The organism is Pseudahrensia aquimaris (genome assembly GCF_042676045.1).
Classification (GTDB): Bacteria; Pseudomonadota; Alphaproteobacteria; order Rhizobiales; family Rhizobiaceae; genus Pseudahrensia; species Pseudahrensia aquimaris.
On sequence record NZ_JBHTJV010000003.1, the window covers coordinates 115,344 to 170,986 of the forward strand.

Annotated in this window: 58 protein-coding genes, 4 tRNA genes and 1 pseudogene (1 of these 63 only partly in view); 19 read left to right on the top strand and 44 right to left on the bottom strand. The window is 55.4% G+C overall.

The genetic code is table 11. The annotated features are described in order from the left end of the window. The first annotated feature begins 105 nt into the window (after positions 1-105). Both ACFQ14_RS04030 and ACFQ14_RS04035 read left to right on the top strand, forming a co-directional pair. Entirely contained in the window at positions 106-624 is a 519-nt protein-coding gene (locus ACFQ14_RS04030; protein WP_377211426.1) for a PilZ domain-containing protein, read from the top strand. Between the two features lie 224 nt (positions 625-848). Next, positions 849-1,451, top strand: coding sequence for a transglutaminase-like cysteine peptidase (locus ACFQ14_RS04035; RefSeq protein WP_377212065.1), 603 nt, complete (start codon positions 849-851; stop codon positions 1,449-1,451). 135 nt (positions 1,452-1,586) lie between these two features. Here the strand turns inward: ACFQ14_RS04035 and ACFQ14_RS04040 are convergent, their stop codons facing one another. Then, entirely contained in the window at positions 1,587-2,129 is a 543-nt protein-coding gene (locus tag ACFQ14_RS04040; protein ID WP_377212066.1) for a gamma carbonic anhydrase family protein, read from the bottom strand. An 83-nt stretch (positions 2,130-2,212) separates the two neighbouring features. Between ACFQ14_RS04040 and ACFQ14_RS04045 the strand changes: the two genes are divergently transcribed. Next, positions 2,213-2,926 carry a hypothetical protein gene (locus ACFQ14_RS04045; protein ID WP_377211427.1) on the top strand — a complete coding sequence of 238 codons (714 nt, stop codon included), beginning with the start codon at positions 2,213-2,215 and terminating at the stop codon, positions 2,924-2,926. Here the strand turns inward: ACFQ14_RS04045 and ACFQ14_RS04050 are convergent. Both ACFQ14_RS04050 and cysE read right to left on the bottom strand, forming a co-directional pair. Next, complete coding sequence (locus ACFQ14_RS04050; RefSeq protein ID WP_377211428.1) at positions 2,923-3,339, bottom strand: DUF3126 family protein; 417 nt, start codon at positions 3,337-3,339, stop codon at positions 2,923-2,925. The genes ACFQ14_RS04045 and ACFQ14_RS04050 overlap by 4 nt on opposite strands. Positions 3,340-3,378: 39 nt before the next feature. Next, a complete protein-coding gene (gene cysE, locus ACFQ14_RS04055; RefSeq protein WP_377211429.1) occupies positions 3,379-4,218 on the bottom strand; it encodes a serine O-acetyltransferase in 840 nt (279 codons plus the stop codon). Positions 4,219-4,343: 125 nt separating this feature from the next. Here cysE and ACFQ14_RS04060 point away from each other — a divergent pair, with 125 nt between their 5' ends. Beyond that, entirely contained in the window at positions 4,344-5,108 is a 765-nt protein-coding gene (locus ACFQ14_RS04060; protein ID WP_377211430.1) for an enoyl-CoA hydratase-related protein, read from the top strand. Here the strand turns inward: ACFQ14_RS04060 and ACFQ14_RS04065 are convergent. Beyond that, positions 5,105-5,986, bottom strand: a complete 882-nt coding sequence (locus ACFQ14_RS04065; protein ID WP_377211431.1) for an alpha/beta fold hydrolase — start codon at positions 5,984-5,986, stop codon at positions 5,105-5,107. The genes ACFQ14_RS04060 and ACFQ14_RS04065 overlap by 4 nt on opposite strands. Beyond that, positions 5,986-6,747: an alpha/beta fold hydrolase gene (locus ACFQ14_RS04070; RefSeq protein ID WP_377211432.1), complete on the bottom strand. Its 762-nt coding sequence runs from the start codon at positions 6,745-6,747 to the stop codon at positions 5,986-5,988. The genes ACFQ14_RS04065 and ACFQ14_RS04070 overlap by 1 nt, the downstream gene beginning before the upstream one ends. A 213-nt stretch (positions 6,748-6,960) precedes the next feature. On the opposite strand from ACFQ14_RS04070, the gene ACFQ14_RS04075 reads away from it, so the two are divergent. Further along, positions 6,961-7,209: a zinc-finger domain-containing protein gene (locus ACFQ14_RS04075; RefSeq protein WP_377211433.1), complete on the top strand. Its 249-nt coding sequence runs from the start codon at positions 6,961-6,963 to the stop codon at positions 7,207-7,209. 6 nt (positions 7,210-7,215) lie between these two features. Further along, positions 7,216-8,430, top strand: a complete 1,215-nt coding sequence (locus ACFQ14_RS04080) for an FAD-dependent monooxygenase (protein ID WP_377211434.1) — start codon at positions 7,216-7,218, stop codon at positions 8,428-8,430. Here the strand turns inward: ACFQ14_RS04080 and ACFQ14_RS04085 are convergent. From ACFQ14_RS04085 to ACFQ14_RS04110, 6 genes are all read right to left on the bottom strand, one after another. Beyond that, positions 8,403-9,089: a TIGR02117 family protein gene (locus tag ACFQ14_RS04085; RefSeq protein ID WP_377211435.1), complete on the bottom strand. Its 687-nt coding sequence runs from the start codon at positions 9,087-9,089 to the stop codon at positions 8,403-8,405. The genes ACFQ14_RS04080 and ACFQ14_RS04085 overlap by 28 nt on opposite strands. A 59-nt stretch (positions 9,090-9,148) precedes the next feature. Further along, positions 9,149-9,898 (bottom strand): amino acid ABC transporter ATP-binding protein, encoded by a 750-nt coding sequence (locus ACFQ14_RS04090; RefSeq protein ID WP_377212067.1) that lies wholly within the window; start codon positions 9,896-9,898, stop codon positions 9,149-9,151. Between the two features lie 963 nt (positions 9,899-10,861). Then, positions 10,862-12,160, bottom strand: coding sequence for an amino acid ABC transporter permease (locus tag ACFQ14_RS04095; protein ID WP_377211436.1), 1,299 nt, complete (start codon positions 12,158-12,160; stop codon positions 10,862-10,864). Positions 12,161-12,164: 4 nt separating this feature from the next. After that, positions 12,165-13,367, bottom strand: a complete 1,203-nt coding sequence (locus tag ACFQ14_RS04100; protein ID WP_377211437.1) for an amino acid ABC transporter permease — start codon at positions 13,365-13,367, stop codon at positions 12,165-12,167. Positions 13,368-13,606: 239 nt separating this feature from the next. Next, complete coding sequence (locus tag ACFQ14_RS04105) at positions 13,607-14,629, bottom strand: amino acid ABC transporter substrate-binding protein (RefSeq protein ID WP_377211438.1); 1,023 nt, start codon at positions 14,627-14,629, stop codon at positions 13,607-13,609. A 341-nt stretch (positions 14,630-14,970) separates the two neighbouring features. Further along, a complete protein-coding gene (locus ACFQ14_RS04110; RefSeq protein WP_377211439.1) occupies positions 14,971-15,621 on the bottom strand; it encodes a phosphatase PAP2 family protein in 651 nt (216 codons plus the stop codon). A 290-nt stretch (positions 15,622-15,911) separates the two neighbouring features. On the opposite strand from ACFQ14_RS04110, the gene ACFQ14_RS04115 reads away from it, so the two are divergent. Further along, positions 15,912-17,135: an FAD-binding domain-containing protein gene (locus ACFQ14_RS04115; RefSeq protein WP_377211440.1), complete on the top strand. Its 1,224-nt coding sequence runs from the start codon at positions 15,912-15,914 to the stop codon at positions 17,133-17,135. A 14-nt stretch (positions 17,136-17,149) separates the two neighbouring features. On the opposite strand, the gene ACFQ14_RS04120 is transcribed toward ACFQ14_RS04115, so the two are convergent. The 5 genes from ACFQ14_RS04120 to ACFQ14_RS04140 form a co-directional block, all read right to left on the bottom strand. Then, positions 17,150-17,226: transfer RNA gene (locus ACFQ14_RS04120), tRNA-Arg, on the bottom strand. Between the two features lie 167 nt (positions 17,227-17,393). Beyond that, the gene (locus ACFQ14_RS04125) at positions 17,394-17,699 is read right to left on the bottom strand and encodes an ETC complex I subunit (RefSeq protein ID WP_377211441.1); all 306 of its coding nucleotides are present in this window, start codon (positions 17,697-17,699) and stop codon (positions 17,394-17,396) included. Positions 17,700-17,763: 64 nt separating this feature from the next. Beyond that, a tRNA-Pro gene (locus tag ACFQ14_RS04130) sits at positions 17,764-17,840 on the bottom strand. A gap of 80 nt (positions 17,841-17,920) precedes the next feature. Continuing rightward, positions 17,921-18,379 carry a DUF192 domain-containing protein gene (locus ACFQ14_RS04135; protein ID WP_377211442.1) on the bottom strand — a complete coding sequence of 153 codons (459 nt, stop codon included), beginning with the start codon at positions 18,377-18,379 and terminating at the stop codon, positions 17,921-17,923. A 96-nt stretch (positions 18,380-18,475) separates the two neighbouring features. Beyond that, positions 18,476-19,039, bottom strand: a complete 564-nt coding sequence (locus ACFQ14_RS04140) for a cold-shock protein (RefSeq protein WP_377212068.1) — start codon at positions 19,037-19,039, stop codon at positions 18,476-18,478. Between the two features lie 580 nt (positions 19,040-19,619). On the opposite strand from ACFQ14_RS04140, the gene ACFQ14_RS04145 reads away from it, so the two are divergent. Further along, positions 19,620-20,492 carry a YcbK family protein gene (locus ACFQ14_RS04145; protein WP_377211443.1) on the top strand — a complete coding sequence of 291 codons (873 nt, stop codon included), beginning with the start codon at positions 19,620-19,622 and terminating at the stop codon, positions 20,490-20,492. Between the two features lie 567 nt (positions 20,493-21,059). On the opposite strand, the gene ACFQ14_RS04150 is transcribed toward ACFQ14_RS04145, so the two are convergent. From ACFQ14_RS04150 to ACFQ14_RS04160, 3 genes are all read right to left on the bottom strand, one after another. Then, a tRNA-Glu gene (locus ACFQ14_RS04150) sits at positions 21,060-21,134 on the bottom strand. Positions 21,135-21,225: 91 nt separating this feature from the next. After that, complete coding sequence (locus tag ACFQ14_RS04155) at positions 21,226-22,149, bottom strand: SMP-30/gluconolactonase/LRE family protein (protein ID WP_377211444.1); 924 nt, start codon at positions 22,147-22,149, stop codon at positions 21,226-21,228. Continuing rightward, a complete protein-coding gene (locus ACFQ14_RS04160; protein WP_377212069.1) occupies positions 22,146-23,354 on the bottom strand; it encodes a urate hydroxylase PuuD in 1,209 nt (402 codons plus the stop codon). The genes ACFQ14_RS04155 and ACFQ14_RS04160 overlap by 4 nt, the downstream gene beginning before the upstream one ends. A gap of 169 nt (positions 23,355-23,523) precedes the next feature. On the opposite strand from ACFQ14_RS04160, the pseudogene uraD reads away from it, so the two are divergent. Beyond that, positions 23,524-24,021 (top strand): annotated as a pseudogene (uraD, locus tag ACFQ14_RS04165) (2-oxo-4-hydroxy-4-carboxy-5-ureidoimidazoline decarboxylase); the annotation flags it as partial. Then, on the top strand, positions 24,018-24,857 hold the full coding sequence (locus ACFQ14_RS04170) for a bifunctional allantoicase/(S)-ureidoglycine aminohydrolase (RefSeq protein ID WP_377211445.1): 840 nt from the start codon (positions 24,018-24,020) through the stop codon (positions 24,855-24,857). The pseudogene uraD and the gene ACFQ14_RS04170, both read left to right, overlap by 4 nt. On the opposite strand, the gene recJ is transcribed toward ACFQ14_RS04170, so the two are convergent. Together recJ and ACFQ14_RS04180 are read right to left on the bottom strand one after the other, a co-directional pair. Next, positions 24,854-26,656, bottom strand: a complete 1,803-nt coding sequence (gene recJ / locus ACFQ14_RS04175) for a single-stranded-DNA-specific exonuclease RecJ (protein WP_377211446.1) — start codon at positions 26,654-26,656, stop codon at positions 24,854-24,856. The two genes, ACFQ14_RS04170 and recJ, sit on opposite strands and share 4 nt — an antisense overlap. A 25-nt stretch (positions 26,657-26,681) precedes the next feature. Further along, a complete protein-coding gene (locus ACFQ14_RS04180) occupies positions 26,682-27,788 on the bottom strand; it encodes a COX15/CtaA family protein (protein ID WP_377211447.1) in 1,107 nt (368 codons plus the stop codon). 142 nt (positions 27,789-27,930) lie between these two features. Between ACFQ14_RS04180 and ACFQ14_RS04185 the strand changes: the two genes are divergently transcribed. Then, on the top strand, positions 27,931-28,143 hold the full coding sequence (locus ACFQ14_RS04185; protein WP_377211448.1) for a DUF2842 domain-containing protein: 213 nt from the start codon (positions 27,931-27,933) through the stop codon (positions 28,141-28,143). A 6-nt stretch (positions 28,144-28,149) separates the two neighbouring features. Here ACFQ14_RS04185 and ACFQ14_RS04190 read toward each other — a convergent pair whose 3' ends face one another. The 8 genes from ACFQ14_RS04190 to ACFQ14_RS04225 form a co-directional block, all read right to left on the bottom strand. Next, entirely contained in the window at positions 28,150-28,851 is a 702-nt protein-coding gene (locus ACFQ14_RS04190; RefSeq protein WP_377211449.1) for a hypothetical protein, read from the bottom strand. 149 nt (positions 28,852-29,000) lie between these two features. Beyond that, positions 29,001-29,077 (bottom strand) — tRNA-Pro (locus ACFQ14_RS04195). 54 nt (positions 29,078-29,131) lie between these two features. Then, the gene (locus ACFQ14_RS04200) at positions 29,132-29,581 is read right to left on the bottom strand and encodes a MerR family transcriptional regulator (protein ID WP_377211450.1); all 450 of its coding nucleotides are present in this window, start codon (positions 29,579-29,581) and stop codon (positions 29,132-29,134) included. A gap of 62 nt (positions 29,582-29,643) precedes the next feature. Further along, on the bottom strand, positions 29,644-30,078 hold the full coding sequence (locus ACFQ14_RS04205) for an integration host factor subunit alpha (RefSeq protein ID WP_377212070.1): 435 nt from the start codon (positions 30,076-30,078) through the stop codon (positions 29,644-29,646). 103 nt (positions 30,079-30,181) lie between these two features. Further along, on the bottom strand, positions 30,182-31,153 hold the full coding sequence (locus tag ACFQ14_RS04210) for a beta-ketoacyl-ACP synthase III (protein ID WP_377211451.1): 972 nt from the start codon (positions 31,151-31,153) through the stop codon (positions 30,182-30,184). Beyond that, positions 31,146-32,249, bottom strand: a complete 1,104-nt coding sequence (gene plsX, locus ACFQ14_RS04215) for a phosphate acyltransferase PlsX (RefSeq protein WP_377211452.1) — start codon at positions 32,247-32,249, stop codon at positions 31,146-31,148. The genes ACFQ14_RS04210 and plsX overlap by 8 nt, the downstream gene beginning before the upstream one ends. Before the next feature lie 162 nt (positions 32,250-32,411). After that, positions 32,412-32,984, bottom strand: a complete 573-nt coding sequence (locus ACFQ14_RS04220) for a YceD family protein (protein ID WP_377211453.1) — start codon at positions 32,982-32,984, stop codon at positions 32,412-32,414. Then, positions 32,985-33,551, bottom strand: a complete 567-nt coding sequence (locus ACFQ14_RS04225; protein WP_377211454.1) for a ubiquinol-cytochrome C chaperone family protein — start codon at positions 33,549-33,551, stop codon at positions 32,985-32,987. Between the two features lie 88 nt (positions 33,552-33,639). Here ACFQ14_RS04225 and ACFQ14_RS04230 point away from each other — a divergent pair, with 88 nt between their 5' ends. Next, entirely contained in the window at positions 33,640-34,149 is a 510-nt protein-coding gene (locus ACFQ14_RS04230; protein WP_377211455.1) for an outer membrane protein assembly factor BamE, read from the top strand. Positions 34,150-34,156: 7 nt separating this feature from the next. Here the strand turns inward: ACFQ14_RS04230 and ACFQ14_RS04235 are convergent, their stop codons facing one another. From ACFQ14_RS04235 to ACFQ14_RS04290, 12 genes are all read right to left on the bottom strand, one after another. Next, entirely contained in the window at positions 34,157-35,383 is a 1,227-nt protein-coding gene (locus tag ACFQ14_RS04235; protein ID WP_377211456.1) for an MFS transporter, read from the bottom strand. 8 nt (positions 35,384-35,391) lie between these two features. After that, the gene (thiL, locus tag ACFQ14_RS04240; RefSeq protein ID WP_377211457.1) at positions 35,392-36,360 is read right to left on the bottom strand and encodes a thiamine-phosphate kinase; all 969 of its coding nucleotides are present in this window, start codon (positions 36,358-36,360) and stop codon (positions 35,392-35,394) included. After that, positions 36,357-36,881, bottom strand: a complete 525-nt coding sequence (nusB, locus tag ACFQ14_RS04245; protein ID WP_377211458.1) for a transcription antitermination factor NusB — start codon at positions 36,879-36,881, stop codon at positions 36,357-36,359. The genes thiL and nusB overlap by 4 nt, the downstream gene beginning before the upstream one ends. Beyond that, positions 36,874-37,365: a 6,7-dimethyl-8-ribityllumazine synthase gene (locus ACFQ14_RS04250; protein WP_377211459.1), complete on the bottom strand. Its 492-nt coding sequence runs from the start codon at positions 37,363-37,365 to the stop codon at positions 36,874-36,876. The genes nusB and ACFQ14_RS04250 overlap by 8 nt, the downstream gene beginning before the upstream one ends. 58 nt (positions 37,366-37,423) lie before the next feature. After that, complete coding sequence (locus tag ACFQ14_RS04255; RefSeq protein WP_377211460.1) at positions 37,424-38,026, bottom strand: riboflavin synthase; 603 nt, start codon at positions 38,024-38,026, stop codon at positions 37,424-37,426. Positions 38,027-38,029: 3 nt separating this feature from the next. Then, on the bottom strand, positions 38,030-39,118 hold the full coding sequence (gene ribD / locus ACFQ14_RS04260) for a bifunctional diaminohydroxyphosphoribosylaminopyrimidine deaminase/5-amino-6-(5-phosphoribosylamino)uracil reductase RibD (RefSeq protein WP_377211461.1): 1,089 nt from the start codon (positions 39,116-39,118) through the stop codon (positions 38,030-38,032). A 37-nt stretch (positions 39,119-39,155) separates the two neighbouring features. Next, entirely contained in the window at positions 39,156-39,623 is a 468-nt protein-coding gene (nrdR, locus tag ACFQ14_RS04265) for a transcriptional regulator NrdR (protein ID WP_377211462.1), read from the bottom strand. Positions 39,624-39,651: 28 nt separating this feature from the next. Further along, positions 39,652-40,959, bottom strand: coding sequence for a serine hydroxymethyltransferase (gene glyA / locus ACFQ14_RS04270; RefSeq protein ID WP_377211463.1), 1,308 nt, complete (start codon positions 40,957-40,959; stop codon positions 39,652-39,654). A gap of 161 nt (positions 40,960-41,120) precedes the next feature. Beyond that, positions 41,121-42,425, bottom strand: a complete 1,305-nt coding sequence (locus ACFQ14_RS04275) for a L,D-transpeptidase family protein (RefSeq protein WP_377211464.1) — start codon at positions 42,423-42,425, stop codon at positions 41,121-41,123. 395 nt (positions 42,426-42,820) lie between these two features. Then, entirely contained in the window at positions 42,821-43,333 is a 513-nt protein-coding gene (ldtR, locus tag ACFQ14_RS04280; protein WP_377211465.1) for a transcriptional regulator LdtR, read from the bottom strand. 167 nt (positions 43,334-43,500) lie between these two features. After that, complete coding sequence (locus ACFQ14_RS04285) at positions 43,501-43,929, bottom strand: DUF6163 family protein (RefSeq protein ID WP_377211466.1); 429 nt, start codon at positions 43,927-43,929, stop codon at positions 43,501-43,503. Then, on the bottom strand, positions 43,926-44,984 hold the full coding sequence (locus tag ACFQ14_RS04290) for an enoyl-CoA hydratase/isomerase family protein (protein ID WP_377211467.1): 1,059 nt from the start codon (positions 44,982-44,984) through the stop codon (positions 43,926-43,928). Before ACFQ14_RS04290 ends, ACFQ14_RS04285 begins: the two co-directional genes overlap by 4 nt. Before the next feature lie 132 nt (positions 44,985-45,116). On the opposite strand from ACFQ14_RS04290, the gene hemB reads away from it, so the two are divergent. The 6 genes from hemB to ACFQ14_RS04320 all read left to right on the top strand — a co-directional run bounded on the left by hemB (position 45,117) and on the right by ACFQ14_RS04320 (position 51,029). Next, positions 45,117-46,133 carry a porphobilinogen synthase gene (gene hemB / locus ACFQ14_RS04295; protein ID WP_377211468.1) on the top strand — a complete coding sequence of 339 codons (1,017 nt, stop codon included), beginning with the start codon at positions 45,117-45,119 and terminating at the stop codon, positions 46,131-46,133. 66 nt (positions 46,134-46,199) lie between these two features. Beyond that, positions 46,200-46,664 carry an RDD family protein gene (locus tag ACFQ14_RS04300; RefSeq protein WP_377211469.1) on the top strand — a complete coding sequence of 155 codons (465 nt, stop codon included), beginning with the start codon at positions 46,200-46,202 and terminating at the stop codon, positions 46,662-46,664. 34 nt (positions 46,665-46,698) lie between these two features. Next, entirely contained in the window at positions 46,699-48,528 is a 1,830-nt protein-coding gene (locus ACFQ14_RS04305) for an SLC13 family permease (protein WP_377211470.1), read from the top strand. Between the two features lie 54 nt (positions 48,529-48,582). Further along, positions 48,583-49,320, top strand: a complete 738-nt coding sequence (locus ACFQ14_RS04310) for an arginyltransferase (RefSeq protein WP_377211471.1) — start codon at positions 48,583-48,585, stop codon at positions 49,318-49,320. After that, complete coding sequence (locus ACFQ14_RS04315; RefSeq protein WP_377211472.1) at positions 49,310-50,245, top strand: DMT family transporter; 936 nt, start codon at positions 49,310-49,312, stop codon at positions 50,243-50,245. The genes ACFQ14_RS04310 and ACFQ14_RS04315 overlap by 11 nt, the downstream gene beginning before the upstream one ends. Then, the gene (locus ACFQ14_RS04320) at positions 50,232-51,029 is read left to right on the top strand and encodes a dimethylarginine dimethylaminohydrolase family protein (RefSeq protein ID WP_377211473.1); all 798 of its coding nucleotides are present in this window, start codon (positions 50,232-50,234) and stop codon (positions 51,027-51,029) included. The genes ACFQ14_RS04315 and ACFQ14_RS04320 overlap by 14 nt, the downstream gene beginning before the upstream one ends. Here the strand turns inward: ACFQ14_RS04320 and parC are convergent. Then, positions 51,026-53,290: a DNA topoisomerase IV subunit A gene (parC, locus tag ACFQ14_RS04325; RefSeq protein WP_377211474.1), complete on the bottom strand. Its 2,265-nt coding sequence runs from the start codon at positions 53,288-53,290 to the stop codon at positions 51,026-51,028. The two genes, ACFQ14_RS04320 and parC, sit on opposite strands and share 4 nt — an antisense overlap. Before the next feature lie 175 nt (positions 53,291-53,465). On the opposite strand from parC, the gene ACFQ14_RS04330 reads away from it, so the two are divergent. Further along, positions 53,466-54,626: a hypothetical protein gene (locus ACFQ14_RS04330; protein WP_377211475.1), complete on the top strand. Its 1,161-nt coding sequence runs from the start codon at positions 53,466-53,468 to the stop codon at positions 54,624-54,626. Positions 54,627-54,693: 67 nt separating this feature from the next. Here the strand turns inward: ACFQ14_RS04330 and ACFQ14_RS04335 are convergent, their stop codons facing one another. Both ACFQ14_RS04335 and ACFQ14_RS04340 read right to left on the bottom strand, forming a co-directional pair. Beyond that, positions 54,694-55,290, bottom strand: a complete 597-nt coding sequence (locus ACFQ14_RS04335; protein ID WP_377211476.1) for a LysE family translocator — start codon at positions 55,288-55,290, stop codon at positions 54,694-54,696. Positions 55,291-55,315: 25 nt separating this feature from the next. Then, positions 55,316-55,643, bottom strand: partial view of an alpha/beta hydrolase family protein gene (locus tag ACFQ14_RS04340; RefSeq protein WP_377211477.1) — the 3' end only. Its footprint extends 998 nt past the window's final position; only the last 328 of its 1,326 coding nucleotides appear in the window; its start codon lies off the right edge, out of view — the gene reads right to left on this strand; the stop codon is at positions 55,316-55,318.

Below are 55,643 nucleotides of genomic sequence, written 5' to 3' on the forward strand. Positions count from 1 at the left end.
GGGGCACAAATGACATTTCAAGGACAGTCAGCGCAGGCAACACCGCTTTCACATCCGGAACGGCGGGCATGGGACCGTATCCCGCTTTCAGTTTTTGGACGTTGTATGTTCCAAAACAAACTGGAGGTGCCCTGCCAGACGATCAATATTTCGCCGGGAGATACGGCAGTGATCGCCTCTCACATGCCGCGCGTTGGCGAAGAGGTGATCATCTATCTTGACAATATTGGCCGTGTGAACGGCCCAGTTGTTCGATTGTTCGAAGGCGGCTTTGCCATGACCTTCGACATGACGATGCGGGCGCGTGAAAAGATGGTTGGTAAAATTGTCTGGTGTCAGGAGAACGCAGAATTCGGAACCGAAAACCAGCGTCGTCATGATCGTGTTGTCCCGAGACAAACGATTTCAGAAATGCGGCTTGATGACGGACGGGCCTATGCCATTGAGATTATCGACATTTCACTTTCCGGTGCTGCCGTACGCAGCGCAGTGCGGCCGGCACTCGGCGCGAAAGTTATGGTTGGTGGCATGCAGGGCAAAGTTGTTCGTCATTTTGATGAAGGCATTGCGATCGAATTCGTCACGCTTCAAGAAAACAATGCGATAGTGAACCGCTTCGTCTAACGCAGACCGCCGAGTTTTACCCAACCAAGCCCGCCCTGCTTTCGCTCGGCGGGCTTTTTTTGCGAACTGCTTTGATGTGTAAACAATGTGTGAATTTGTTCGTGACAATTTAAATCAACATTGTTGAAAAAACACCTAAAAACAATGCGCTAGACTTTCTTTATCCTCAAGGTGAAGCTGTTATAGATATTCCTGTCACGGGGAGAAATGACATGCTGACGACAATTAAAAAAATAGGGGCGGCTTTGATCGTCCTGGCAGCAAGCCAAACTGGGGAATTGAGTTCTAACGAAGCGCACGCTGCAAAGGCTGCGCACATGACGACGGCTGGGCGCAGCCTGCGGCCCATTGGGCACGCGATGTTCTGCCAGCAGTTGCCACGCGAGTGCGAAGTGCGCACTGATGATGATACAGCGCCAACTTTAACCAGAAGCAAGTGGCGGAAAATGGTATTGGTCAACGCACGGGTGAACTCCGCCGTGCAGCCGGTCACCGATCAGGAATACTATGGTGTCGAAGAGCACTGGACCTATCCCGACAAATTCGGTGATTGCGAAGACTACGTGTTGCTAAAGCGCCATATGCTGATGCAGCAGGGTTTTCCCCCATCCAGTTTGCTAATCACAGTGGTGCTGCAACCCAATGGTGACGGCCACGCTGTGCTTACCGTGCGGACGGATCGCGGCGACTACATTCTTGATAATCTCGAAGGCAAAGTGAAAGCCTGGAATGAAACGCCATACAAATATCTGAAGCGTCAATCGACAAAACACTCGGGCAAGTGGATCAATATCCGCGACAATCGCCGGAAGGTAGCTTCAAACTAACATAAGCACCTCACACGAAATCGACGGAACCATCCGACGACGCCATTGATCTGGTCGCGTCTCACTTCCCCGTCCCCAACGAGACCAGATCATTTGGGCCGGTCCTGCTCCCCGCAGGCCGGCCCTTCTTTTGCGCTAATCAATGCGTTTCAAGCCTTTGGAAAAGCGCTTCGCATTAGCAGCATAGTGTGCCGCGCTGGCCGACAGCATATTGCGTGCTGCGTCATCCAGCTCGCGCACCACCTTGCCGGGCCTGCCGATAACCAGCGAATTATCAGGAATTTCCTTGCCCTCCGAGACCAGAGAACCAGCAGCGATGAGGCAATTCTTGCCGATTTTCGCACCGTTCATCACCATTGCCCCCATGCCAACCAGTGAATTGTCGCCAATCATGCAGCCGTGCAGCGTGGCCTGGTGTCCAATCGTACAGTCTTTGCCGACGATCAACGGGAACCCTTCATCCGTGTGACAAACAGCGAGATCCTGCACATTACTGCGCTCACCAATATGAATAAGTTCCGTATCGCCCCGCAAGACCGCGCCAAACCAGACCGACGCGCCTTCATCCATAAGCACTTTGCCGATAATGTTTGCATCTGGCGCAACCCAGCACATTTCGCCCGGTAATTTGGAACCTGCGAATTGAGGGTGATGATTGTCGAGTTGATAGATCGGCATGAGAAACGTCTTTCTTGAAATGTGATCGTCATCGTCGGATTGCGCGTTGACGTTAGGTGGCTGCAATGATTTGAGCTTTTAACATGAAAAAGCCTGTTCAGAACCCACAGCCTCCCATGCCGCGCTGGCTCACGCAAACGCTGGTTGTTGCCAGTTTTGCCGTTTTGACGGGTTTGGGCGCTTGGAGCTTGGTTACTTGGTATCGCTCCAATACCGTGCCTCTGCCTTACACAACCGATACGGCTCTACGGGAGTTTTCTATCGCGGATGAGAGTGTTCGGGTGCCCGCAAACATCGTGCAGTTGAGCAGCGCAAACGTGCGGCAGAACATCGGGCAATTGGACCTGACATTGCTTTGGCCTGGTTTGGTAGGTTTCTCACAGGAAAACCGTGATCTGTTCCTCACCGAAGCCGGCGCACGTTCTTTGATCTTTGCGGCGGTGGAAAAACGCGGCAACCCAGCGGACATGACGAACAGATTAGAGAACGTCTATGTGCCACTTTTTGATGGTACGCCTAGCGATGGGCCGGCAGGACTGACGTTTCAAAAGCTCAAAGCCGGTGTCGGGTATGATGGCGAGCAATTGGCGATCTACGCGGGCGACGATGGAGTATGGGCTGCGCGTTGCCAACTGGAATCCCCAAACGGGCCGCAAGTGACCACATGCCTGCGCGATTTCCATGTCGGGAATAACCTGGTGGTTCGATACCGCTTTGCGACCGAGTTGTTGTCTCAATGGCGTGAAATTGAAACCGCTATGCGCGAAGCGGCACTTAAATGGGTAGCCCAGCCCTAGGCGCTAGCCGTATCGTCCATATCAAGATCGATATCGAGGATTGCCATGTTGAAAACCTGCATCCCGTCTTGACTGCCCTCGTCGTCGTAAAGAACGCCGAGAAATTCATCGCCTTTGTAGATTTCAGCCGAGTCCTGCTTATTGGATCGGGCGCGAACTTCCACATCTTGAGCGTTGAATATCTCTTTGAAATAAGCGTTCAACTCGTCGCTAGGTTGATCGGGAATATCCTTTGAAAACGAATAGCTGGTTTCGCCCTCGTCAACGTCCTTGTCGATCCGCGCAAAGAAGCTCTGGCCAATGGCGACAAGCGCCTGCTCGTCGTCTTCAGGATGCAACAGCACCATCAATTCCCGCTCGTTGAAAAGTTTAGCGAGATAGGCCGTTAGGCTGTCGATTTCCGATTGCTCCACGGGGCAGTTCCTTGATGGTTTTGTACGTGCGGCAGCCTCTTACGCGCTGTCTTTGTCTTCGGCAAGGATTTGGTTCATCGAACGGGATGGGGAAGCGCAACCAGCCACGCCGACAACCCGAGCCGGAACACCCGCGACTGTGGTCTTGGGGGGAACAGGTTTGAGAACAAGTGACCCCGCAGCAACACGCGAACAATTGCCGATGTTTATGTTGCCCAGAATTTTCGCGCCCGCACCAAGAAGCACACCATCTCCCACTTTCGGATGACGGTCACCATCTTCCTTGCCGGTGCCACCTAATGTTACGCTGTGCAGGATGGAAACATCGTTGCCCACACGTGCTGTTGCACCCACCACAAGCCCAGTGGCGTGATCGACAAATATCCCCCGGCCAAACTCGGCTTGCGGATTGATATCACACTGGAATGTCTCGCTCATGCGACTTTGCAGATAGAGCGCAAAGTCGCGACGGCCCTGTTTCCAAAGCCAGTTGGCAAGACGATGGGTTTGGATCGCCTGAAAGCCTTTGAAATACAGGATCGGTTCGATAAATCGCGTGCAAGCAGGATCGCGCTCGTAGAAGGCGGCGATGTCGGTGCGTAACACTTCAGCCCATTCCGGCCAATCCGCCGCCATTGCATTGAAGGCTGCGCGTATCGTGTTGCCCGAAAAATCGCTCTGGTGCAGCCGTTCGCAAATGCGGTGAATGACCACCTCCTCTAACGTCGATTTGTTGAGCACGTTGGCATGAATGAAGCTCGTCATCGTTGCGTCGTTTGCAACAATTTCTTTCGCTTCATCGCGCAATGCCTGCCAAAGCGGGTTCAGATAGACCACTTCGTTGTGCTGATTGCTGCCCAGTTCTTCGGGGTTTGCCATAGTGTCATCCTCCAGCGACGTTTAGCGCGGTTCGATTAACATAGGTCATGGCTTGCCGCAGTTAAACCTCTGGTGCAAACAAATCAGCGTGGGTAAGGGACGCAGGCAAAACGGTAGTTTCAGCGATGGCGGAAATCAAAAAACGCACAAAAAACAACGTCGGGTGGTTGATTTTGGCCAATCCGGCACGCCACAACGCGCTGACGCAACATGCGTGGGAAGCCATACCGCCTGCACTTGCAGAGATGGTGGACGAAGGCACGAGAGCCATCATCATCATGGGCGAGGGCGCAAGTTTCTGTGCGGGTGCCGATATTTCCGAGTTTGACACCGTGCGCAAGGATGCGGCCAGCGCAGCGGTTTATGAAAAAGCCAATGCCGATGCGTTTGCCGCTATCGGCAAGGTTTCGGTTCCGACCATCGCGGCCATAGACGGCTATTGCCTCGGCGGCGGGTTCGGCATCGCCTGCGCTTGCGATCTGCGGTTGGCAACAAGCGAGGCAACTTTTGGCGTGCCTGCCGCGCGATTGGGGCTGGCTTATCCAGTCGAAGCAATGGCCGATATCGTGGCCGCTGTTGGCACACAAAACGCAAAGCACCTGCTGTTCACAGCTCGTCGTTATGACGCAGCACACATGAAGGCAATCGGTTTTCTCCTGAACATCGTTGCCCAGGAAAACCTGGCAAAAGAAGCAGAAGCGATGGCGGTAGAAATTGCAGCTCTCGCGCCGCTCACACATGCTGCTACGAAAGCAGCAATCGACGCTGCCCAATCGCTCAATTCCAGCGCCGCTGACGCATTGGGCAACGTGACCTTTTCGAGCCAGGACTACGCCGAGGGTCGTGCCGCGTTTCGCGAAAAGCGCCCTGCCCGATTTACAGGACGCTAGATTACTTCGCGCTTTAGAAAGTCAATGACCGCGTTGGCAAACACATCGTTGCGGTCTCCAGCAACCATATGGCCTGCATCCGTGACGTCCACAAAGCGTGCGTGAGGCACCAATTCCTGAAATTCCTTGGCCGCAGCCTCTGTCACCAGTTCTGAGCGGCTGCCACGGATGAGCAGCGTCGGCGCCGTGATCTGACGACAGGCTTCCTGCAATACAGCGCCGCGCGTTTCACGGCCCTTATTTATGGGATGCGGGCCATCGATAAAAGCAGGATCCCAGTGCCAGTAAAAACGACCGTCTTCACGTTGGCGCAGGTTTTTACGCAGGCCATCAAGAGACTTTGGACGCGGACGGTCTGGTAGATAGATCGCGATAGCATCTGCAGCTTCTTCGACCGAATTAAACCCTTCATGCATTTTTTCGGCCATAAAGCCCTGAATTCTATCAACGCCCGATGGCAACATGGTCGGTGTGATGTCGACGAAAATTTGTGCCGAAAATACGCTTGGTCCCGCCGCCTTCACCGCCATCATGCCGGATAGGCCACCCAGTGATGCGCCTATCAAGATGGGGCGTGTACCAAAGCGTTGTGCCAGATGGTCGGATAGCGCGACCGTATCGGCCTGATAGCCTTCGATTGAATAGTCTTTGCTTTGCACCCAATCACTATCGCCATGGCCGCGTGCGTCCATAGTGATGGAGGCAATACCCAAGTGTGCAAGCTGCTTTGCCGCGCCGCGCCATGAATGGCGGGTTTGACCGCCGCCGTGCAGAAACAATGCAGGCGGAGCGCTGTTGTCTTGTTGAGGCGGCTCATAGAGATCACCGATCAGATTGTTGCCCTCTGCCCCCGTGAATTTGATCTTTTGCCGTTCCATCAGCCCGCACCTTTGAGAAAATCGAGCGCTGCATCTTTGAAAGGCTGCGCACCGGTCGCCTTCATATGATCCAATCCCGGTAAAGACACAGCCTTAGCTCCGGGAATGAGGTCGGCCAACACCTGCGGTGACCCACCAACATCATCATCTTCCCCGACGGCCACCAGAACTGGTGTCTCAATTTTTGCCACATCGCCCTCGGTTATCCGCTGGCGCGAGGGGCGAATGCAGGCGGCGAGTGCCATGCGGTCGCTGCCAGTTGCATCCGCAAATTTACGGAACATTTTCCCACCAGGGTCGGCGATTGTGTCCGGTTCATCGGTCTCCAGCGCGGCTGCGATATTTTCGTAATTGCCAGGAGGCGCCACAAGCCGTGCGCCCATGCCGCCAAAAATGGCCTTCGTGACCCGCTCCCCGTGGTGCATACAAAGCCAAGCGGTGATGCGAGCGCCCATAGAATAACCCATGACCGCGCAACGTTGGATGCCAAGATGATCCAGCAAATCGGCCGCGTCACGGGCAAAAATATCGGGACCGTATTGATGCGGCTCGTAGAACTTCTCGCTTTCACCGTGCCCGCGATTGTCCAGAGCTATGCAGCGATAGCCTGCTTCGTTGAGAACTTTGACCCAGTTTGTGCCGATCCAATTGACCCGCGCGTTTGAAGCGAAACCGTGGATCAACACAATGGGCTTGCCCTCACCAATATCGTAATAGGCGATGCGGGCGTGTGGCAGCTTAGCGATGTTAGGTTGGTTCACTCTCGTCCCCTGCCCGTCAACATTTCCCGACAGACCTATGTGAATTCGTACTCCTTTTTGCGAGATTGTGCGGCTTGCGGCAAGGCACGATATTTTGTCGCTCGGTTTGACGGCCAAAAGTGCACTGATGCTTTGCAAAGCGTTAGCAAAACGCTAATCCATAGGCACAGAATTGGTGCGCGCTCGGCGGGCAATAGGCGAAAGACAGACCAGATGGCAAAAGCGATTATTCCCCATTTTCACAACGATGCCGGTGTTCCAAAAATTTCGGTCGGCGTTAGGGAATTCATGTGCGTTGGCGCGACGCAGCCCTACGATCATCCCCACGTTTATCTTGATATGGGCGACGAGGGCGAAAAGGTCTGCCCTTACTGTTCAACGCTGTACGTGTTTGACAAAGCACTCGGTGCAAGTGAGAGCGTTCCAGAAAATTGTCTCTTGGTAACTGAGGAAGACGCCTAGCGGCTTATGGCTCTTCACGGAACGCAACGGCGCACAATCGCTATCTCCGGCGGTGGCATTGCAGGGCTAACGGCAGCGCTGGCTCTTCAAGCCAAGGGATTTCGCGCTATCGTTTTGGAGCGGCATGAGGAGATGCCCCATCAGGGTGCTGGCATTCAGATTTCGCCCAACGCACTTCATATCCTCGACCGACTTGGCGTGGGTCGCCGCGTGCGCGAGGCGGCGACAGCGCCAGAAGCCATTATTATACGCGATGCATATTCAGGCGATGAGTTGACGCGATTCGTTCTTGGTGAACGCTTCACCAAGCGCCACGGCCTGCCCTATCTCGTGATACATCGCGCTGATTTGCTTCAAGCTCTTTTGGTTGAATGCAAGAACGGTAGCGATATCGACATCCGCATGGGCTCGCAGGTGCGTGATTGCGCCCCCCATAGCAACGGCGTCACGCTGCTGGCAGAGCGCGCTGGCGAAATGCAGGAACTGCCTGCCGCGGCACTGGTAGGTGCCGATGGAGCGTGGTCAACTACCCGCTCGTTCGTTGAAAGCGCGCGCGCCCCCAAAGCCACAGGCTATGTGGCCTGGCGAGCACTGATTCCTATGGATCGGGTTCCGGCAGGTGTGGATCGGTCGAATACCGGCCTTTGGCTTAGCCCGAAGGCCCATTTGGTTCACTATCCAATTCGCCAAGGTCAGTTTCTAAACATCATATGCGTACTGCGCCAAAAGCCGGTTGGACAGCCCAACCGAGGCTGGATGAAAGGGCAGACAGACACTCCACCCCTTGATGTGCCGAAAGGCTGGAATGACGACCTTCAAAACTTGCTATCACAGACCATGATGTGGGGAGGCTGGCCGCTTAATGCCGCGCAGCGCGTGACCAGCATGGGCCAAGGACCGATTGCTCTGATGGGAGACGCTGCGCACGCTATGGTGCCGTTTGCAGCGCAAGGTGGTGCTTGTGCCATTGAAGATGCAGCGGTTCTGGCTCAGTGTTTTGCACAATCGGCGGACGATCTGCCACGTGGAGTGGCAGCTTACTCAACCGCTCGCGTAAAACGGGCCAATAAGGTATGCGATCTTGCCCGCAAGAATGGACGCATCTACCACCTGCAAGGGTCGTTAGCCCAAGCGCGAAATTTCGTGATGGGACGCATGAGCCAAGAAAGGCTGCAAAAACGCATGGATTGGCTCTATGGTTGGCGGGAGAGTAATTCCTGATTGTGGGCTTTGATCGACGTGATCAGTGAATGGGTGGTCGGTGTCCAACGACCAAGAATGAAGCCAGTTTCGACAAGGACATCGCGGACCCACTGGTTGCACGGGTAGAAAATGTTGAAATGCCCTGCCCCTTCGAAAAAGGCATCGTTTGGGCCGATGGTTGCGCCTGGAAGCAAACGCGGCTTGCCTACAGTGCCATTTGAAAATCCTCGCTCAATGGCCAACAGAAGCCTTTCCATCGCGGCAGTGCTCAAATTAATCGACACAACCGTTTCATCGCTTTTGATCTGACCATAACCCACAACGCGCATCACGGAATTGTCGCCTGTCACTGCGGTGAAAACCGCGGCCGGTTCAATATCGGCGTAAGTGCCCGCGGTCGTGTAGAAAGCCTGTGAACCCCAGCCAAAAACAAGATTTCGGAGATTGGGATTTTCCAACGGAACAGGCGTTTCGCGCAAGAATGCAAACCGCTCCAACACTTCCGGCGTCGCTTCAACAGCGATGTCTGTGTGAAGCAGGCCCGTGAGCAAATGTATGCGGTGCGTTTTCGCCCCAATGTCCGCGTGCGGCGTTGTGGGCCAAACAGCATAGGCACCGATCCATGCAGCAAAAAGATAGACAGCTGGAACGGCGATGATGCCTGCGCACAACTTCACAAATGGCTTCAAGATGCGCATGAGTTTGCGATGCCGCTCTTTTCCGATTGCCTTGTCGTCTAGTGCAGGATCTGGCTCAAGAATTCTTTGGTGCGCTCATGCTTCGGGTTGTCGAAGAACTCAGCTGGCTCGTTCTGCTCAACGATCTGGCCCGCATCCATGAAAATGACGCGGTTGGCAACTTCGCGAGCAAAACCCATTTCATGGGTCACGCAGATCATGGTCATGCCCTCTTCAGCAAGGCCCACCATCGTATCCAGAACTTCCTTGATCATTTCCGGATCGAGCGCCGACGTTGGCTCATCAAACAGCATGATACGCGGATTCATGCAAAGCGAACGGGCAATCGCAACACGCTGCTGCTGTCCGCCGGACAATTGACCGGGATATTTAAGCGCCTGCTCAGGAATTTTCACGCGCTCAAGATAGTGCATCGCGACCTCTTCCGCTTCTTTTCGCGGCATTTTGCGAACCCAAATTGGGGCCAGCGTGCAGTTCTCAAGGATGGTGAGATGCGGAAAGAGATTGAAGTGCTGGAACACCATGCCAACCTCACGGCGCACTTCGTCAATCTTTTTCAGATCGGACGTAAGCTCTATGCCATCGACTACAATCTGACCACGCTGGTGCTCTTCCAGACGGTTGATGCAGCGGATCATCGTGGATTTGCCAGAGCCTGAAGGCCCGGCGACCACGATGCGCTCACCGCGCATGACTTTAAGGTTGATATCGCGAAGCACGTGGAAATCGCCGTACCACTTATTCATCCGGTTGATGTCGATCGCCACGTCCGTGGTGGATATCTGCATTTTCGCTGCTGCCGAAGCTGAGGCCGGTTGAGCCGCCAACTTTGCCGATGCCATGACTGGCTCGCGTTTTGCGTCCGATGCACCGCCAGCGACTACAGCAGCACCTGTCAGCGCCGCTACGCCAGCGGTTGCGGCAGTCTTTTTAGTAGAACGGCTTGCTGATGGCACAGACCGGCGCGTGTCTGAACTGGCAGGCTTCGCCGTTGTTTTCTTCTGGGGAGCCTTTTTCAGTTTGGTTGGCTCAGATTTTGATTTGGCCGAGGCGGTTTTGGCTTTTGCTGGAGTAGCCTTCGCTTTGGCAGTTTCCGTCTTGGCGGACGCGCTCTTGGCTCTGGATGGTTTTTTCGCAGATGACGTCTTTGTCTTTGCCTTGGCAGTAGATGCCTTGCTCGCTGTCGATTTGCTCGCTGCTGGCTTTGTTGCAGATGCCTTTGTAACGGTTTTCTTCGCAGCAGTCGCTTTCGGAGACGCTTTGCTGGCCGCAGGTTTAGCAGCGGCGGTCTTCGCCGGAGCTTTCTTAGCAACAGCTTTTTTCGCACCGCTCGCCTTAGAGGCTGCAGCTTTGGCGGCTGCTTTCTCGCTTGCTTTTTTGGCTGCGGCTTCGGCTTTTTGTTGATCGCGCATCAATTGCTTGGCTTGGCGCACCCATTGGTCACGCTCAATTCGGCCAGAAAAATTGAGATGGCCGTTCACATATGCAATTTCCTGTCCACGCCATTCGGCCACTTGGCGGTATGTCCACACGCCCATTCCGTTGAGCTTCTTTGCCAATTGCGGACCGATGCCAGAAATCTTTGTCAGATCATCCAGTTTACTGGGTTTTGCTATCCGCTTGGGTGCCTGGCCTGCGATCTTGCGCACTTCGGCAACAGCGCGCTTTTGCGCGGTTGCTCGACGGGCAGCCGCCAGTTTTGAAATCGCAGCACGGTTTTTTGAATTGGGAGGAGTTGCCATTGGAGACCCTTAATTACGGTGGCCAGTGTCGAGCTTGCGCTCGAAATACATGGAATAACGCGACATCATGAAACAGAAAACGAAGAACACGAGCCCGATGAAGAGCGGCAGTTCCCAGATAATTCCGTTCCAGTCGGAAGACGAACGAATGGGCTGCATGATGCCGATCGGGTCCAGCAGACCGATGATCGACACCAGCGTTGTGTCCTTGAACAAACCGATGAACGTGTTGACGATGCCCGGAATGGAAATCTTCAACGCCTGCGGCAGCACGATCAGCTGTGTAGCCTGCGAGTAGTTCAAGCCCAATGCGTCTGCAGCTTCGTATTGACCGCGGGGGAGCGCCGCCAGACCGCCACGGATCACTTCCGCCATATAGGCAGAGGCAAACAGCGTCACCATAATGATGACCCGAAGCATGAGGTCGAAATTCGTGCCGGGCGGCAGGAAGTAATTAAGCAGCGTCGACGCAACGAAAAGCAACGTGATCAGCGGCACACCGCGAATAAATTCGATGAAGCCAACACACAGCATCTTCACCACCGGCATATCCGACTTGCGGCCAAGCGCGAGAAGAATGCCAATGGGCAACGACATGGCGATGCCGGTAACACCAATTATGAAAGTCAGCATAAAGCCGCCGAATTTCGACGTCTCGACCGGTTCAAGGCTGATAAGCGGAATGTTGCCTGCAAGCGCGCCCATCAGCGGGCCATGAGCCGCGTAAAAATAGATCAGCAGCGTAAGGAACGCCACGAGCATCGCCAACGGGTTGCTCATGAATTTCGACAAGGCATTGAACATCAACGCGCAGCCTATCACGGCCAGCATGACCAAGATTACTGTCCAGACTGAGCCACCCCAGAGCAGCCAGAACGCAAGCAACGGGAACAACATGGAGAAATACAGCATCTTGCGCGGGAGATTGTCGTGCAGGACTGGCGCTATAGCGACAAACATTAGGAAAAACGTCAAGATCGGTCGCCAATAAAGCTCGCCGGGATAGAAGCCGAAGAGCAATTGGTTGAACCGTTCGGTAATGACCGCGAAACAAGCGCCGCTATCTATTTCACGGCACTGGCGGATGCTGTCAGCAATCCAAACTGAATCAAAGACCAGCCACGGCAGTATTTTCATAAGGCCGTATACGATCAAGAACCCACAAATGATTGTCAGAATACTATCTCGCGGCGTGGCAAAAAGATTTTCCCTCACCCAAGCCTGCCAGCCCAACGCTTCTGACGGCGGTGGCGAGGGCGGAATATCCTTGGTCGCGACAAAGGCGATTTCGTTGCGGGTGTCGGTCATGGTCTCAACGCTCCTTCAGGGCGACGGCGTTGTTGTAGACGTTCATCGCGCCGGATATCAGCAACGAGACGACAAGATAGAAGCCCATAAGCAAAAGCAGACATTCCATCTCCTTACCCGTTTGGTTGAGCGTGATACCGCCCAGAGTCCCGGTCACATCCATGTAACCCACCGCGATGGCAAGCGACGAGTTCTTCGTCAAATTGAGATATTGCGAAATGAGCGGCGGGATAATGATGCGCAGCGCTTGAGGCAGAATGACGAGGTTCATTGTACGCTTGGGTGGAAGGCCGAGAGAATAAGCCGCCTCCGTCTGCCCATTTGAAATGGCCTGAATGCCAGCGCGGACGTTTTCCGCAATGAACGCGGCAGTGTAAAGCGACAGGCCCAGCCAAAGCGCCATGAACGAGTTGCGAATGAACAGTCCGCCTTGGAAGTTAAAACCCTGCAGCGTTGGGTATTCCACACCGATTGGACGCCCCAGAATGAAGAACATCAAGATGGTGGGAATGAAGAAAATGCCCAGAGAGATCGGTAGGATGGGCACGATTTCGCCTGTTGCCGCCTGCCGCGCATACGCCCAGCGACGGAAGACGAACATGCCGACGATGCTTGCGATCAGCACCAACCCCAAAATCCAAGCGGTATCCCCCCAAACGGGCGAAGGAATATAGAATCCCCGGTTCGTGGGAACCAAGCCGCCGCCAAGCAATGTTGGTGCTTGGCGTGGCGAAGGCAAAGCTGCGGAAAAGGCTGTGCTGAACACAAGGATCCACAGCAGCACCGGCACGTTCCGGAAACCTTCAATATAGATGAGCATCAGCCGGGCAACGAGCCAGTTTTTCGAAAGCCGTGCAACGCCGATCAAAACGCCGAGGAACGTTGCCAGAAGGCAGCCCAAAAAGGCGATGACCAACGTGTTGAGAATGCCGACAACCGCTGCTTTCCAGTGTGGAGAGCGTGATGTGTATTCTATCAAACGCTGGTTGATGTCGTAAGAGGCCGGATCCCACAGGAAGCTGAAGGAGAACTCTTTACCCTGAGTAGCGAAATTGCTGACCACATTGTCGACAAGCCACGCGATTGCGAGAAACAACAAGATGAACGTGATCGCTTGCAGTGTATAGGCGCGGTAGCGCTTGTCGTAGATAAGCTGCGAGAGGCGGAATGGCTCGTGCGGTTCTGCGTCGAAATCGGCAGCTGTCATCGAGTTTATCCCCTTTGGACAGGCGCACAGGAAAACCTCGGCGCCGAAACTGTAACTTGTCGAGGGAGGCTTCGGCTTGGCGGTGCGTGCGGGATCGCCGCTCGTCTTTGCCCTGCTCCGTCAATTCCCTGAATTTTATACCATGTCGGAGCGCGTTAGGCTCCCAAGGCCCCATACAAAATTGGCCCCATGCAAAATCGGCGCCGGGGATGACCGGCGCCGATGAAGCAGTTTGTCGATTAACGCAGTGGTGGCGCGTACATCAAGCCACCGTTAGTGTAGAGAGCGTTCAAGCCGCGCTCCAGACCAACTGGTGTGTCTTTGCCGATGAAACGCTCAAAGATTTCACCGTAGTTGCCGCCGGCTTTGATGGCGTTCAACGCCCAATCTTTGCCGAGGCCGAGCATTGCGCCGTATTCACCTTCGGTGCCGAGCATGCGCGCTACTTCTGGGTCTTTCGTGGACGTCATCATCTCGTCAACGTTAGCCTGCGTTACGCCTTTCTCTTCAGCGATAAGCAGAACGTGGCGCACCCATTTGGCAATGTCTGCCCACTGGTCGTCACCGTGACGTACGAGTGGTGCGAGCGGCTCTTTGGAGATAATTTCTGGCAGGATGATATGCTCAGAAGCATCAGCGAAAGCAGCGCGTGTAGCGGCAAGACCGGAAGCGTCTGTCGTGTAGACGTCGCAAGCGTTGGCGAGGTATTTTTCCTGCGCTTCAGCATTGGTTTCGATTGGCACTGGCTCGTAGTTCATGTTGTTGGCGCGGAAGTAGTCGGCCAGGTTGAGCTCAGTCGTTGTACCGGTTTGAATGCAGATCGTTGCGCCGGATAGGCTAAGGGCGGAATTCACACCAAGCGACTTGCGGACCATAAAGCCCTGACCGTCGTAGTAGTTTGGCTCAGCGAACGTGAACTTGAGGTCCACATCGCGAGAGAAAGTGTTGGTCGTGTTACGAGCCAGCACGTCAACTTCGCCGGAAGCCAGCGCGGTGAAACGTGTTTTACCGGTGGTTGGCGTAAATTTGACAGCGTTTGCGTCTCCGAAGATTGCAGCAGCCATGGCGCGGCAGAAAGCTGGGTCGAAACCTTGCCAGTCGCCATTCTCGTCGGTGAATGCGAAACCTGGAACGCCGGTGGAGACACCGCATTGCAGGAAGCCTTTTGCTTTAACATCATCGAGAGTTGCAGCGGAAGCAGCGGTGGATACCGTTGCCAATGCTGCGGCGCCGAGCGCGATAGATACGATTTTGGTTTTCATTGGGAAGCAGCCTTTTCTGTTGCCCTAATCACTTGAACTTCTCGTTGAAGAACAGTGCTGCCAGCCCCAAAAGACATTTCGCCAAGCGAAGACACATATGCCCCTTCACTTGCCGTCCTCCCAGACTGCCAAAACGCGCTCGATTGCTCCTCATAGTGGAAGCGTGATCTTTACGACCTGTTTGCGCGCCAAGGAGCGCACCGCTCTTCGACGTGCCGAATACATGATATTCTTACGTTCAGGTCAAGGGTTAGCCGAAGAGTGAGCCGTTTTAGAGCAACTTGATGAGTTGAAAAATTTGTCGCATTCGCCCACTGCATCACCGGCCGACTGCAAAAGCATCACCGATGACGCTGCGGCCAGAAAGTCTGGCCAGCGGCAAACAACAGGCCGCGGCGCTTCAAATAATGAGCAATCAACAAGGTCACAACAGCGCCCCAAGCAAGCCCTCCAATAACATCCGAGGGATAGTGCGCGCCCAGCACAACACGGCTGACGCCCCCTAGCGCACCAATTGCAAGAAACACCCATTTATATTTGGGCATGACCAAAGCGAGCGCGACCATCATCGCGCCGAAAACCGCTGAATGACCTGAAGGAAAGCTGGCAAATCCGGAGTCAAAACGTGCAAAATCAAAGTGCAGCGGTCCCAATGCGTCCATGTGACGGGGCCGCGCTCGACCAATGAGGTTTTTGATCAAACTGGCACCGCCACCCGCAAAACCGACGCTAAACAGAACAAAATTCGCGTCTGCATAGAGGCCAAACCGCTCTCTAATAGTCGAAAAGCCTCGAACCGGCCAATAATTGCAGGCCAAGTAAACGGCTAACGGCACACCGATCAGCATCACCCAAAGCAATTTGCCGACGTTTGTGAAGTACCAAAACGTGATCGCGAACGTGGGGAAATCTTCCCTGAACTGTCTTGCTGCCTCCACTGCAGCCACATCGAAAAATAAAACGCACATCGCGACCATCGCGAGGACGATCATCGAAAATCCTGTCAATTTTGGTGCCAAGTGTGCATCGCCCCGATCCAATCTGGCAGGCCTAGACAAAGTGGCGACCAGGCGCTTTACCGTGGGCCAGAGGCGTGCAAGCGAAAATGATGGGGAATGCCGCAAGTCTTTCCCCCTTGGCTGGCTCAACCGCATTTCGGCCTCTTGCCTAAAGTGTGTCAGTGATTGGCGCAAACGTGTTTCGCAATTCCGGTATTTTGTCACATTTTTGTTATCGCCGAAGCGTTCTAACAGCGCTGACGACGCAAGCAATTGGAATATTCATGTCTGACCAGTCATCCCCAGCCATCCGATTCTCATCCGCCACCCGCGAAGAAGCCCTGGGTCGCGTGGATGGGTTTGCCCATTCCATGGGCAGTGTTTACGCCCGCAGCCGCAACGACGATCTTGGACCTGAAGACCGACACAACGTCTCTTGTCTGTCGCCTTATGTGCGGCATCGACTGGTGCTGGAGGAGGAATTGGTGGCTCGAGCGCTTGCCGACCACGGCCCGCAAAGGGCCGAGAAATTCATCCAGGAAGTCGTTTGGCGCACTTATTGGAAGGGCTGGCTAGAACAACGGCCAAGCGTTTGGGCCGACTATACAGTCAGCCGTAGTGCGGTGTGGGATAATGTAATTCAAAACAAGCCTTTGCTGGCTCATTATGACAAAGCGATTCAAGGAGGCACCGGCATCGCGTGTTTCGATTTCTGGGCCAACGAACTGGTTGCAACCAATTATCTACACAATCACGCGCGTATGTGGTTCGCTTCCATTTGGATTTTCACGCTGAAACTGCCGTGGGAATTAGGAGCGGACTTTTTCCTGCGCCATTTGATTGACGGAGATGCAGCGTCCAACACGCTGTCGTGGCGGTGGGTTGGCGGACTGCACACGGCGGGCAAAACCTATCTGGCGCGGGCCGACAACATTGAGCAGTGCACAGGTGGGCGCTTTTCGCCAAAACCCGGCGATCTCGCCGATGTGGCCCTTCCTTTAGGAGAGGTGGACCACCCTGCCCGCACTCCGATCCCGCATCTGTTGCCTGTGGAAAAAGGCCTAAAGACAGGTTTGCTGATCACCGCAGATGATTGCACGCCCGAAAATATCTTGGACGGCTTGGATGTTGCCAGTGTGGCTGCTTTGCCATTGGCTGATACACGAAGCGAGTTGGATACGGCACGGGCGGTAACGGAATTTGAGCATGCCGCTTTAACAGATGCACTCTCGCGCAACCGCGGCGAAATGCTGAAACAGCCTGCGGATGTTCTCGATTGGGCCAAGCGCAATGGTTTGCAACAGATTGTATCCCCCGCAATCCCAGTCGGCTGGAGCCGCGATGCGATGGCTTCTGTGATCGCGGAACTGAACGATGAGGGCATCGTCTGGCGCGAAATTCGCCGCTCTTGGGACGACGCCATATGGCCTCACGCCACTGCGGGGTTCTTCAAAGTGAAAAAACAGATCCCGCGTGTGCTTGAAGACTTTTTCGACGTGAAAAGCTAAGCGGAAGGGCTGGATGGCGAACCCGGCAGGATTCGAACCTGCGACCGTCGGCTTAGAAGGCCGGTGCTCTATCCAGCTGAGCTACGGGTCCGTTTGTCTTGTCGTGCCGTTAGTGGAAACAAGTAGCTGAATTTCAGCTTCCTGTTCTCCGTTGTAAACAGCTTGGCCGAATTAAACGCAGAACATCAAGACGTGAGCCGATAGACACCAAAGATCCTGAAAATTCAAGAATGAAATCCGCCCGAACCGCTAACGGGTTCAGTGTGTCCACGGCACCTTGCGGTCATGGCGGAAGTTGTCCGAATAGGAAACGGCGCGACGGCGAGGCTCTTTCGGTTCACGCACGGTGTATTCAATGTTGTTGCGCTCCGCGTACGCAATCGCGTCTTCTTTGGTATCGAATTTCATGCGAACCTGTGCCAGCGGGTCGGAAGACGAAGTGTATCCCATCAGCGGCTCAATGGTTTTGCGCGATTGTGGTTCATATTCCAAAACCCAATAGTGCGTTTTTCCCTTGCCGGACTGCATGGCTGTTTTGGCTGGGCGAAAAATGCGTGCGCGCATGGGTGGTCTTGAAGCTCCACAGTGATGCGATGAGATAACCGCACCAAATAGTCTATCGCTGCGATGGTCGGGGCGGCAAGATTCGAACTTGCGACCCCCTGGTCCCAAACCAGGTGCGCTACCAGACTGCGCCACGCCCCGAACTTTCGCTCAGCGATGGGCATCGTTTAGACAAATGCGCAAACGACCGCAAGCGCGAAATCGCCCTAAGATGCACTCGATTAGTTGGAAGTGACAAACCACGGGTGACGGAACAACATTCCAGGCTTCAATCCTTTTTCCTCTGCCTGCCCTGCGTTGATTTCCAACACATAGCGAACTGGCTCGCCGGAACCGACTATTTCTTCCGATTCAGGTGTTGTATTGCTCTCGATGCGGGCAATGGTGCCATCTTCCCGGATGAAAATCATGTCGAGCGAGATGAAGGTGTTCTTCATCCACATCGCTATAGGACGCGTCTGTTCAAAGCGGAACAGCATGCCTTTATCGGCGTCCATCTGTTTGCGGAACATGAGGCCTTTAGCGCGGCTTTCTGCGTCCGAGGCAAGTTCGATCTGCCATGTCTGGCTGCCCTTTGCCGTTTGCACACTGATTGTGTGCATTGGCGAGCCACTTTTGGCTCCCGCAGGTTGTGCTGCAATGGTGAAAAGAGCGAAAAAGCATAGGAATACGAAACGCATCAGTTTGCCCCATATTGGAATCCAAACGGTAATAGCAAACCGCCATGACACAACGATGGCAGAAAATGCATTTCCAAAAACACACGTATAATCAGCCTAGTGGCTGTTAGGCGTTCCCGTTGCCCGGTCTGGCAGGATTTCTGCGGCCATCAGACCTTTATCGCCGTTGCCGAAGCGAACCATCACGTATTGGCCAGGACGCAGTTCGGTAAGTCCGTAGCGGCGTAAAGTTTCCATATGCACGAAAATGTCTTCCGTTCCCTCGCCACGGCTTAAAAAGCCAAAACCCTTGGTGCGGTTGAACCACTTCACCTCGGCGCGGACTAAATCGCTTGTGGGCTGAACTTCAACATGGGTGCGGGCTGGTGGCATCTGCGATGGGTGAATGGCGGTGGAATTGTCCATCGAAAGAACCCGGAACGCTTGCAAACCACGCGACTTACGAACGACTTCGCAAACGATGCGCGCGCCTTCAAGCGCTGTTTGATACCCATCATCACGCAGGCACGATACATGCAGCAGAACATCCGGCAAATCTTCGTCCGGCACCACAAAGCCGAAGCCTTTTGATACGTCAAACCATTTAATTGCGCCTGCTACCTCAAAGACTTCTGCATTGAGTCCATCTTCAGCGCCCGTAGCTACACCGGTGGTGCGCATGTCGTCGTGCGCCGCTTCTTTGCCAGTGGTAAATTGATCGTCCCGGTTGGAATCGCCAGCCATCTTAATTCCCAAACTCCTCGCCTCCCCCTCAAAAAGCCGTCGCCTCGGCATAGGGATGGTACTGCGGCCTCTCACAAGGCCAAGAATTGGCCTTTCGGCCCATAGGTGGAGCCGTCAAACGAAACGCCTCCTCACCGCAGACAATAAATGAGCGCTCCCCCAAGCGAAGCGTTGCCGTGCGTTGATTCGTTCGAAATATACCACTTATGGCCGCAAGCACTGCAAGGCACTCAGGGCAGATTTCCTTGAACAACTTGGAATGTTGGAAAGTGCGCCATATTCGCACCATTTTTCCAATTCAAACGCCAAAAGTCGGGACTGGACAAAGCGCGGCGGGTTTTGCAAAAGACAACCGCGCGTCGACCCTTCAGTGATTTATGCACGCGCTAAATGGTAGGCTGGACCCAAAAGCATGGTTCGGTTTCTCCGGGGAGCCTCAATGACGTCCGCCGCCAGGTCTCTATTCAAAGTGAACAGACAAACGTCGCGGGCTCGATCCTTAACGAGACTTGCGCCTTTGGCTCTTGCCTTGGTGTTGGGCGGTTGCGTGGCAGCGCAAAATGGGGATGGTGCCGACATTACGGCGGGGCTCGCTCCAGACACCAACTCAAACGTTACCGAGACATCAAATGAGGCCGCCACGCCAAAGGCCGATGTTCCCAACCCCGACGATGCAGCAACCACTGCTCTCGCCCCATCCAGCAAAGCCAAACCTGCCGCCGCCGCAACCGAAGCAGCGGCGACAAGCAATGCATCCAGCGAGGATGAGCCACCAAAGTCTCTGTTTGCTGCACTTTCTCAAGCCAATGGTGCAAAGCCCGCAACGAAGACGAGTACTCGCCGCCCAAAAGCCCCTATCAGCCAAAATTCGAGCCGAAAGCGCGTTATCGTGCGCCGCAAGGGGGAGCCGAACGGCCTGCCAGGTGTTCGCAAGAAAACAACAATTTTCGGAATTGTCACCGACGAAACCGGTAACGAAGATCTCGATGAGCCGGTTGAAGTCGCCAGCCTACCCAGCCAGACACGGCGCGGTAACTTTGGTTTAAAGCTACAAACCGCGAGTGTTCGCGTCCACTGCTTCCCCCGCGAACTGGTGCGCATTCTCAAGCGCGTGGAGCGCAAATTTGGCCGCACGCCCGTTGTGACATCAGGCTACCGCAGCCCCGCCAAAAACCGCCGTGTACGCGGCGCGCGAAATTCCGTCCATCTAACGTGCAAAGCAGCAGATATTCAGGTGCCGGGCGTCAGCAAATGGACGCTCGCACGGTATTTGCGCAGAGTTCCCGGCCGCGGCGGCGTGGGCACATATTGCCACACAAATTCCGTGCATATTGATGTAGGCAAAAAGCGAGACTGGAACTGGCGCTGCCGCAGAAAGCGGCGGAGTTAAAGTTGGATGGAAGGCTTGTCTTTAAGCCATTTTCCACCGCCAAATTTCACCGATTGCGCGCACAGTATTCTCCGTAAAACACATTACCGCTTCTTCCGGTTGCGCCTTTGTAAATGGCAGACTTTTGTCTTTGATCCATCGGCATTTTTGCGCCAGCGACACCCCGGATTTTTGGGGCGACCATTATGGATGATGTAACGGCCACGTTTCTTTCGGTTGAACGTTTGGTTGGAGACATTGTTGCCGCCAATGAACACGTTCTTCCCAAACCGCACTTCAGCATCAGCGGAATTCGTTGAGGTAACATGCCCCGTGAGGGCGAGAGCGAATACGACAGCGAAGCGCATCATAGGGGCATCCGACAGAGATTTCTTTTGTTGAACGCTAGCACCGAAGGGTTAAGGCGTTAAGTGCCTGCGACTTTAGCTGCCCATTAAGTGAAAACCAAAAAGCTCTCAGGTGGCTGTCGCGCACGATAAATCATTATCGCAGGGCCGACGAATTTAACGCTATCAGTCTAGTGGAATTGTCTCTGTGCCGATCGGTATCGGACACCATCTAAACGGCTGGCAGTCCCTAGGGGAATCGAACCCCTCTTTCCAGGTTGAAAACCTGGCGTCCTAACCGATAGACGAAGGGACCGCAGCGGCACCGATATAGGCAACCCACAAATATTGCGCAAGCGTGAAATGCGCCTTTTTTGCCGCAGCGCCCGTTAAAGTGTCGAACGGGCTTAAAGTGCGGTTGTTTGTGTCTTGATCCGGTAGAGCCGTGTAGAGGCCGTGATCAGCAAATCTTCCAGCTTTGGTCCGGCAAAACAGAAGTTTGTGCTTTTTTCGGGCAGGTAGATCACGCCTAGACACGTTGCGTCTTCGCTGAAGATATGAACGCCGCCGGGGCCGTTGCAGAAGATACGGTTGTGCGTATCGATCTTCATGCCATCAGGCACCCATTTTCCGCTGCCTTCAACGAAAGAACCCTGCCCCGTAACGTCAGCCCAAACTTCACCGCCGACGAGCGATCCGTCTCGCGTTACGTCAAAAATACGAATCGCAGGAGCGGCAGAATCGTTGATGAACAATTGCCGCTCATCGTTCGACAAGCACAAGCCGTTGGGCTGTCTGAAATCATCCGCCACCATATGCAACGAACCATCCGGATCCAGCCTATAGACGCCTTGGTGTGGCAATTCTTGGTCACGCAGGATTCCTAGGTCTTCGCGGATTCTGCCGAAGGATGGATCGGTGAACCACAAACGGCTTTGAGAATCGCAGACGATATCGTTGGGGCTGTTGAGTTCCTTGCCCTCAAAATGACTGGCCAACACGCGCACAAGTTTGCCGTCATGGTCAATTCGTGTGACTTGCGATGAAGCGTGTTCACAGCTGACGATCCGTCCCTCACGGTCAAAGCAATTGCCGTTGGCTTGATTGCTGGGCGTTCTGAACAAGCTCAGCCCCTCCGCCTCGCTCCAACGGTATTGGCGGCTGGTAGCAATATCGGAGAATACGCACCATTGCTCTTCACGGTGCCAAATTGGGCCTTCTGTGAAAGTGAACCCGCCAGCCAGCACCTCAAGCCTTGCCTCGGGAGCAATCACATCATGAAAGCGAGGGTCACGGATTTCAAAACCGGGCTGTTCAGCTGAAATCGTCATCGGATCGCCGCCTCGTACCAGCGCACGATCTGCGCGCGTTCTTCAGCCGTTATGTTGGTGAGGTTGCCCGGCGGCATGGCGTGGCTGCGGCCCGATTGCAGATAAACTTCACGGGCTTGAGCGGCGATTTGGGCTTCGGTTTCAAGCATCACGCCTTTCGGTGGCACAATCATGCCTTCCCAAACAGGCTCCGCCGCATGACACATGGAACAACGCCCCTGCACCGTTGCAGCCGCCTGCTCAAAGCCTTCCGCCGCCATGAACGCTTCTTGGCGCGCGCTCACAGGCGCAGCATCTGCATCCATGCCAGGAACTTTTGGCACCGTAGACAGCCACACGATCAATACGAAAAGAATCGCGGTGGCGAGCCATGTCCAAGTCGGGTTTCCTGCTCGGGCATGACGGGTATTAAAATAGTGACGGATGGTAACACCCATCAGAAACACCAATGCTGCGATGATCCAATTGTACTCGGTGGCAAAAGCCAGCGGGTAATGGTTGGAGATCATGAAAAACAGAACAGGCAGCGTCAGGTAATTGTTGTGCGTCGAGCGCTGCTTGGCGATCTTGCCGTATTTTGCGTCGGGTTTGCGGCCCGCTTGAAGGTCGGCGACCACGATGCGCTGATTGGGCATGATGATGAAAAACACGTTGGCCGACATGATCGTGGCCGTAAACGCGCCCAAATGCAGAAACGCAGCGCGGCCCGAGAACACCTGCGTGTAGCCCCATGCCATCAGCACTAGCAAAAAGAACAGAAACACCATCAAGCGGTTGTTGTCGTCACCGAATTTCGATTTGCAGAGCTGGTCGTAGATAACCCAGCCGCCCGCCAGCGAAACAAGTGATATGGCGATGGCTTGTGTCGTAGAGAGATCCGCCACTGTACGGTCGATGAGGAACAGATCGGCGCCTGCATAGTAGACAATCACCAACATGGCGAAGCCCGAAAGCCATGTGACGTAGCTTTCCCATTTGAACCACGTCAGATGATCGGGCATTGCTTCCGGCGCGACGAGGTATTTGCGGATGTGGTAAAAGCCACCGCCGTGCACCTGCCACTCCTCGCCCTGTGCGCCAACGGGCAGGTCATCAGCTTTGCGCAGACCCAGATCGAGAGCGATGAAATAGAAGGACGAACCAATCCAGGCTATCCCGGTGATGACGTGAAGCCAGCGCACCGCGAAGGATAGCCAGTCCCACATTACCGGAAAATCATCATACATCAGCGCGTCCGAACCGTTCATTTTGTCTTGCGCGCACCGTCTGCAATCGGCGAAATGAAATCAAGGGTTCCCAAGGCGTCAAATTTGCGTTCAATGGAGCAGACCACAGGCAATTCACCGAAGGGCGAAGATCTCGATGCAGACAAAGCCATCCAGCATGGATCGTGCGGACTTCGTTGCGCGCTTTGGAGGCGTGTTCGAACACTCGCCGTGGATTGCGGAAAGAGCCTTTGATGCTGGACTTGGCGCTGGGTGCGACGACGCTGATGCCGTTCATGTATCGTTGGTAGCGCAGTTTCGAATTGCTAGTGAAGACGAACGCTTGGGCGTGTTGCGGGCTCATCCGGACCTGGCAGGCAAGCTCGCCGCCGCGAAGCGATTAACGGCTGAATCGACCGCCGAGCAGGCATCGGCAGGGTTGGACGCTTTGACGGACGATGAACGCGAAACATTCACCGCTCTTAACGGCGAGTACACGGACAAGTTCGGCTTTCCCTTCATCATCGCGGTGAAAGGGCTTAACAAGGCACAAATCCTCTCTGCCTTCAAAACGCGCATCAACAATGACCGCGCCGCCGAATTCTCCACTGCCTGCGCACAAGTTGAAAAGATCGCTGCATTGCGGCTGAAGGATATGCTGCCATGAGCGACTATCGTTATCACGTCCCCCAAGGCGGCTTGCCAGCACAGAGCACGCCCTTAGACAGCCGCGCGGTTTTCACCGAAGCGTATGCGTTTTTGCCCGCAGTCACGATGTCCGACATCACGACAAGCCTTTTGCCTCATTGGGAAGCGACGCGGCTTTGGGTAATCGCACGTCCGCTTTCGGGCTTTGCAGAGACGTTTTCCCACTACTTGATGGACATTGCTCCCGGCGGAGGCAGCGAAACGCCAGAGCCAGACCAGGCGGCGCAGGGCGTGTTGTTCGTGGTATCCGGTCACGCAGACCTGACCATAGGCCGCGACACCCATGCGCTAGAGGCTGGCAGCTATGTTTATTTGCCAGCCGGATGCAGATGGACGTTGCTCAATAGCGCGGAAGACCAAAACTGCCGTTTCCACTGGGTGCGCAAGGCTTACGATGCTGTGGATGGGGTCGATAAACCGGATCCTTTTGTGACCCATGACCGCGATGTCGAGCCCATTGCCATGCCGGATACGGAAGGGCGCTGGGCAACCTCGCGTTTCGTTGACCCGACCGATCTGCGCCATGACATGCATCTCAACATCGTTACCTTCCAGCCCGGCGGCTTGATCCCTTTTCCGGAAACACACGTTATGGAACACGGGATATTCGTCATTGAAGGCAAGGCAGACTACCTGCTGAACAAGGACTGGATCGCGGTTGAAGAAGGTGACTTCATGTGGCTTCGCGCTTTTTGCCCACAGGCATGCCATGTGGCAGAAGACGGCGGACGGTTTCGGTATCTTCTCTACAAGGACGTGAACCGCCACGCGAAGCTGGGTTCGCTTTTCGGCTAGATGCGGGCGGCTGGTTTGGCGGCATCAATGAGACGCAACTGCACCCGTTTCGTGCCACGATAGAAATCTGTGTTCAGAGTTCCCACGAAATGAAAGACCTGCCCCCGCCCGTTGAGCAGCGCCTGTCCCAGCTCATCGTCAGCGCGGCGGAACGCGATGCCTTTGAGTTCTGCACCATCGGGAGAACCGAGCGAAAACCGCACATGCCCTGCCCCCACAACATCAGCAAAGCGGATCACGTGGTTGGGGAAAGCCAGAACGGGCTGGGAATGGCCCGCGCCGAAGGGACCTGCTTTTTCCATGCGTTCCATGAATTCCACAGAAGCACCCCGTGCGCTCAACGCGCCATCGATGCGCAGATCGGTGAGTTCGCGTTGGGTTGAAACCACCTTCGCCAGACGCTCTTCCATGAAAGAGCGGAAATCTGCCAGTTTTTCGCGTTTGATCGTCACGCCAGCCGCCATTACGTGGCCGCCGCCCTTTTCCAGAATGCCCTCGTCGACTGCCGCCCTCACAGCAGAACCGAGGTCAACACCTGCGATGGAACGGCCAGAGCCGGCGCCTTGCCCGCGCCCGTCAAAGGCAATCGCAAAGGCCGGGCGGCGGAACCGATCTTTCAAACGTGAAGCCAAAAGACCGACAACGCCGGGATGCCAAGTCTCGCTTTCGGTGATTAAAATTGCCGGTCCGTCACCCGTCCCAATTTCCGCATCAGCCTCGTTGATCGCCTGTTCCAGCATTTCTTTTTCAATGCGCTGCCGTTCGCCGTTGAGCGCATCAAGCTGTTGTGCAATTTCTTTCGCCTCTGCCGGATCGTCACTTGTTAAAAGCCGTGCGCCGAGCGCTGCATCGCCGATGCGACCGCCAGCGTTTATGCGTGGACCAAGCAGAAAGCCCAGGTGCCAAGGCGCGGCAGGGCCATCTTGGCGTGCGGCGCGGGCCAGCGCTACGAGACCCGGGTTGCGCTGTTGGTGCATCACATCGAGGCCGCGCATCACGAAAGCGCGGTTGAGGCCCTTGAGTGGAACCACATCACAAACCGTGCCAAGCGCCACCAAATCCAGCCACCCCATCAAATCGGGGGACACGATGCTGGAGGAATAATGACCACGATTTTTCAATTCGCGATTAAGGGCAACGAGGGCAAGAAACACAACGCCTGCTGCACACAAATGCCCCTGCCCTGATAGGTCGTCCTGCCGATTTGGATTAACCAGAGCCAGAGCCTGTGGCAGCGTTTCGCCCACTTGGTGATGATCCAGAATGATCGTGTCCATACCAAGCTCTGCCGCCTTCGCCAGCGCCTCATGGCTGGTCGAGCCGCAGTCGACGGTAACCAGCAGGGTTGCGCCTTTCTCGTGCAGTTCTTCGATTGCCGGTCCATTGGGGCCGTAGCCTTCAAAGATCCGATCAGGGATGTAAATCTCATACGGCACACTGAAGTGCTTCAGGAACAGAGCCATGAGCGCCGATGATGTGGCCCCATCAACATCGTAATCTCCGAAGATCGCAACCCGCTCGCGCTTCTCTACAGCATCTGCCAAACGCCCGGCGGCGGCGTCCATCGCGGTGAGCGTCGCAGGATCAGGCATCAGACTGCGCAAAGTGGGGTTAAGGAAATCGGTTACGTCTTCCAACTCGACGCCTCGCCCCGCCAGAACACGGGCGACTAAACTGTCGATTTCAAAACGCTCCGCCATCGCCTCGGCGCGGTTGCGCTCGGCAGGCGTCAAGCGTTCCATCCAGCGTTGGCCGGTGATAGATTTGTCGACTTCCAGAAAGGGACGTTTTTCGCTCATGCCCGTAGATAGGCAAGGTCGCCGCTCATGGCAAAGCCGGAATTTCTCCCGCCGCAACGCGCGGTTTCAAGGCATGCCAATGGGCGACTGCAACAGCCAAGATCACCACCGCGCCAAACTGATGTGCCAGAGCCCAGTTCATCGGCACCTGCATCAGCAAGGTCGCGATACCAAGCGCCGCTTGCAGCGTAACCAGACCGACGAGCAACATAGCGCGTCGCGCATGGGGTGAACTCGGTTCGCGGCGCATCATAACCACCGCGTGGGCGATTACGGCGGCAAGCAGAAGATAGGCTGTTATGCGGTGCATGAACTGCACCATCATCGCATTATCCGTGAAATTCAGCCACCAAGGTGTCATGGCGAACAGCCCGTCGGGAACCATTGCACCGTTCATATCCGGCCACGTGTTGTAGGCCATACCGGCGTCCAGACCAGCGACAAGGCCACCCATGAACACCTGAACAAGCAAAAGGATGACCAAGGCACCACCCTGCCAAGCGGACGCGAACAACCGACCGCTGGAATGGGCCACAAGCGAGCGGGCAAGCCAAATTGTATAAGCGAAGATAATGCAAGCCATCGTCAAATGCACGGCCAGTCTGATCTGGCTAACGTCCACACGATTTACCAGACCCGACTTGACCATCCACCAGCCAATAAAACCCTGAAGACCACCCATCGCGACCAACAACAGCAGCCGCGGCTTGCTCCACGAGGGCAAACGGTTTCGCATCCAAAAATAGACCAGCGGAATAACAGCGACGAGGCCGACCAGACGACCGAGGAAGCGGTGCCCCCATTCCCACCAGTATATGACCTTGAACTCGGCCATAGGCATTCCCTTGTTCTGGGTCTGGTATTCGGTAGTGGTGCGGTACTTATCCTTTTCCACCGCCCAATCTTCAGCTGAAAGTGGCGGGATAACACCCGTTACCGGCTTCCATTCGGTGATCGAAAGCCCAGAATCAGTCAGACGCGTAGCGCCACCCACAAGCACCATTACCGCGACAATGGCAGCCACAGCGTAGAGCCAATACCGCACAGATCTGTGTGGATCAGTTCCAGCATAACGCGCTGTCTCGTTTCGGTTGGTGGCACTTGGCAGGCCGGTGGCGGCAATATCTGTCATGATTGTTTCGTCGGGCTCCAGTCCACCGTGTTTTGCGCCCAACAGCCAGCAAGTTCAAGCGACACGGGGTCGCAATATTCGCTCTGGTCACATGAAGGGCGCGTGTCTACATGGAGCGTACACCAAATCGTCAGGATACCTCATGGCTGCCCGTCTCCCCATTCGCGTTCGAAAATTCATGGGTGTTTTTTTCATAGTCATCTTGGTGATTCTATACGCCCTGATGGCAGTCGGTGTGGCAACGGCTGCTCTGCCCAATGCACCTTGGTATGCACATATGCTGTACTTTATGTTTTCCGGCTTTTTGTGGGTGTTGCCCGCAATGGGCATAATCTCTTGGATGTCGCGTGAATAATCAGCACTAAAGCTGAATCATTTCGACGATTACTGGCTCATCATACCCTGCGCGTCGAAGACCGAGCACGCGGTCGTCGATCTCTGCGCTGGCTGACAAACCAGTGACCAGAACAACGCCCAGATGATCGTCGGCAATCCTTGCAAGAGAGCGTTCGTCGGCACCACCTGCATCAATGATGACGAATTGATAGCCACTTTCCAGCGCATCAATCACCACTGGTAACAATTGAACGCTATGCGGGTTCAATTCTTGCTGAGTGAGCCCGCTTGGCATGATGTGGGCTGCGGAACGTGTGTCGCGGAAAATGCATTCGGAGACCTTCTTCTCGCCCGTAAGCACGTCCTTCAAGCCGGGATGGTCCATACAGTCCAACATATCCCGGGTGGATCGAGCGTCAGCCGCCATGTCTACAACTACGGTTGAAAACTGAACCGACAAAGCCCGAGCAAGAGCGACTGCACCGCCAAGATTGCTTTCGTCATCTGGCGTCACAATGGCCAACCGAGCACTTTCTAAGGTCGATAGCGAGGCAATGGCCGTTGCAAGGTCGCAACGGATAGCGTCGGCCACACGTGCAGAACGAGTAGACGCCCTGATTTCCTCCGCATCCACAATGGGAATATCACCCAACATATCAGGCTCAGCGTTAGGGCCGGATGATTTTCCGGTTAGATCCGGTTCCATAGGCTGATCGCTGTCGTTCATGGGGCTTTTGCAATTGCGTTCGTTTCAGTAGGAAAAGGATGTGCAGGCGCGGCAACGGCACGCATAGCGCAAGTTTGCGCCCATTATGGTTTACAGCCTGTTAACGAACAGCGCATTGGAGCCAAATGGCGCCATCAATGCTGGATAAATGGTCGGAGTAGCAGGATTCGAACCTACGACCCCACGCCCCCCAGGCGTGTGCGCTACCGGACTGCGCCATACTCCGACTGACGCTGGTTTAGTCACCAAATTGCGAAAAAACAAGATGGATTTATGGTCGCTAACGGGCTTGGTCCAACAAACGCTTGCATTCCAGCAGTTCAGACAGCGCAGCTTGTAATTCGGCCTCAGAGCCACTTTCGTTCGTGGCCCTAGCGCCGCTCCGGTTGGCAACGATATCGCTTACAGGCACTGCCTTCTTGGCTGGTTCCGCTTGCGCCTCCAACTCCAGCGAAATATTGCCCTCGGAAGCCGCCGCTACAAAGCGGTTGCCGTGTTCTTTCAGGATGCGCTGGACGCCTTTGATCGTGTAGCCTTCCGAATAAAGCAAATGGCGAATGCCTTTAAGCAGTTCTACATCGTCGGGGCGGTAATACCGCCGACCACCGCCACGTTTCATGGGCTTGATCTGGTTAAACCGGGTCTCCCAAAACCGCAGAACATGCTGCGGCAGGTCAAGCTCATCGGCCACTTCGGAAATGGTGCGGAAAGCGTCAGGGCTTTTGTCCATGTCACATCCAGTCAGCTTGATTAGCGTCAATGATCAAAGACTGTCGCAAAGCGACTGATTCGTCACGCCTTTTTTTTCGCGCCGCCGTTTCCTTCCAACACTTTCTCTTTCAAAATGTTGGATGGGCGAAACACCATGACGCGGCGTGGTGTGATTGGAACTTCCTGCCCGGTCTTGGGATTACGCCCCACGCGTTCGTTTTTGGAACGTATGGAAAATGTTCCGAAAGATGACAGCTTGATCGTCTCGCCGGCGACGGCTGCATTGCAAATCTCTTCAATTACCGATTCCACCAATTGCGCGGATTCAGTGCGAGAAAGGCCGACCTTGCGGTACACGGCTTCATAGAGGTCAGCTCGGGTAAGTGTCTTTGTCATTTGGTTAAATCGCGCCCGTCTTAAATCTTGTGAACTTTCAAAGCGCTTTGGCTCCCTACAAACACGTCTGCTAGCGTGCCCAATCCCGCTCGCAAAGCTGAGGGAGTGTAAGAAGGCTATTTTGTTGGGTCAACGTGTGCAGAGCACATTTATTGCGGTCAAAAGAGCACAAGGAAAGACAGGCATCTAAAAGCGGTAAAACAGTCGAACCCGCTTGCGATACCTACCAGCGAACAAGTACCGAGCCCCATGTAAATCCGCCACCCATCGCTTCCAGCAAGACGAGATCGCCTTTCTTCAGCCGGCCATCCATACGGGCCTGATTGATCGCCAGCGGAATAGACGCAGCTGACGTGTTCCCATGCTGATTGACTGTGATGACCACTTTGTCAGCCGAAATGTTCAATTTCTTGGCTGAAGCGTCGATGATGCGTTTGTTGGCTTGGTGCGGGATGAACCAGTCAATATCGTCCGCGCTCAGACCCGTCGCCTCGAATGCGTCTTCGATAACATCAGTTATCATGGCAACGGCATGCTTGAACACTTCTTTGCCCTGCATCCGCAGATGCCCAACTGTTTGCGTGGTTGAGGGACCGCCATCGACATAGAGCTTTTCCATGTGCGAACCATTTGAACGCAGGTGGCTTGTGAGAATACCGCGATCGTTGGACATGCCGACCCCTTCTTGGGCTTCCAACACCACAGCGCCCGCGCCATCACCGAATAGCACGCAGGTCGTGCGGTCTTCCCAATCCAGTATGCGGGAGAACGTTTCCGATCCGATGACTAATATCCGCTTTGCCTGCCCTGCCTTGATAAAGGTATCGGCAGTCGTCATGGCAAACACGAAACCAGAGCATACAGCTTGCAGGTCAAACGCAGCGCCGTGGCGCATGCCCAAGCGTTCCTGGATGTTCACCGCCGTGGCAGGAAACGTGTTGTTGGGTGTCGATGTTGCCAAGATGATCATATCAAGGTCATCTGACGTGATGCCAGCGTCAGACATTGCAGCACGGGCGGCGGCTTCGCCAAGGCTTGCCGTGGTCTCGTCTTCTTCCGCGATATAGCGCTGCTCGATGCCGGTGCGCTGTATGATCCACTCACTTGTCGTGTCTACGCGACTTTCCAACTCTTCGTTGGTTACCGCATGGCGGGGCGTGACAGCACCCGAGCCGATGACCACGGATCTAATCATTTGAAGTTTCCCGTTGAACGTTTTGTTCCGTTTGGGAAGATTCTACCGCCGAATCGTTAGCATCTTCTTCAACCCAGGGCCGGATTCGGGCCAAATCAGCCGAAATTTTCTCCTGAAGACGGTTGCGCACCGTATTGTGGCCTACGTCAATGGCGGCGGCGAAACCCTCGCCATCGGTTGAGCCGTGACTTTTGATCACAACGCCGTTGAGGCCAAGAAACACCGCGCCATTGACCTTTCGCGGGTCCATTTTCTCACGAATGTAGGAAAAAGCCTTGCTGGCAAAAAGATAACCGATACGCGCCATCAGCGTGCGAGACATGGCGTCTTTCAGATAAGTGCTGATCTGACGGGCGGTGCCTTCGGCGGTCTTCAGTGCGATGTTGCCGGAGAATCCTTCGGTAACAATCACATCAACGTTGCCACGGCCAATATCATCACCCTCCACGAAACCCGCATATTCCAGACCGGGAAGATCAATTTCTTTCAGTTGAGTTCCGGCGAGGCGCACCTCTTCCAGTCCCTTCACTTCCTCTACACCGACATTCAGCAGTCCGACCTTAGGGCGATCAAGATCGTAAAGAGCGCGGGCCATGCACGAACCCATAAGAGCGAAGTCCACCAGTTGCTCGGCGTCCGCGCCTATGGTTGCGCCAACATCAAGCACAATGCTTTCGCCGCGAACATTGGGCCAAACAGCCGCCAGCGCAGGGCGTTCAATGCCGGGCATCATGCGCAGGCAGAACCGGGCCATCGCCATCAATGCGCCCGTATTGCCGGCAGAAACCATCACATCGGCTTCACCGTTTTTCACCGATTCGATGGCTTTCCACATGCCAGAAACGCGCCTTCCGCGCCGCAAGGCTTGGCTTGGTTTTTCCTCCATGGAGATGGAGACATCGCAGGGGTGAAACACCGACTGCTCTTTCAAGGTCGGATATTTTTCCAACTCAGGCAGCACAGCATCCGCCTCGCCATGAAGAATGTAACGGATTTCGGGATAGCGGCGGCGCGAAAGTTCGGCGCCCGCCAGCACGACGGAGGGCCCGGCATCTCCGCCCATCGCATCCAAGGCTATGGTGATTGTTTTGCTCATGGATTTCTACAAGCGCTGCTCACTGAACAACAGTCGACCGCTTCTCATTCCTTGCCACATTGGAGGGCCCACCGGGAGCTTTGCCACACGGCGGGTGAATACACGCTGAAAACGACCATGGCGAGGGTTTCCATCGCCGTGACCGCGCTTTGTGCAGGGGTTTTAATGCTTTTTCAACGCCGCAAGAGCTGCAAACGGCGAGTTTTCAGCAGCTTCCTCTTCATCGGCTTCGGGGTTAGGCACCACTTCGGAAGGCAACTGCGCGCCTTCGATAGCCGCAAACGGGTCTATTCCCAGCGCGAAGAACTCAAGCCAGATGTCAGCCAGTTCCAAAGTGTCACCGGAAAACAGTTCAGGTGGATCATCGCCCTCTGCGTCCACGATGATTTCCCCCTCCCCGTTGACGCGCGGTTTGGCGAGCTTGGAACCCTCGGGAACAAAAGTCGCATTAAACGGCTCCTCCAACGTTTGATCCATCGGCTCGGCGGTGATGGCGCAGGGCTGCGTAAATTTCACAGTGATGTTTCCCTCTACCTGCACACCACCCTTACGCCATGGCACGGCATGAGCGGTCGCAACAAAGCTCTCTATCGAAACAAGATCATAACGCGCTGCGATTTCGGCACGCTGAACTTCGTTGGCCTCAAAAGTGTGATGCTCACCCTTTTTCGACAGTTTGCGAACGTTAACGGTGAGCGAAAACGGAGCGGGCTCAAGAGCGGGAACAGCAGACATTTAAGCGGCCTTATCCAGAGTTGCGGGCGGAAAAACATCAACCCCCTTCTTCACCGTCGCCAAATGGAGCGAATTGAGCAAATCATAGGCGCGAACCATGTAGTCGCTCAAAAGAACCAGATCGGGCGAGGCATCGGAGTCGGGATACAGATTGCGCTGCAACATGGGCAGCAGCAATTCAGCTTTTTGTGCAACCGAGAGGCTGTCATTTTCCAAATCCACCTCCTCCCAGACTTTCGCTTGGCCGTAGAAGATGCGTGACATTTTCTTGATGCGCTTGGGCACCGTTGTATCACCGACGCCGGCTTCGCGCAGACCGGCCTCCATATCGTCGATGAAAATGTCGAAGAAGTCCTGATTGAACTGGGCATTGTCGACACCCTCACGCTTCATACGGCGCAGTGCGAGATAGACGTGAATGCACATCATTTCGAAACGGCCGTTCATGGTGTCGGGGACGCCCATATGTTCAAAAAACACGGTTTGGCGCGATTGCGCCACAACCGCGCCATAAAGAGCGTGTGGAGACTGATTGCCTTGGAAGGCCTTAAACAGGGCTTTGAACATCGCGCCGGAACCGCTATTGAACGTTCCACGTCATATAAGGCGCGTGTCGGCAAAATAAAGACGGCAAAGTGCGCAGTGGAGAGAATGCATGAAGATCGGCTCGAACAGAACCGTGCGGAGCGCAGCTATCGTTGCAGCAAGCCTGGCGGCACCCTTGCTTTTAACCGCCTGCAACACAGGCGCAGTGCTCGGTGAGCGCGAGTTTGTCCACGGACATCAGATCAATGATGAGACGCTAACGCTTGTTCCTGTCGGTTCATCGCGCGAACAGGCTGTGCTGGCTCTGGGAACGCCGTCCACCACGCTTACGCAGGTCGATGGAACCGAGACGCTTTACTACATCAGTCAGCGTAAGAAGCGCGCGGCAGCGTTCTTGCAGCCGCGCGTGGTCGATCAGCGTATTCTGGCCGTTTATCTGGCCGATGACGGCACGGTCAGCCGGATCGGTAATTTCGGATTGAAAGACGGCAAAGTGTTCGATTTCGTTCGCCGTGTGACGCCAACCGGCGGCCGCGAATTGACCTTCCTCAGCCAGCTTCTTGGCGCAGCAGGTGCCATCGCCAACCCACTTGGCGGCGCAAGACGCCCAGGCAGCTAAACCTTATCTAAGCAGAGCGTGGTGTCCGAAGGTGAAGCCACAGCAGGCTGAGCAGACACAGTGTCACAACTGGAAAAACGATCCAGTTGATCGCTTCCCATCCGTACGCATTCAGTGTTTTTCCTGACATGAGCGAAGCGAACGCGACTGTGGAAAAGAGGATGAAATCGTTAGCGCCCTGCGCTTTGGCTTTTTCCTCTGGTCGATAAGTGTCGGTCAGCATCGCGGTTGCGCCGATGAAGCCAAAATTCCAGCCCAACCCAAGCAAAACGAGCGCGATCCAAAAATTTGCCAACGTTATGCCCATCAATGCCACAACCGCGCAGACAGCGAGAATTGCCATGCCGATGGCAACAATGCGCTCTTTGCCATAGCGAGCGATGAGATTTCCGGTAAAGAAGCTTGGACCGAACATAGCGATAACGTGCAGCATGATCCCGTTGGTTGCCGTATCTGCAGAAAATCCACAAGCCACCATCGCCAGCGGTGCGCCGGTCATAACGAAAGACATGAGGGCATAGGCACCGACAGCACATATGACAGCTACGATAAACCGGGGTTGAGCCATGATTTCAGACAACGGCCTGCCTGAATCTGCTGCCTTGCGTTCGGCACGGGACAGCGGCTTGTCGAACCGCAATTGGCTCAGAATGATGATGGCGATGAACAACAGGAACGCAGCAGCAAAATAAGCGCCTGCAAATTCCACAGGCGCGAAGAATTCCCTAAAGTAAATGGCGGTCTGTGGGCCTATGACGGCAGCAAAGACGCCACCTGCCAGAACCCACGAAATCGCTTTGGGCTTAAATTCGGCTGTTCCTTGATCGGCGGCAGCAAAACGGAATTGTTGCGTGAACGCGCCGCCGCAGCCCATCAGCGCAAGGCTGAAGCAAAAAAGCCAGAAATTACCCTGAAGGATGGACCAAGACGCCAGCAACGTGCCGATCATGCCAACGCCCATACCGGCGATGAAACCTTTACGCCGTCCGATTCCCGCCATCAACATGGCCGCGGGCAAGGCGCTGAGCGCGACCCCAATATTGTAGCCCGTTACGGGCGCAGTCGCCAAGGATTTGTCTTCGCCCAGCAGATAGATTCCTGCCAATCCACCAAAGGCGATGGCGATCGGCGCGGCCGAGCCGCCGAAGGCTTGTGCGGCGGCAAGCAGCAACGCATTGCGCTTCGCGCTGGCATTGGGATCGGCTCCCGGTTGCGAAATCGCATCTGCGGTCATGGACGGGCCTAGAAATGGCTGAAGGACTCTCTCTCACCCGACACTGGCACACCATCCATAGTGAGTGAAACCGATTGGGAAGACTTTTCGGTGATTTGCCCAATCTCAGCGAAAGAAACATCGATCTTTGCCGCGATTGACCGCGCCTGCGCCAGCTTTTGCGGCGCCAGGGCGAAGAGGCATTGATAATCGTCGCCACCGCTGAGCACCGTTTCCCAGTGGTTTGCATCCATTTCGACCAACAACGTCGTCTGCGGCGATAGCGGGATTGCCGCGCGGTCAATATCTATTGCAATATCGGACGCTACCGCCAGCTTGCGTGCATCGCCCAACAATCCGTCCGATATGTCCATAGAAGCCGAGGCGAGCGCAGTCACTTGCTCAAAACCCTTCGGTGGAAGCGGGACTTGGTAGGCCTGCAAAAAGTGGCCGTCGTGTTTGGTTTTGATTTCGCCGAGCGCGACTTTCAGGCCGATAGCGGCATCTCCTATAGTGCCAGACACACACAAAATGTCGCCTGAATTTGCGCCGAGCCGCGAAACATAGGGTGTGCCGTCCGTTAGTAGTCCAAGCATCGTCACAGAAACGTTGAGGCGGTCGGGCGAGCGGTAGGTGTCTCCACCTGTTAATTTAAGCCCAAACTCCTGCTGTTCTTGCTGCAATCCCTTGGCAAAGGCTGCCATGTCGGAATCCTGCCAGTGGTCGGGCATCCCCAACGCCAAAGAGTAGGCATAGGGGGTCGCACCCTTGGCTATGCAATCTGAAATGTTCACCAGCAACGCCTTGCGCGCTACGGTCTCCGACGGGTCGCTTCGCAGAAAGTGCACGCCTTCCAGAATCGCATCTTGGGTGATGCAAAGGCGTGCTCCTGCTGGAACAGCGAGCAGTGCGGCATCGTCCTTCAAGCCGAAACTATCTTCGCTGGCGAGGGGGGCGAGGTGGCGGGAAATCCAATCGAATTCGCCGCTGCGCGTCATGGCTGTGGATCGTCGGATGCTGGCGCATCGCCCTCTTCAACCGGTTCAATGGCAGTAGTCTTTGCGTCCAACTCGCCTTCACGAAATTGCCGGGCAATTTTATCGAGAACACCGTTGACCATTTTGGGTTCATCGCCATCAAAAAAGGCCTTAGCGACCTCAACGTATTCCGAAACGATCACCCGAGCGCCAACATCCGCTCTATTTTTCAACTCGAAAACAGCGGCTCGAAGCACGGCGCGCAGGGTGGAATCGATGCGCGATAGAGGCCAGTCGTCTGTCAGTGCCTGATGGATAATCGGGTCGATTTCGCGCTGCTGCTTGTAAACCCCGCCAACAATTCCACGAAACCAGCTGGCATCGGCATCAAGATAAGTTTCGCCGTCGATCTCGTGGCCCAGCCGGAAGTTCTCGTATTCAGCAACGACTTCCGTGACGCCGGAACCGCCAACGTCCATTTGATAAAGCGCTTGAACGGCGCTCAGGCGGGCTGCGCCACGTTTGTTGGCCGGTTTAGACACTGAGCTTGTCTCGCAGCGCGATCATATCGAGCGCCGCTTGCGCTGCATGGCCGCCTTTATCGAGTTGTGCGGGGTCTGCGCGGGCAAGCGCCTGTGCTTCGTTTTCCGTTGTCTGAATGCCATTGCCGAGCGCCAAAGCGTATTCGGTTGTCAGATCCATGATGGCGCGAGCGGATTCAAAGGCGACAATATCGAAATGAGCCGTCTCGCCACGAATAACGCAGCCCAACAAAACGAAGCCATCGTAAGCGCCGCCTGTAAAGCCCGGAGGCATGCCCGATTCCTCCATTTCCATTGCCATCATTTCCTGCGCCACCTGGGCCGACAGAACCATCGAAAGCGCGGCTGGAATTTCCAGCACGCCGGGAACAGCCTGATATTCCCACGTCGCCTTGTTTGCTTTCAACACAGCCTCTGCGCCAGCACGCAAACCTTTTGAAATATGCTCGTAATATGGGGCGTCGATGATGAGTAGATGAGGCATTTGTGTCTTTCTGTTCGGTTCTGCCGCCATGAAACATGGCGAAGCGAGACGTGCAAGCCTATTTGGAAGACGAGGGAAATTCAGCCAGACGCGCTGCGTATCGTGCCATCGTATCCACCTCGATGTTGAGCGCGTCGCCCACCTTCGCCTGCCCCCAAGTGGTCACCTCTTGGCTGTGGCGGATCAGAAGCACGTCGAAACGGGTGCCACCCACGTTGTTGACCGTGAGAGACGTCCCGTTAAGCGCGATCGAGCCTTTCGGCGCGATGAAACGGGCGAGGTCTTCCGGCGCGTCGATTGTATAGCGCGTCGCGTCGCCTTCGGTTTCCATCTCAACAATATGCGCCATGCCATCCACATGGCCGGAGACAATATGCCCGCCCAGTTCATCGCCAATGCGCAGGGCGCGTTCTAGATTCAGCTTCGACCCTTCTGCCCAGTTCGCGGCGGTGGTGAGGCGCAGCGCCTCTTCCCATGCTTCTACGCTGTAGGTTTCAGCGGTTTTCTCCACCACAGTCAGGCAAACGCCATCATGAGCGATGGAAGCGCCCATATCGATGGTCGATGTGTCGTATTCGCTGGCGATGCGGTAGCGCTTGCCTTGGGACAATTCTTCAACGTGTTCAATCGTGCCGATGGCAGTGATGATGCCGGTAAACATGGGTCAGGACGCCTGTGAATAGAGTTCAAGCGTGTCGTCGCCCAGTTGCAGTGTGCGCGCAAGGGCGAAAGTGTCGGGCACAGAGTCGCTGGTGATCGGCGAAGCGATGCCGCCCTGCCCAATTTCGACCGGTGCTCGGAAAAGTGCGATTTCGTCGACCAAATTTGCTTCCAGAAAGGAGCATGCGACCTGCGCACCGCCTTCCACCAACAGACTGGAAAGGCCTGATGCGGCCATGTCTTCCAGTATTTCTGGCAAGGCGAGAGTGCCGTCGTGAGCTTCCGCAATGAAATGGCGAACGCCTACGCTTGCAAGGCTCGACGGCAATGCCGATTTTGTTGTGATAAGCGATACCGGCACTCTAAGTGCAGAATTCACCAATCGGCTCTCCGTTGAAAGTGTCGCGTTCGTGTCCAAAATGAAACGGTGCGGCGAGCGCTGTTCCAGCCCGGAAAGACGGCATGTCAGATCAGGATCATCGGCCTGCACTGTGCCGCGTCCAACCAAAATGCCATCGACTTCAGCCCGCATTCGGTGGCCGTAGGCGCGTGCGAGTGGACCGGTGATGGACACTTCTTCGCCTTGCCTTCCGATCATCCCATCGCGGGAAACAGCAAGTTTTAGAATCACTTGTGGCCGATTTTTGGTTTTTCGATTCAAGTAACCTCGCAAGTCTCGCGCCGCCATTTGGGCCAGCAAGCCGGTTTCGACCTTGATGCCTGCCTCGATCAGCATTGCATGCCCTTGCCCGTCAACCCGCGCATCTGGGTCGATCCAGGCGGTAATGACACGCGAAACACCAGCGTCGATTAATGCCTGGGCGCAAGGAGGCGTGACGCCGTGGTGCGCGCAGGGCTCAAGCGAGACATAGGCGGTTGCGCCCCGTGCTGCTTCGCCTGCCTGCCGCAAAGCTAATGTCTCTGCGTGGGGGCGTCCGCCTTGGGCTGTGATGCCACGACCAACCACCCTGCCCTCACGCACGATCAATGTGCCAACTGATGGGTTCGTGCCGGTTAATCCCCGATTGCGCCGCGCATGGCGCAGGCATGCGGCCATAAAGCGATGATCTTCGTGTGAGAATTTCTCGTTCATGGCGCGTTATCTGCCAGATCAAGGGCCTAGCGTCACCCTATTCCTCTGCGCTGCCAGCATCGCTGAGTTCGGTCAGCACGTCCTGGAAATCGCTCGCCTCGGTGAAATCGCGGTAGACGCTGGCAAACCGCACATAAGCGACGGCATCCAGCCCTTTCAACGCTTCCATAACCAAATGGCCGATCTGGTCACTGTCGATTTGCGGTTCGCCAGAGGATTCAAGCTGGCGCACAATGCCGGACACCAGCCGCTCGATGCGTTCCATGTCCACATCACGCTTACGCAGCGCTACATTGACGGAATTGGCGAGTTTGTCTCGGTCGAACGGCACCAGACGGCCAGACTTCTTCTGGACCATCAATTCGCGCAATTGAACGCGCTCGAATGTGGTAAAGCGACCGCCGCAATCGGGGCAGATGCGGCGGCGGCGGATCGACGTGTTGTCTTCGGTCGGGCGCGAGTCCTTCACCTGCGTTGCCGATGATGTGCAAAACGGGCAACGCATGGGGTTGAGCCTCTTGTAGAGTGGATTGTTAGATTAGCGGATAGATCGGGAAACGATCCGTCAATGCGATGATCTTTTTGGCTACTGCCTGTTCAACTTCCGCATTGCCCTCTTCGCCGTTGGCAGCGAGGCCATCCAAGACTTCGAGGATGCATTCGCCGACCATCTGGAACTCCGCAACGCCGAAACCACGTGTGGTGGCAGCAGGAGTGCCAAGGCGCACACCGGACGTTACCATCGGCTTTTCAGGGTCAAATGGAACACCGTTCTTGTTGCATGTCATATTGGCGCGGCCCATGGCAGCTTCCGCAGCCTTGCCGGTCACACCTTTGGGGCGCAAATCGACCAACAGAACGTGCGTGTCCGTGCCGCCCGAGACGAGATCAAGGCCACCGGCCTTGAGCGTTTCTCCCAGCGCTTTGGCGTTTTCCACGACGGAGGCGACATATGAACCGTATTCCGGTGTCAGCGCTTCGCCGAAAGCAACGGCCTTAGCGGCGATGACGTGCATCAGCGGCCCGCCCTGAATGCCGGGGAAGATGGCGGAGTTGAATTTCTTTGCCAACGCTTCGTCGTTGGTGAGGATCAAGCCGCCGCGTGGACCGCGAAGCGTCTTGTGCGTCGTGGATGTTGCGACGTGAGCATGCGGGAACGGGCTTGGGTGCGCGCCACCTGCGACGAGGCCGGAGAAGTGGGCCATGTCGACGTGCAGATACGCGCCGACCATATCTGCGATCTCACGGAAACGAGCGAAATCGATTTGACGCGGATAGGCGGAACCACCTGCAATGATGAGCTTCGGTTGGTGCTCTTTTGCCAGGGCTTCAACCTGATCGTAGTCGATCAGGTCATCTTCTTTTCGCACACCGTATTGAACAGCGTTAAACCATTTGCCCGATTGGTTTGGCGCAGCACCGTGCGTGAGGTGCCCGCCTGCGTCGAGGCTCATGCCAAGGATAGTATCACCCGGTTTGATGAGCGCCTGAAACACCGCTTGGTTGGCTTGAGAGCCGGAATTTGGTTGCACATTGGCAAAGCCGCAATCGAACAGTTTGGTGATGCGCTCAATGGCGAGATCTTCTGCAATGTCGACAAATTCGCAGCCGCCATAGTAACGGCGGCCCGAATAGCCCTCGGCGTACTTGTTGGTCATCACCGAGCCTTGCGCTTCCAAGACGGCGCGGGAGACGATGTTTTCCGAGGCGATCAGTTCGACCTCATGGCGCTGGCGGCCTAGTTCACCCTTGATTGCTGCAAACACCGCAGCATCGGTGTCTTCAAGCGAACGGGTGAAAAAAGTGTTGGCTTTTTGGGGAGCTTTTTCGACAGCGGCCATGTTGAATTCCTCTTAGGCGAGTGTTGGGCGAGTGCTCAGTGGCAGTTTTAGGCGTGCAACAGCGCTATAGCGCGTCAATTTTGCACACACTATAGGCAAAACGCCACAGAACGACGCTAATAAGCTGCGAATTGTTGCTCGCGGCGCGCCTTCCAACAAAACTATTGGGTGATTGCGAGCTCTTTCACGCCGTCACGCTCGTAAATGTCGTCACGGAATTGAACAATTCCGTCTTGAGTGGACCAAGCCGAAATGTAGGTGAAATAAACGGGCACCGGTTTATTCAAGCGCACATCGATGCGGTCGCCGTTGTCAATGGTACGCTCAATGGCTCGGCGGTCCCATTCTGGCGTGTCTTTGGCCAGCCAAACCAGCAGATCGCGAACGTTTTTCACGCGCACACAGCCGGATGAATCAAAACGGAGCAGCTTGTTAAACAGACTTTGCTGCGGGGTATCGTGCATGTAAACGGCGTGCGGGTTGGGGAAGTTAATCTTCACGGAACCCATAGCGTTGATACGGCCGGGATCTTGGCGGAAGTGATAGTTGACCGCCTCCTCCGAGTTCCAGTTGATTGTCTGGGGATCAATTTCGCTCTTGTTGCGGTCGAAAATTCTAATCTTGTTGTCGGTGAGATAGTTCGGGTTCTTCTGCATCAGCGGAATGATGTCTTTTTTGACGATCGATACCGGCGCGTTCCAATATGGGTTCAGATTGAACTCGTGAATCTTGGAATTGAGGATAGGCGTCTGGCGGCTGATGCGCCCGACGATTGCCGTATGACGTTGCGCAACACGGCCATTCTCTACCGCTTCAATCTGCGCAGCCGGAATGTTCACCATCACATAGCGATCACCAAGATAACCCGACATCGCCCGCAGGCGCACGATATTGGTCTCCAATTGGCCCAAACGCACATCGGCTGACACATTCATCGCTGCGAAAGAATAGCGACCCAAAACACCATCGGCAGGAAGGCCGTGGCGAAGCTGAAAGCGTTTTACGGCGGCATCGACATAGGTGTCGAATTGATCCGACAGGCCAGCGCGGGTTGAAAGATCGCCGGAAATCATCAAACGGCGGCGTAAAATACGAACGCTCGGTGAGCTATCGCCCAACCGCAAAGACTTGTCAGCAGGAACACGCGGCCAACCGCCAGCATTGACGATTTCGCGATAACGATTCATGGCTTCTTCAATGTATTGAACCGTTTGCGGCGCAAAAATCGGGATTGTAGAAGCCACTGCATCGCTGGAAGAGCGACGGGCATCGAAGCTATTTTGCCAGCGATCACGGCGGTTTGAATTCAAGATAACATCAATGACGCTTTCGCCACGCTGTTGAGCAAGCGCGTCGCGCGACCACAGACCAGCGGCAACGGCTGATGCCGCACCTGCCAAAATATTGCGGCGTGTTAGTTTGCCGTCCTTGTCTTGATCGAGAAGCTCGTTTTTCTTGCCGAACATCTTAATTCTCTGCCCTTCAGGCACTCCATTGCTCGAAACATGAGCATCGGACCGCATCTATCCAGTGTTTCATTTCCCTCAGACGGGGAAGCCGCCTTGCGATCTCGAAACTCCTCACGGATTGCGAGTTGCTCGAATCGCATGACATCCATGCCCTCACCTCGCGTTCAAAATGGGGCGAATGGCTTCATATAACAAGGTGTCGCAGTATTGGATAAGGCGATTGTGATCGTCTGTCGCAGATATGCGCCGATGAAGGATCTTTTCGTGCGCATCGACGGCGATACGCACCACAAATGGCAATGCTCTGGCCCGACCTCAGATGAGATCGAGCCAGACGCAACAGGCCAAGCGTTAGTGTTGTCCGGCGGCGTGAGTGCTGCCGACGCGTTTGTTTACAGACGATACAGAATTTGGTCAGTCCAGAAACGCTCCAGACGGTGCAGCGAGCGGTTAAGCTGTGCAAAGCCTTCCACGTCGATTTCGCCAATCTGTTCCAGCGACTGCGTGTGGCGTTCGTAAAGTGCGTCCACGATAGCGGCCGTCTCTTTGCCTTTATCAGTCAGGCTCACGCGAACCGAACGACGATCCGTCCGCGAGCGCTGGTGGTGAATGTAGCCCATATCGACCAGTTTCTTCAGGTTGTAAGAAACATTGGAGCCGAGATAGTAGCCACGGGTGCGCAGTTCGCCTGCCGTCAGTTCCGCATCGCCCAGATTGTAGAGCAACAGCGCCTGAACAGCGTTGATGTCGTTACGGCCTTTGCGCTCAAATTCGTCCTTCACGACGTCAAGAAGACGGCGGTGCAGACGCTCAACGAGCGTTAGAGCTTCAAGGTAAGCCGGTTTGATTTCCGGATTTGGTGTGGTCATTGCTGGCGCATCGCCAGCCATGTTCATTGCGTTCATTGTGTGCCTCATTCCTGTTGCGGGCATGCTTATGGTTGCTTGCCTCGCCACAGAATTTAGCTGTTACGAATAAAGTTTGAGTCAAAGCACAGACTTAACGTGTCGTTACCGTCAATCTTAGAACTTATTGTTTTTATTGATTTTAATTTTACAGAAAGGATGCTGATTCAGTCTTCGTTGGTCACAAGTCGAAGCCCGAGTTCAAGTGCAAGGTAAACTGCGACGCTGATTGCGTGGAAATTCAGGAAGATTTCCGGCACCCCGATTTCGCGCCTAAACAACGCAAATGCGCCCACTTGGACGAGAATGGCCAAAATCCAGACCACGCGCCCCCAGGCAAGCGTTGTCCACAGCCCAACGGCAACCACCGGGAACATGACACATAGCATCGCATGATAAACACGCGACGGCACATTCATCGAGTCAAAGCGCACATCGCCGCCTGGCCAATAGCCGATCGTTTGCGCCCACATCCAAAGAGCTAGTGCGAGATAGGCTAGCGCAAGAAGGCGCAGCAATATAATGAGCGCAAGTGAGATGCGACGCTGGCCCTTTGCGTCGCTTGCGGCTCGAATTTGAAATTCCGAACGGATCACAGCGGCAATTCCTCATCACCTAGAGGCGCAAAGTACTGATCAATGGTTTTCGCATCAACCGCGTCGAGCGTTGGCGGCGTCCAGGTAGGGTTCGCATCCTTATCGATGATGGCGGCGCGGATGCCTTCATAGAAATCCTTCCCCGGCAGGATCCGCTTCAGGATACGGTATTCCATCTTCATACATTCGGTCATTGAGAGGTCTTTACCGGCTTTGATCTGACGAAAGGCGATCTCAAGACTGGTGGGGGATTTCTCAAGCAAGGTCTCCAGCGTCTTTTCCGCCCAGCGCCCGTGGCTTGATTCGTCATGCTGCATACTTTCCAGCCGCAGCAGTATTTCTTCGACCGAACCAGCGGAAAACGTGATGTCGATGAGCGAGCCCTTCCCCAACACGTCCAGCGGGATACTGGGATTGCCCAGCGCGCCAAGAACTTCATCGAGATCAGCCTGCTCGCAAAGGTCGGTTTCCAACTGATCGAGCATTGTTGTTCCACAGGCATGTGTGGCAAGGCCGGTGGCGACACAATCGCCCTGTTTTATGCGCTGGCCCGTCAGGCCAAGATACAGTCCCATATGACCGGGCAAGCGCGATAGCAGATATGAACCACCGACATCAGGGAAGAAACCGATACCCACTTCCGGCATAGCGAAAGAGATGCGGTCTCCTGCAATCACGTGGGAGCCATGGAACGACACACCAACGCCCCCACCCATCGCAATGCCGTTGATAAGCGCGATGTAGGGTTTGGGATAGGCCGCTATTCGTGCATTCAACACGTATTCACGGGCAAAGAAATCGAAATCATAGTCACCTGCCATGCCGCGGTCGTAGAGATGGCGGATATCGCCACCTGCAGAGAAAGCCTTGCCCGCAACTGCCTTGATGATGACGCGCTCGACCCCTTCGTCGTTCTCCCAGGCGGTCAGATGATCGTCGATACCGCGCAGCATCTGGTCGGTCACCGCATTGAGTGCGCCTTGGCGGTCCAATGTTATGACACCAGCGCGGCCGCGTTTCTCGAAATGAATGTCGCTCGGTGCGTCTGACGGCATGGGGGTTTGATACGGGGTTGGCTGGACGGGCGCACGCTATTGCCCTGCTCGCTTTCGGGCAAGCGGATACTTGTCCACCTAGCCTTACACATGCCATGACATTTGCGACAAGACACGCTGACAGTTGCCAATATGACCTTTTCTACAACCGACATGATCAACAACATCACCGGCAGCCGCCGTTTGCGCCGCAATCGTATGACGCCTTGGGCGCGCGCTATGGTCAGGGAAAACACTGTAACGCCGGATGACCTCATTCTGCCTCTCTTCATAATTGATGGCAAAAGCGAGGAAGAGGCCATTGAGGCCATGCCCGGCGTTTCGCGGCGCTCGGTCGATAAAGCGGTCGAGCTAACACGCCATGCAGCAAGTCTGGGCATTCCGGCAGTGGCCCCCTTCCCCAATGTAGATCTGGCGAAACGCGACCAGGCCGGCAGCGCGATCCTCGATCCAGACAATCTGATTTGTCGTTATGTAAAGGCTGTTAAAGACGCCGGCATTGATATCGGCATCATTACCGATTCCGCACTCGACCCCTTTACCGACCACGGCCATGACGGCGTTTTGCGTGATGGGGTGATTGTGAACGACGAGAGCGTCGAGCAGATCGTGAAAGCCTCCATCCTGCAGGCACAAGCGGGCGCGGACATCATCGCGCCTTCCGATATGATGGACGGGCGCATCGGTGCCATCCGTCAGGCGCTGGATGCAGAAGGTTTCTCCGACACCGCGATCATGTCTTACACCGCCAAATACGCGTCAGGTTTCTACGGACCTTACCGCGAGGCCATTGGCACCGACCAGACGCTGAAAGGCGACAAGGCCACATATTACATCGACCCAGCCAACTCAGAAGACGCCATGCGCGAGGCGGAAATGGACATTGCCGAAGGCGCAGATTCGCTGATGGTCAAACCGGGAATGCCCTATCTCGATATCATCTGGCGGATGAAGTCGACCTTCGGAATGCCCGTCTTTGCCTATCAGGTCTCCGGCGAGTATTCGATGATCGAAGCTGCTGCCGCGAACGGTTGGCTTGATGGCGAACGGGCGATGATGGAAAGCATCGTGGCCTTCAAACGCGCTGGCGCAGACGGTATTTTGAGCTACTTCGCCATACGGGTGGCGGAGAAGCTTCACTCTTCTTAACAAGCGTCATCGTTGAAATTCGCCGCCTGCGCTCCATATGGAGGTCAAGATCAGGAGGGCTGTTTCATGGCTAATGACACCATTATCGACAACGACACGGGCCAACGGGCCATTGATCCGGCCGCGCTGGACGGGGTGCGCACGGCTCGCGTTCTAGGCTTTTTCCTCGACTATCTCATTGTTGGCCTGCTGAGCATTCCGCCCGCTTTGATCCTCGCCGTTTTCAGCATCATCACCTTTGGCTTGGCGGTGCCGCTGTTTGCCTTTCTCTTACCCACTGTGGCACTGATCTACCTCGCGCTCACGCTGGGCGGCCCACAGCAATCGACCATCGGCATGCGCATGATGGGTGTAAAGCTTGTGCGCCTTGATGGCCGAAAGGTGGACCCTCTGCTGGCCTGTCTGCACGGTATTCTGTTCTGGGCGATTGGCACTGTGGCCTTCTTCCTGCCCCTGCTCATCACTTTCTTCTCGTCCAAGAAGCGCCTGCTGCATGACATTCTGCTTGGCACCTACGTTGCTCGCATCTAACGTAACGGCGGACCTTTCCGCCTAGAGCACGTTGATGGACAATCTGCATATGTGGCTGACCTTTGTGGTCATTGCCTGCACGATTATTGCGTTTGCCAGCGAGCGCTGGTCCATCGAAGGCATTTCGCTGGCCACGATTGCCGTATTGCTGGCCATCTTCACGCTCATTCCGCAGCCGACAGACCGCGAAACGATATCCGCACCGGAATTACTAATCGGTTTCGCCAATCCTGCACTCATTACAGTGTTGGCGCTTTTGGTAATTGGCCAAGCGTTGTTCAACACGGACGCGCTGGAGCGACCGGCGCAAATGCTGTCTCAGCTAGGCGGTAGTTCGGCAAAGCGCACTATCTTCGTGCTTCTCGTTTCTGCAGGCATCACCAGCGCGTTTTTGAACAACACGCCCGTGGTTGTGATGTTTATTCCCATCGTCGTTGCCATTGCAGCGCAGCGAAATTTCGCCGCCTCCAGCGCGCTCATGCCGTTGTCTTATGTGGGCATATTGGGCGGCATGACGACGTTGATCGGTTCTTCCACCAACCTGCTCGTGGCGGGTGTTGCAGAACGCTATGACATTGTGATCGGGTTTTTCGATTTCACCATTCCCGGCCTCGTGTTGGCAGGAGCGGGATTGCTCTACGTTCTCTTCGTCATGCCGCTGATCCTGCGTAAAGACGATGGAGCGGAAGCCAAGAGCGATACGAGCGGGCGTCAGTTTCTTGCACAAATTGATGTGTCCATCGGCCATGCGCTTGAAGGCGAGGCATCGGTGCACGGGCTGTTTCCCTCACTTTCGGAGATCACCGTTCGCTCGGTTTATCGCAACAGCGAGATGATCCTGCCGCCCTTTGAAGACGTGGTGTTGCAAGCGGGCGATATTGTTGTGGTTGCTGCCACCCGCCGCTCGTTGACGAAAGCACTCTCGCAGGGCGCAGCGAGCCTGCCAGAAATGCGCGAGGAGGAGATCGACCCCGCGCGCAGCACTGATATCATGCGCAGCATCCGCCAGGAATTCACCCTTGCGGAGGCTGTAGTTGCACCCGGTTCACGGTTTGCTGGGCGGACAATTGAAGCGTCTCGCATCCGCCGTACATTCGGCACGATGGTGCTGGGCGTGCAAAGACGCAGCGGTATGGCTCGCGGTCTGATGCGCCAAACGCGACTGGAACCGGGCGACACGCTTCTCGTAGGTGGACTGCCAGATGATCTTGAGAACCTGCGTTCAAGCCGCGAATTGCTGCTTCTTGAGCGCTCCATGTCCGAAATCCCACTGCGCGCGAAAGCGCCCCGCGCAATTGGCATTTTCGCCATGGTCATCATCGCCGCATCCATCGGCCTCGTTCCTATTGTAGCGGCGAGCCTGATTGGTGCTTACGCCGTGATTGCGTCTGGCTGCCTGTCCATCCGCCAAGCAGCCCGCAGTTTTGACAAACAAATTTTCATGATGGTCGGCGCGTCACTGGCCGCAGCCACAGCTATGGAACGGACAGGCGGCGCGGCCTATCTGGCTGATGGCGTGGTGAGCGCGATGGATGGGCAGTCGCCGGGCTTTATTTTGTCCGCACTATTCCTCGTCACCGCTTTGCTGACAAATGTGCTTTCTAACAACGCCACAGCCGTTCTGTTCACGCCCATAGCAATCGGGATCGCGCTTAAACTCGGCGTGCCGGTCGAACCGTTTATCGTGTGCATCATTTTCGCGGCAAATTGCTCATTCGCGACGCCTGTTGGGTATCAAACAAACCTGCTTGTGCTTGGACCGGGCAGATATCGCTTCATCGATTATGTTAAGGCAGGCTTGCCGCTTTTGTTCCTCTTGTGGATCGTTTTCACACTGTTTGCGCCCACCTATTACGGCCTTTAGCGACCGCAAAAACGGGGGTGGACTTGTGCGCATTGCTATAGGAAATTGGGGCACATGACGGTTCATCCTCAACTCTATCTGACGGCTCCTTCCCCCTGCCCCTATCTGGAAAACCAGATGGAACGGAAGGTATTCACGCACCTTGTAGGCGAACATGCACGCGCCCAACATGAAGAACTGTCTCAAGGCGGGTTCCGCCGCAGCCAAAACATCGCCTACCGCCCGGCTTGCGAGAAGTGCCGCGCTTGCGTGGCGACCCGCGTGCTGGCTGATCGTTTCGCGCCGACGCGCAATATGCGCCGCATCATGAAGCGCAATGAGGATCTGATCGGCAAACTGGTTCCGAACCTTCCGACATCCGAGCAATACTCTTTGTTCCGTCGCTACATCGATTCGCGCCATGGCGATGGCGGCATGGCAGGAATGAGCGTCATGGACTATTCGATGATGATCGAAGACAGCCATGTGGACACTCAGATCATCGAATACCGCAAGCGCGGCATCGACAGCGGTATTACGGGCGAAGGCACAGGGCCGTTGATTGCCGTGTCTCTGTTCGATCGGCTCAACAACGGGCTTTCGATGGTGTATTCGTTTTTTGAGCCACGCGAGGAAAAGCGCAGCCTTGGAACCTATCTCATCATCGACCACATCTACCGCGCGCGACGCGATGGATTGGCCTATTGCCACTTGGGCTATCTGGTCGAGGATTCGCCCAAAATGGCCTACAAGGCCCGTTTCTTGCCGCAGGAAAGACTGACGCCCGCAGGCTGGGTCGAAGTTGACGGCTGAGGCAGCCGCGCCCGGGCTTCAAAGTGACCCGGCCAAGGGGCTTACGCTCGGCTTTGTCGGCGGGCTGACGCTTTCATTCGACATTCCGCTTATCCGGCTCGCCCTTAGCGACCCTTTCACCGTCATGGCCGCGCGTGGCTTTGGTCTGGCGCTCGTGCTGTTTGCGATCTGGCACCTGTGGTGGAAAAAGTCTTCGCCCGACGCCGATCTTCTGTCTGACCGTGATTTCCTGACCGTCGGCACGTTGTCGGGGCTTAACAACATCTGTTTTACACTGGCCGTGTTCAACACATCCACCGCAAACGTTGTGTTCATTTTGGCCTTCAACGCCATGTTGGCGGCGCTGTTGAGTTGGTTCTGGATGCGCGAAAGGCTTGGCTGGCACACATGGATGGCGATTTTTGCCACCATCATTGGTGTCGCCATTATCGTTAGCGACAGCGTTTCGGCGGGAAACTGGAAGGGGGACGTGATGGCGTTGGCTTGTGCGGCGCTGCTGGCACTATCGCTCACACTTACCCGTAAGAGCGGCAAGGATCTATCGATGGCCCCCGGATTTGGCGGCATGGTGTCTGGCCTATTTGCGCTGCCTATGGTGATCGTCATGGCACCATTGCCGGAAGCACCAATCTGGCTGGCGCTTGATGCGCTCGTATTGGTGCCCATCGCAGGCATCACGCTGTGGATGGCGCCGCGCTTTATTCCGGCACCTCACGTTGCGCTGTTTTATCTGCTGGAAACCGTGCTTGCGCCGCTCTGGGTCTGGTTTGTTTTCACGGAAGTGCCATCAGGGCGGGCCTTTTTTGGCGGTGCAATTGTGATCGGCGCGCTGATCGTTCACACGACTGTCGAACTGCGTGCCGGACGGTTGCGCCGTTTCGCTGCCAATCCGCTCACGGGGACTGCCAACCATGCCCACAATTGATCCAACACGCTTTACCGACGCCATCCTGCGCCGCCCTGCCCGCTCCGCCGTTAACGGCCTGCGCGCTGTCGATATTGGTGCGCCAGACATTGACGCTATGATGGGCGAACACTTGGCTTACGAAGCCGCACTGGGAGAATTGGGTGTCCAAACGCACGTCTTGCCAGCTTTGGAAGATTTCCCTGACTCCGTCTATGTGGAAGACCCCGCACTGGTATTTGCCGAAGGCGCGATATTGCTGCGCCCCGGAGCGCCAAGCCGCTTTGGCGAAACCGCAGAAATAGCGCCTGTTTTACGCGAGCGGTTCGACACCGTCATCGCTTTGGACAAAGGCTTTTCGGACGGTGGCGATATTTTGCTTACCGCCGACAAGGTCATCATCGGCCTTTCGGCCCGCACAGACGAAGAGGGCGCGCTTGCTTTGGCGGGAGCGTTGAGCAAACTGGGCTATGACAGCGCCACGGTTTCGCCCCCAGAAGGCGTGCTGCACTTCAAAACGGCCTGCTCGCTGGTCGCGCCGGATACGGTGCTTGCCACGCGGCAATTGATCGAAGGCGGCGACTATTTTGGTGGCCTGCGGGTACTTCAGGTGCCGGATGGCGAGGAGCCTGCTGCCAATGCGCTGTGCGTCAACGGCACGGTGTTGCTTGCACAAGGTTTCCAGAACACGGCAAAGATGCTTCGTGATGAAGGCTTCGCTGTGCGCGAACTACCGCTCAATGAGACGATGAAACTCGACGCAGGCTTGTCCTGCATGTCGTTGCGCTGGAACCGTGTTGCCTAGCTGAACTTACCGCTCTTCGGGAAACCTTTCGGCACCATTCGGCCGGCTTGGGCGCGTTCACCGATGTATTCCTTCAGCTCGTCCAGACTGCGCGTGTGGGTTCGCTCCGCGCTGTCTGTCCAGGTCAATCCATCCACAGATGCGAAAACCTGAACATCCTTGATGCCACCGTCTTTGTATTTTTGCAGACGCACACCTTTACCGCGGCTCATTTCGGGTATCTGATCGAGTGGGAAAATCAGCATCTTGCGATTTTCACCCACCACAGCCACACGATCCAGAGCGGCATCAGCGTCGATGAGCGTGCAGATTGCGGCTTCAACAGGCATCTTCACGTTCAACACTTGCTTGCCCTTGCGGGTGTTGGCGATCACATCCGCTTCGTTGACGATGAAGCCATTGCCAAGTGTGGAGGCTAGCAAACGCTTGCGGCCGGGCTTGTGGACGAAACACGCAACTATGTCAGCGTCGTTTTCCATATCAACCATGATGCGGATCGGCTCGCCGTGGCCACGACCGCCAGGCAATTTGTCGACACCCAGCGTGTAAAACTTGCCCGATGTCGTAAACATCAATACGCGGTCGGTCGTCTCGGCGTGGAAAGCGGCCTTCAATCGGTCACCTTCTTTGAAGGCAAGCGTGGCAAAGTCCGCCAGATGACCCTTCATGCTACGTATCCAACCTTTTTCGGACACAACCACGGTAACCGGCTCTTTCTCGATCAGCGCCTCTTCCAGAGCGGCAAGATCAACTTCCACGGCGTCGGCAAAGTCTGTTCGGCGTGCGCCTAGTGGCGTGTCCTTAGCGAATTTTTTCTTTGTGTTGGAAACCTCCCAAGAGATGGTCTTCCATTGGCGCTCCTCGCTGGCGAGCAGGTCTTCAATGCCTGATTTTTCTTCGCTCAAATCGTCGAACTCCTTGCGGATTTCGATTTCTTCCAGCTTGTGCAAAGCCCGCAAACGCAGGTTGAGGATGGCGTCGGCCTGCACGTCAGTGATCTCAAAGCGCGCGATCAGCGCGGACTTCGGATGTTCGGCCTCGCGAATGATTTTAATGACTTCGTCGATGTTCAAATAAGCAATCAGATAGCCGCCTAGAACCTCCAAGCGGCGCTCGATCTGGCCCAAACGGTGACGCGAGCGGCGCAGAAGCACGTCTTTGCGGTGATCCAGCCATTCACGCAGGCAATCCCGCAAACTCAGCACTTTCGGCACTTTGCCGCCGGAAAGCACGTTCATGTTCATCGGGAAACGGGTTTCAAGATCGGTGAGCTTGAACATCTGCTCCATGAGCAGTTCAGGATCGACGGTGCGGCTCTTCGGCTCCAGCACAATGCGGATGTCTTCGGCGCTCTCGTCGCGGATATCGGCCAACTGCGGCAGTCTGCGGGCGATGAGCAGTTCGGCGATTTTCTCAATCAGGCGCGATTTCTGCACCTGATAGGGAATTTCCGTGATGACGATCTGCCACGTTCCGCGGCCTGCATCTTCTTTCTCCCACCGCGCCCGCAGGCGAAAACCGCCCTTACCTGTCTTGTAGGCTTCCAGAATGTTCTCACGCGGCTCAACGATCACACCGCCTGTGGGGAAATCCGGACCGGGCACGAATTCGACCAGTTTTTCGAAACCGGCATTGGGGAATTTAATCAGATGCAGCGCCGCGTCGCACAGTTCGGCCACGTTGTGCGGCGGGATGTTTGTTGCCATGCCAACAGCGATGCCGGACGAGCCGTTTGCCAGCAGGTTGGGAAACGCGCCGGGCAGAACGACAGGCTCTGTATCTTCTTCGTTATAGGTCGGGCGGAATTCGACGGCGTCCTCGTTGATGCCAGTCAGCAATTCGGTCGCTGCTTCCGTCATCCGCGCTTCGGTGTAGCGGTAGGCGGCAGCGTTGTCGCCGTCGATGTTGCCGAAATTGCCCTGCCCGTCGATCAGCGGATAGCGAACCGCAAATTCCTGCGCCAGCCGCACCAGCGCATCATAAACCGACTGATCGCCGTGGGGGTGATACTTACCGATCACGTCACCGACAATACGCGCGCACTTTTTGAACGCATCGTTGGGATCGAGTTTCAGCACCCGCATTGCATGAAGAATGCGCCGATGCACCGGCTTCAATCCATCGCGCACATCCGGCAGCGCGCGGCCCATAATGGTAGACAGCGCATAGGCCAGATAGCGCTCTTCAAGCGCTGATTTCAGATCAATCGGCTCAATCGAATTGTCGTCGCCTGAGCCGGGTGGTGTTGATTCGTTTCCCATGAATTTGGCGTAGCGCGTTCGTTCCAGACCAGCAAGATAGAGTGTTCAGCGTCGCGAGATGGAAACGCGCCACTGTGACACCTGTCACAGAACTGCGTCTTAGTATGGACTAACTTCTTGACCATCGATTTACTGAACATGATGCGCTGTGAGCGCCACCCGCAAAGGACACACTATGACGATGCCTCGCTTCTCCACCAAAGCCCTCGCACTTTCACTTGCCCTCAGCGTGAGCGGTCTTTCCTCGCAGGCATTCGCCTTCGACGCGACCAATTTGCTGGAACGCTATACAGCGCTGGCTGAAACCCAAGGGCAGAAATTTGCCTATGAAAGCGTTGATGCAAGCAGTGACGGATTCACTGTCAAAGGTGCCACGTGGACTTTTGAAGGCATGGCGCCGATCAAGTCCGAAACGCTTACATTCGACGGCGTAAGCGAAGCGTCTGACGGCTCGGTGAAAATTGATACGATCACCGTTGATAGTATTGTGTCGGGCGAAAATGAAGTTGTTGTCACCTTCGACAAGGCTGTGATGGAAGGGCTTCGCATTCCCAAAGAAGGCGAGACACGCTCGCTGGAACAGATGGCGTTTTATAACAGCTTTCTGGCGACTGGCGGACAAGTGACCAACCAAGGCAATGTCGTTGCCAAACTGGGTGATATGTCGATCACGCTTTCGGATTTCTCGCCCACCGCCCCGCTGACATTTGCCATGACGCTGGCGGATTCGATGATTGATGTCAGTATGGCACCCGATCCGCAGTTCAAGCAGACGCTTGAAGCGCTTGGTTATGGCACGAATTTCACTGTTTCCACCAACATGCAGGGCGTGTGGAATACGGAAACCGGCATTATCGACGTGAGCAAGCACGACTATTCGATCGCTGACGTGGGAACAATTTCCATGCCAATGAAAATTGGCGGTTACTCATCGGAAAACGTGTTGGCGATGCAAAAGAGTGTCGGCGCTGGCGGAAGCGACGAAGCAGCGATGCAGCAATTGAGCAACGTGACAATTCACAATCTTGCGATTTCGTTCAAAGACGATTCAGTCACCAAGCGCGCGTTGGAAATGGCATCGAAGCAGATGCAGCAGCCGCCAGAACAATTAGCCGCTGGCGCACCGCTGATGATTGGCATGGGCATGGCGCAATTGCAGATGCCGGAATTCACGCAGATGGTTCAGGCTGCGGTTGGAAAATTCCTGCAAAATCCAGGCACGCTGAGCGTCACCGCTGCGCCCGAGAAACCCACCCCTGTGATGGAGTTAGTCGGCGGTGCCGCCAATCCTAAGGGCTTAGTTGATATGTTGAACGTCAAGGTCACGGCCGAATAGGCCGCCTCAAAATACACTTGCGTTGAGAGGGGTGCGGCATTTGCCGTGCCCCTTTTTGCTCTCTGCATCAGCGATAAAAATTCGTCCACATGGCAAGGCCGACAACGGCCATCATGGCCAAAGCCATGGCGATGTTGATGACCCGTTGGGTCTTAGGCGCGAGATCAAGGCTGTTAAGGCTCACGCCGGCCGCGAGCCAGATGATGTGGATGGGTATCCAGACCGCATTGAGCAACACGAACTTGATGATGATTTCGGTCAACAGACTCTCCGGCCAAATGGGAAAGTTCGAAAACACAAAAGTGCCAACCGCGTAGGCTTTCGGATTGATAACCTGCAGCGCGATGGCACCCCAAAATCCCGGCGGCGTTGTTGCCTCGATAAAGGCGATCTTGGAGCCTGCGAATGCGATTTTAGCCGCGAGATAGCAAAGGTAAGCCGTCGAAAGCACCGTGAAGACCAGACGGAAGCTTTCGTTGGTTACAAACAATGCCGCTAGCCCAAGCGCCGCTGCCAGCATCACCATGTTTGAGCCTACGAACAGGCCGAAGCCATAGCGCCAGCCTGGCCCATAGCCAAACGCGGAGCCGACGCCCGCCAAAGATAGAACGCCTGGCCCTGGCGTGCCCAAGATGAGCAGCAGCGCGGATAGAAATGTCAGCATAAGTGCCCTACCCGCTTATTGTGGCTTATTGACCGGCCTTCAGCATCTCAAAGCGCAAGCCCTTGGCCGTGCGGTTCGGAAAGCCTTCCCAATGGGTGTGTTCAGGCTTCACAGTGCCATCCTTCTCTTTCGCCCACACGCTTTCATTGGCAACGGGGGTGAGGACTAGATAAGGGTCCATCTTCGCGTCGCCCTTGAGGTGTTTGCCCATCCAGGCGGTGGCGAAATGCTGGGTGATGTTGTTCATTCGGACGTTGTCCCAAACCGCATCCGTGTAGTGATCAGAGACGTTGAAGCCCAGTTTTTCATCAAAGCGATAGGCTTCCCTCGGCGCGGGCATGGGCGCGCCAGCG

Bases quoted from the DNA above. Each gene is read 5' to 3' on its own strand.
- ACFQ14_RS04320 (WP_377211473.1), top strand. From the start codon at position 50,232: ATGCCCACAATTGATCCAACACGCTTTACCGACGCCATCCTGCGCCGC.
- nrdR (WP_377211462.1), bottom strand. From the start codon at position 39,623: ATGCGTTGCCCGTTTTGCACATCATCGGCAACGCAGGTGAAGGACTCG.
- ACFQ14_RS04100 (WP_377211437.1), bottom strand. From the start codon at position 13,367: ATGACAGCTGCCGATTTCGACGCAGAACCGCACGAGCCATTCCGCCTC.
- ribD (WP_377211461.1), bottom strand. From the start codon at position 39,118: ATGAACGAGAAATTCTCACACGAAGATCATCGCTTTATGGCCGCATGC.
- ACFQ14_RS04275 (WP_377211464.1), bottom strand. From the start codon at position 42,425: ATGTTCGGCAAGAAAAACGAGCTTCTCGATCAAGACAAGGACGGCAAA.
- ACFQ14_RS04220 (WP_377211453.1), bottom strand. From the start codon at position 32,984: ATGTCTGCTGTTCCCGCTCTTGAGCCCGCTCCGTTTTCGCTCACCGTT.
- ACFQ14_RS04090 (WP_377212067.1), bottom strand. From the start codon at position 9,898: ATGCAGATATCCACCACGGACGTGGCGATCGACATCAACCGGATGAAT.
- ACFQ14_RS04235 (WP_377211456.1), bottom strand. From the start codon at position 35,383: ATGACCGCAGATGCGATTTCGCAACCGGGAGCCGATCCCAATGCCAGC.
- ldtR (WP_377211465.1), bottom strand. From the start codon at position 43,333: ATGAACGCAATGAACATGGCTGGCGATGCGCCAGCAATGACCACACCA.
- ACFQ14_RS04040 (WP_377212066.1), bottom strand. From the start codon at position 2,129: ATGCCGATCTATCAACTCGACAATCATCACCCTCAATTCGCAGGTTCC.
- ACFQ14_RS04250 (WP_377211459.1), bottom strand. From the start codon at position 37,365: ATGCCTCATCTACTCATCATCGACGCCCCATATTACGAGCATATTTCA.
- ACFQ14_RS04160 (WP_377212069.1), bottom strand. From the start codon at position 23,354: ATGTGGGACTGGCTATCCTTCGCGGTGCGCTGGCTTCACGTCATCACC.
- ACFQ14_RS04140 (WP_377212068.1), bottom strand. From the start codon at position 19,039: ATGCGCACCACCGGTGTAGCTACGGGCGCTGAAGATGGACTCAATGCA.
- ACFQ14_RS04230 (WP_377211455.1), top strand. From the start codon at position 33,640: ATGAAGATCGGCTCGAACAGAACCGTGCGGAGCGCAGCTATCGTTGCA.
- ACFQ14_RS04190 (WP_377211449.1), bottom strand. From the start codon at position 28,851: ATGAACGACAGCGATCAGCCTATGGAACCGGATCTAACCGGAAAATCA.
- ACFQ14_RS04290 (WP_377211467.1), bottom strand. From the start codon at position 44,984: ATGCCGTCAGACGCACCGAGCGACATTCATTTCGAGAAACGCGGCCGC.
- hemB (WP_377211468.1), top strand. From the start codon at position 45,117: ATGACCTTTTCTACAACCGACATGATCAACAACATCACCGGCAGCCGC.
- ACFQ14_RS04045 (WP_377211427.1), top strand. From the start codon at position 2,213: ATGAAAAAGCCTGTTCAGAACCCACAGCCTCCCATGCCGCGCTGGCTC.
- ACFQ14_RS04105 (WP_377211438.1), bottom strand. From the start codon at position 14,629: ATGAAAACCAAAATCGTATCTATCGCGCTCGGCGCCGCAGCATTGGCA.
- ACFQ14_RS04110 (WP_377211439.1), bottom strand. From the start codon at position 15,621: ATGATCGTCCTCGCGATGGTCGCGATGTGCGTTTTATTTTTCGATGTG.
- ACFQ14_RS04095 (WP_377211436.1), bottom strand. From the start codon at position 12,160: ATGACCGACACCCGCAACGAAATCGCCTTTGTCGCGACCAAGGATATT.
- ACFQ14_RS04330 (WP_377211475.1), top strand. From the start codon at position 53,466: ATGACGATGCCTCGCTTCTCCACCAAAGCCCTCGCACTTTCACTTGCC.
- ACFQ14_RS04125 (WP_377211441.1), bottom strand. From the start codon at position 17,699: ATGCGCGCACGCATTTTTCGCCCAGCCAAAACAGCCATGCAGTCCGGC.
- ACFQ14_RS04155 (WP_377211444.1), bottom strand. From the start codon at position 22,149: ATGACGATTTCAGCTGAACAGCCCGGTTTTGAAATCCGTGACCCTCGC.
- ACFQ14_RS04200 (WP_377211450.1), bottom strand. From the start codon at position 29,581: ATGGACAAAAGCCCTGACGCTTTCCGCACCATTTCCGAAGTGGCCGAT.
- ACFQ14_RS04065 (WP_377211431.1), bottom strand. From the start codon at position 5,986: ATGGAACGGCAAAAGATCAAATTCACGGGGGCAGAGGGCAACAATCTG.
- ACFQ14_RS04305 (WP_377211470.1), top strand. From the start codon at position 46,699: ATGGACAATCTGCATATGTGGCTGACCTTTGTGGTCATTGCCTGCACG.
- ACFQ14_RS04030 (WP_377211426.1), top strand. From the start codon at position 106: ATGTTCCAAAACAAACTGGAGGTGCCCTGCCAGACGATCAATATTTCG.
- ACFQ14_RS04075 (WP_377211433.1), top strand. From the start codon at position 6,961: ATGGCAAAAGCGATTATTCCCCATTTTCACAACGATGCCGGTGTTCCA.
- ACFQ14_RS04115 (WP_377211440.1), top strand. From the start codon at position 15,912: ATGTCTGACCAGTCATCCCCAGCCATCCGATTCTCATCCGCCACCCGC.
- ACFQ14_RS04300 (WP_377211469.1), top strand. From the start codon at position 46,200: ATGGCTAATGACACCATTATCGACAACGACACGGGCCAACGGGCCATT.
- ACFQ14_RS04335 (WP_377211476.1), bottom strand. From the start codon at position 55,290: ATGCTGACATTTCTATCCGCGCTGCTGCTCATCTTGGGCACGCCAGGG.
- ACFQ14_RS04060 (WP_377211430.1), top strand. From the start codon at position 4,344: ATGGCGGAAATCAAAAAACGCACAAAAAACAACGTCGGGTGGTTGATT.
- parC (WP_377211474.1), bottom strand. From the start codon at position 53,290: ATGGGAAACGAATCAACACCACCCGGCTCAGGCGACGACAATTCGATT.
- thiL (WP_377211457.1), bottom strand. From the start codon at position 36,360: ATGACGCGCAGCGGCGAATTCGATTGGATTTCCCGCCACCTCGCCCCC.
- ACFQ14_RS04225 (WP_377211454.1), bottom strand. From the start codon at position 33,551: ATGTTCAAAGCCCTGTTTAAGGCCTTCCAAGGCAATCAGTCTCCACAC.
- ACFQ14_RS04210 (WP_377211451.1), bottom strand. From the start codon at position 31,153: ATGATTAGATCCGTGGTCATCGGCTCGGGTGCTGTCACGCCCCGCCAT.
- glyA (WP_377211463.1), bottom strand. From the start codon at position 40,959: ATGGCCGCTGTCGAAAAAGCTCCCCAAAAAGCCAACACTTTTTTCACC.
- ACFQ14_RS04080 (WP_377211434.1), top strand. From the start codon at position 7,216: ATGGCTCTTCACGGAACGCAACGGCGCACAATCGCTATCTCCGGCGGT.
- plsX (WP_377211452.1), bottom strand. From the start codon at position 32,249: ATGAGCAAAACAATCACCATAGCCTTGGATGCGATGGGCGGAGATGCC.
- ACFQ14_RS04255 (WP_377211460.1), bottom strand. From the start codon at position 38,026: ATGTTTACCGGCATCATCACTGCCATCGGCACGATTGAACACGTTGAA.
- ACFQ14_RS04180 (WP_377211447.1), bottom strand. From the start codon at position 27,788: ATGACAGATATTGCCGCCACCGGCCTGCCAAGTGCCACCAACCGAAAC.
- ACFQ14_RS04310 (WP_377211471.1), top strand. From the start codon at position 48,583: ATGACGGTTCATCCTCAACTCTATCTGACGGCTCCTTCCCCCTGCCCC.
- cysE (WP_377211429.1), bottom strand. From the start codon at position 4,218: ATGGCAAACCCCGAAGAACTGGGCAGCAATCAGCACAACGAAGTGGTC.
- ACFQ14_RS04135 (WP_377211442.1), bottom strand. From the start codon at position 18,379: ATGCGTTTCGTATTCCTATGCTTTTTCGCTCTTTTCACCATTGCAGCA.
- ACFQ14_RS04170 (WP_377211445.1), top strand. From the start codon at position 24,018: ATGAGCGACTATCGTTATCACGTCCCCCAAGGCGGCTTGCCAGCACAG.
- recJ (WP_377211446.1), bottom strand. From the start codon at position 26,656: ATGAGCGAAAAACGTCCCTTTCTGGAAGTCGACAAATCTATCACCGGC.
- ACFQ14_RS04185 (WP_377211448.1), top strand. From the start codon at position 27,931: ATGGCTGCCCGTCTCCCCATTCGCGTTCGAAAATTCATGGGTGTTTTT.